Source organism: uncultured Nostoc sp., from assembly GCF_964247315.1.
In the GTDB taxonomy this organism is placed as follows: Bacteria; Cyanobacteriota; Cyanobacteriia; order Cyanobacteriales; family Nostocaceae; genus Nostoc.
The window spans coordinates 1-42,254 of sequence record NZ_CAXTTT010000066.1 but is presented as its reverse complement, the minus strand read 5'-3'; the positions used below and the strand labels follow the sequence as shown (position 1 = coordinate 42,254).

The following is a 42,254-nucleotide window of genomic DNA, read 5'->3' as shown; positions in this document are numbered from 1 at the left end:
TAATATACTCCATTATCCCATACTGTATTGCACTCAATCAGGAACCGCTATAGTCATTAGCAAGCGATCGCCTGTCTCGTGTCCTAAAGTATCATTGACTTGTTTAAAGCCATCTAGATCGATAAACAGCAACCCCAGCAACAAGTTGTTGTGTTGTGCCCAATGTAAGGACTCGTAGAGTTTTTCGGCAAAAAATTTGCGATTGTATAAACCGGTCAGGGGGTCGTGATACGCTAAATAACGTAAGTGGTCTTCTTTGAGTCTTAATTCATTATTAGAGCGGTATAGTTCAGCAGCAGTACGCTTAAGCTGTTCTTCCATCAACTTGCGCTGAGTAATATCTCGGATGACACCAACTAAAAAGAAATTGCCAGCTGAGTCTTTATGAAGCGATCGCTTAGTGGCAATCTGATGAGTCTGTCCATCAGCATTTGTAAATTCTTCCTCATGTTCCTGAGGATGCTGAGTCCGAAAAACAAGATCGTCCTGTTGTCGAAACACATCAGCTTCATGTATTGGGAAAAAGTCATAGTCTGACTTTTCAATTAATAACTTATTTGGATAACCGATAAATCGACAATACGCCTCATTTAAAACAATCCACTGGTGTTGTTCATTTTTCACGAAAATTGGATCGGGAATCGTGTTGATGACGTGATGCAAAAATTCTTTGGAACGTTTCAACTCTTGCTGCATGTGAGCAATATGACTAGTCATCCAAATAGCTGAAATGCCAAAGCAAACCAGTGAGGGAATAAGTGGTATCCACCAACCGTACAAGAAAGCAAGGTATGCACTCACGGTCAATACAAAGCAAGAAACTAGGATACAGAAGAGACTCCTAGTTGCGTGTCGTATCCGCCATATCGTCACAGCTCCCAGATAAGACCAAACAAAAACCCACAAGTATTCCACCAAGTCAGGCCAGACTTTCAGTAATGGTCTTCCATCAACAGCAGCAGAGATTAACTGACTAATAAAATAAGCCTGCAATTGAATACCAGGTACAGGCTCAGGCTTTGCTATACCCATTACACTGCTGGAGTAGGGAATAAATACAGAATCTTGGAGACTGGATGCAGTGGAGCCAATAAGTATAATCCGATCTTTAATTAAGTTTGCTTTGACTTTATCTGCCAGTACATCTCTCATTGATACCTGGCGAAAACTACAAAGTTGCTTAGATGAAGTTTGACATTTAGGTTTGGGAAAATTACTTAAAATTTGGTAGCCTCTATCATCAGCTCCCACATAAGCACCATCATTAGCCTCAAAACGAGTAAATACTACCTTACCCAATTGCAAATACTCAGGGTTGCTTTTTGCTTTCGTAGGAGTAATTCCCTTTGACTTTAAATACAATAAAGCTAACTTCAAGGCAAAACTTTCGTGTACTTCACTTTTAACGTGCCAATACAACAAACTGCGACGCACTTTACCATCAAGATCGTACAGCACGTTATTAAAGCCCACTTGATCCTGATTCAGTCCTAGTGGAGGCGGAACACTAAAGTTTTTGTTTTTTGATAGTAGTTCAATACCAATCAAGTTGGGCATTGAATTATAAGTATTACGCAATTCTTGATTCCCAGGTTTTACTGGTAAATCTCTGTAAATATCTAAGCCAATAGCACGGGGTTTGTAGACATTTAATTTTTGCAATAACTGGGCAATATTCGCATCTGAAATTGGCCATGAACCTACTTCGTTTATATAGGTCTCATCAATCACTACGATCGTAATCCGCTCTTCTGGTGGTTCATTTGGACGTAAGCGAAAAAATTGATCCAAAGCCGCCAACTCCAAAGATTGCAATAATCCAATGGAGTGCAAAACTAGGACGCAGACTGCAACGCTGGCCGCAGTAATCAATTCTCTGTGTCCTCGACTAAGCGATTGTTTCAATCTAAAGATTAACTTCACAAAACGCTTGCCTAGCTGCTGATTCATTCCCATCACCTAATAGGCAAAAATATTCTCTATTTCCTATAGCTATTAACTATCGGACTAACATAGCTCAAGTAGGAGCTAAATAGAGTTTCTAAAAATTTTTTCAACTCAGCAAGGTTCATCAAGACATCGTGGTATTTGTGATGTATTACCATATATTGAGACCAATTATCTGACCAAAGGACAACTGGGACTCTTGTGGCTATCAGCACAGATTAATAAATATTGTTGGAAGTGAGTTCAGTAAATTTACTTTCAAAGCCTTCTCTAGTAGAGCTTACTCAATTAAGCTCACATTTGCGATAGATTAGGTATTTTGCTAAGAATTACGTTAACTTATAACAGACACACCTCCGGTTCGAGCCTGACATGATTACATCCCAAGGTGGCTCTCAAGTGTTATAAAAAGAAATTAAAATATACATTGTTTTGAAGAAAATATACTTAGTAAATTTCTTTGAGCTTAAGTATTTGCAGATAAAAGCCGCAGGAAAATTGGTAATTGGGCATTGGATAAGACCTATTATCTATTACCAAAAACAAAAAAGCCAACTGGAAACAGATTTTACTTTATTCATCCAGTTGACTATGATGTGTGAACTACTGAAGGTCAGTGTAGGTACTTTACTTAAAATACTTGAAGTTGCGAGACCCTGTGTAACCAGAAACTTTCGCTAGTTCCTCTAAGTTTTGGACTCCGCTATAGCTTTTACCATTAACGATCCAAGTAGGGAAACCTTCAATTTTTGCGGCTTTACACAGTTCTGGTTGAGCTTTGAGTCCATCGGGAGCGCACTCTACCTTAACATCATTGTTGATTACTTCCTCAGCTTCTTTACCAAAAAGCAACTTTTGTTCATGACAGTGAGGACACCAGTAAGCAGTATATTCCTTCGCGCCTACCTTCGCCAGATGGCGTGCTAAGGCTATTTCTGCTTCACTAGAAGTAGTGGTAACTTCCCAACCGAACGCTGGGTTAGGGTTTTCCTTGGGAGTAAAGGTAATTTTTGTGGGTTGTCCAGGAGTTCCAGGTGTAACATCTGATTTATTTATGCCAGCATAAATGCCTAAAGTACCAATCAGCGTTACCATCCCTACAATTAGGGTGGTAAAGAAGATTTGTCCAATATCCTCCCAAGTCCGACCAATAATCGTTAGTATCAAAAGACTCACAGAGAACAAAGCTGAACCGATACAGTAAAGACAAATAGCTTTGATTTGAGATGTCAGCACATACATTAAGTAGCCGCTAAAGACAGACATAGCGATCGCACCTACCAGCAGCAACCACCACGTCCAATTTTCCAATTGTTTGCGGTTATTGTTTTCCCCTGAGTTGAATACCAAAGGAGCCAAAGCCAATATCACCATACTGGTGTATGCTAAAAACCCAAACAAAGCTAATGGCTGACCAAAAACCGTTGCCCAAGGACTGGAAAGCACATCATTACAACCCTTAGCACCAGCCTGTGCCACACAAGCGGCACTGCCTCCAGTTAACTTTTCTATGGTCAGATAACCTGTTATCAGGGCACCACATCCAGCGATCGCGGCAATCAATGGACGTGACCATTTATGAATCCAAGGAGTAGAACGGCGGCGAATCATAAATATTGGGGAATGGGGAATGGGGACTGGTGATTGGGGATTGGGTACTGGTGATTCAGAAAACTTTTCTCTAGTTCCCAGTCCCTAGTCCCTATTCCCAATCCCCAGTTAAGAATGTAACTTCACTTGTTCTGCTGATTTGCCTTCACTTTTGGAGTTCCAATTGCGACGGGCAACTTCCACAAATTGGCTGACGCGAATTGGGTCAATTGGTTGCTCTATACGTCCGTGACGTTTCAGGGAACTGGAAACTATTACACCATCTGCTGCTTGCATCAATGTATCAATATTTTCCCAATTAGCCCCACTGCCAATGAACACTGGCGTGCCATTTGCTGCGCCACAAGCTAATTCCAAATCTTCTAAATTAGGAGGACTACCTGTAGCCCAACCAGACAAAATAACTCCGTCTGCTAAACCCCTTTCAATGGTGTCTTTCACAGCGACTGTGAGATTTGGAGAACTCAAAGGACGGGCGTGTTTCACCAACACATCGGCCAGGATTTTAACATCACAACCTAACTCCCGTCGATAACGGAGTAGTTGATGGGCTTCTCCCTCAATTAATCCCTGGTCGGTTGCCATCACCCCTGTGAGGACGTTGACGCGGATAAATTGCGCCTGTACACAGCTAGCGATCGCTATTGCGCTTTTGGCATCGTTTCGCAAAACATTTAAGCCTATAGGCAAAGTCACCAAATTCTGTATCCGCTGCACCACAATGGTCATGGCACTCACAACCACTGGATCGACTTGGTTTTTAGTAAACGGTGCATCGAAAAAATTCTCGACAATCAGACCGTCAACCCCTCCACTTGCCAAGGCTGCGGCTTCTTGTTCGGCGCGGTCAATCACCGCTTTTAAACTACCTCCCCAACGGGGTGAAGTAGGCAGTGGTAGCAGGTGAACCACGCCAATAATTGGTGAACGAGTTTTAAATATCTGATATAAGTCCACGTCTTTAATCCGCCTCGCGGAGTCCAGAGTCCAGAATTTTTTGACTATTGAACGCCAGTTCAACACCACTCCCCTCAAAGGAGAGAACCTATTTACAGGGGTGGCTCTTCAACGGGAAAAACCCCGCACGTGACTGGCTTTTCTTGACCCTTGACTCTTGACTTTTCATTAACTAGTCAAATGTGTTTTATGATAGTCGGTTTCTTGCCTCTTTCCTCAGATGGAAATTAGCATCAAACCTCCCATAAGATATGTTAAGATAAAACCTGGCTACAAGAGGAGTTTGCCACTCATTAGACGCAAGGCAGCTTTCCCTGGTTTAGGCGTCTTGTCCGCGCACTGTCGTAGGACTTGCCAATTGCCAGGGTAGCATTACTGCTTTATAGGCGTAGTCGCTTTCGTCGATTTCCCTGAGGGTAGCGACTTCTCACAACAAGCCCTTTGGGCGGCTTCCCGATGGGTAGGTTAACAACGCACACGCTGTGGTAATGTAAAATACCAATAGGCGAATTGTTAAAAAACATAACAAGTGTCAAATGTACCCAAAGACACTTCAATTTACCCTGGGGAACAGATTGATAATAATATCATAACATGACCTCTATTTTTATTATTGATAGAGTCATAACTCTATGGACAGTTACTGACAGTGAGAATCTGCGGCTGTACTGTTATTAGAAGGATAACAATCGCGAAAAAGCGAAATGAGCGCACAAATGTTTGACTACAAGAAAAAAATGAAGATATTTTCAAAATATGGGTGACAAGCCAACAATTGCTATTTCTCACCTGGGCTGCGAGAAAAATCGAATTGATACAGAACACATGCTGGGAATGCTCGTAGAAGCAGGCTACGGTGTAGATACAAATGAAGAGTTAGCAGATTACGTTATTGTTAATACTTGTAGTTTTATTGAAGCGGCCCGGCAAGAATCTGTCAGAACTTTAGTAGAACTGGCAGAGGCAAATAAAAAGATCGTAATCACTGGCTGTATGGCGCAACATTTCCAAGAACAACTTTTGGAGGAGTTGCCTGAAGCAGTAGCCGTTGTGGGTACAGGCGATTATCACAAAATTGTAAATGTAATTGAGCGTGTAGAACAAGGCGAGCGGGTCAAACAGGTTAGTATAGAGCCAACCTATATTGCCGACGAAACTACACCGCGCTATCGCACGACAACGGAGGGTGTTGCTTACCTCCGGGTTGCGGAAGGATGTGATTATCGTTGTGCATTTTGTATCATTCCTCATCTTCGAGGAAACCAGCGATCGCGTACTATTGAATCTATCGTCGCCGAAGCGGAGCAGTTAGTTAGTCAAGGGGTAAAGGAAATTATTCTAATTTCCCAAATCACCACTAACTACGGTCTAGATATTTACGGTAAGCCAAAATTAGCCGAATTACTTCGCGCTTTGGGGAAAGTAGATATACCGTGGATCAGAATGCATTACGCTTATCCCACGGGACTGACCCCAGATGTGATCGCGGCGATCCAAGAAACGCCCAACGTTTTGCCTTACCTGGATTTGCCATTGCAGCATTCTCATCCAGATATTCTCCGCGCCATGAATCGTCCTTGGCAAGGGCGTGTAAATGATGGGATTATAGATCGCATCAAAACGGCGCTACCAACAGCCGTACTGCGGACAACATTTATTGTTGGTTTCCCAGGAGAAACTGAAGAGCATTTTGAGCATCTACTAGAGTTTGTTCAACGGCATGAATTTGACCATGTTGGTGTCTTCACCTTTTCCTCTGAGGAAGGAACCCCAGCTTACAAGTTGCCAAATCAGTTGCCCCAATTGGTGATGGACGAGCGCCAATACCAAATTATGGAAATCCAGCAACCGATTTCTCAAAAGAAAAATCAACAGGAAGTAGGCAAAATCGTTGATGTCCTGATTGAGCAAGAAAATCCTGAAAGTGGTGAATTAATCGGTCGTTCAGGTAGATTTTCCCCAGAGGTTGATGGTCTGGTATATGTCAAAGGCCAGGCAAAATTAGGAACCATCGTACCAATAGCGATTCACCACGCTGATACATACGACCTCTATGGTCAAGTAGTCAATAACTAAATTGTCCTTTGTCTTTTGTCCTTTGTCTTTTGTTAAATGACCCTTACAGATTCACCCTTATCCCAATATCAACGCTGCATTAATGGCAGTTTTCATGAGGGTTTACCTGAAATTCGGGGACTCACTCCTGGGCATAGCTTCTCCAAGATTTGAGGCTTTGCTATCGCCCTTGGCTGACTAACTAGCCAATAACTAATGACTAATGACTAATGACTAATGACTAATAACTAATGACTAAATGACTAATCCAAAAATCCTTACATAAAATTTAGGACGAATTAATGACTCTTTCATTTCAAGAATTAGGTATTTCCCAAGAACGTGTCGAACAACTAGAAAAAATTGGTTTTACCGAACCAACTAACATTCAAGTGCAAGCAATTCCCCAATTGCTTGACGGTCGTGATGTGGTAGGTCAATCTCAAACTGGAACAGGTAAAACGGCAGCATTTTCACTGCCAATTCTAGAGCGGCTTGATGTTAATCAAAAAGCTGTGCAAGCCATAGTTTTAACACCAACTCGTGAATTAGCGATGCAAGTTCACGATGCGATCGCTCAATTCATCGGTAATGAAGGATTGCGGGTGTTAGCAATCTACGGTGGTCAATCAATTGACCGTCAAATGTTACAACTCAAACGTGGCGTTCACATGGTTGTGGGTACTCCCGGACGGGTAATCGATTTGCTTGATCGCGGCTGTTTAAAGCTCGATCAAGTCAAGTGGTTTGTGTTGGATGAAGCTGATGAAATGTTGAGCATGGGCTTTATCGACGATGTGATAAAAATCCTCTCTCAAGCGCCCGTAGATCGGCAAACAGCTTTATTCTCGGCAACAATGCCACCATCGATTCGGATGTTGGTGAACAAGTTCTTGCGATCGCCGGCGACTGTCACCGTTGAGCAACCAAAAGCTGCTCCTAACAAAATTAATCAGGTAGCTTACCTGATCCCTCGCCACTGGACAAAAGCCAAAGCTTTACAGCCGATTCTGGAAATGGAAGATCCAGAAACAGCTTTAATCTTCGTCCGCACCAGACGCACAGCCGCAGAACTCACCAGTCAGTTACAAGGGGCTGGTCATAGCGTCGACGAATACCACGGTGATTTGTCACAACAAGCGCGAGAACGCTTATTGATCAGATTCCGTAATCGTCAAGTCCGTTGGGTGGTAGCAACTGATATTGCAGCACGAGGGTTAGATGTCGATCAACTCTCCCATGTAATCAACTACGACTTACCCGATAGCGTAGAAACTTACGTCCATCGTATTGGTCGTACTGGTCGTGCTGGTAAAGAAGGAACAGCAATTTCTTTAGTACAACCATTCGAGCGGCGCAAGCAGCAAACATTTGAACGTCATAACCGCCAAAGTTGGCAGTTGCTGTCAATTCCTACACGCGCCCAGATTGAAGCGCGACACATTCTGAAATTACAAGAACAGGTGCGAGAAGCTTTGACAGGTGAGCGTTTGGCTTCATTTTTGCCAATTGTCAGCGAACTGATTGAAGAATACGATGCTCAAGCGATCGCCGCAGCTGCACTGCAAATTGCTTACGATCAAACTCGTCCTGCTTGGTTGAGTTCAGACGTCGAAATTCCCCAAGAGGAATCCTCCGCTCCCAAACCAAGGCTTGGTAAGCGTCGTGAATCTTCCAGCGATCGCCCCCGTTCTGCGTGGAAATCAGATAACAGCAATGGTGAAGAAAGACATTCTTCTCCCAAGCCAAAACTGCGGACAAGTGGGCAAGATTCTTCTGCATCCCCTAGTAAAAAAATAGGTTCACCTACAGCCAGAGAATCAGCTTCTTAGTCAAGAGTTAGAAGTTAAACAATTTTGGATTTTAGACTTTTCTTTTAATCCAAAATCTAAATTAATTCGCAAAATTGAGAGTTAAGAGTTAAAAGTCAAGAGTTAAGATTTTGACTTTGGACTCTTGACTTTTTGGCTTTTTTAGACAGTTTAAAAAAACTACAGCCAAAGACGACTAACTTGTTCTAACTCTCCAATTTCATCCTCGCTCAATCTCCAGCCCAAAGCGCCAGCATTTTGCCGCACTTGTTCGGCTGTCTTCACCCCAGCAATCGGAATAACATTCCCCTGAGCAATTAACCAGTTAAGAGCAACTTGAGCAGGAGTGCGATCGTATTTTTCCCCGAAGCTACGTAGCAAAGATATGACTGGGGCAATTTTTTGCAGCCCTTCTTTGTTAAATCGCGGGTCTATTTTCCTCGCACCAGTGGGCGTTTCAGCACTATTAATACTATACTTGCCTGTAAGTAATCCCTGAGCTAAAGGACTATAAGCCAAAATAGTCACACCTAACTCACGCGCAGTTGCGATAATACCTTTGCTTTCAATTTGGCGACTGAGTAAAGAATAGCGTACTTGGTTCACAGCCAAAGGCACTCCACGGACCGCCAATATTTGATGTGCGTCTCGCATTTGCTCTGCTGAGTAATTACTCACACCGACTGCGGCAATCCTGCCCCGCTTCACTTCATCCGCTAGGGCATTCATCAAAGTTTCTTGGCTTAAAAAGAAGGCAAAAGGCCAATGTACTTGATACAGGGCGATTCGCTCAAGTTCTAGCCGTTTGAGGCTGGCTGTTAAAGCATCAGAGACGGATTGGGCTGTAAATCGCCACGGTAGGGGGCCAAATTTTGTGGCGATTTGTACAGGCTGTTGTGTCTGTTGCAGAAATTGTCCCAAAAATTTCTCGCTCTTTCCCATTCCGTAGACTTCGGCAGTATCAAAGAAGGTAATACCAGCTTCTAAGGCTGCGGTAAAGGCTTCTTGTAACTGTTCTGGGCCGTAGCGATCGCCATAATTCCAAAATAGTTTATCACCCCAAGCCCAAGTGCCTATGCACAAGGGTGTAACAGCTGGGCCATTTTGCCCCAATGTGATGTTTTCCACGGTTGCAAAATTTAATTTCTTTACATTTCTTTATATAGTGTATCGTTATAGACAAAATACGGTGCGATCGCCACCACTTGGCTGCAAATCTTGTTGTGCAAGGCGTAGCCCGTCGTAGACATCGCGGTTTGCATAAAGATTTACAAATTACATCTGATAATTTACTATTCTCAGAATTAAGGGAGGCTAATAACCTCCCTTTTATAATAGTTGGGTGTATTTACTTGTATTTAAGAATTAGATGATTTATCCTGCTTAGCTTTTTTGATTAATTCCATGTAGACATTAATCTCACTAATTTCTACATCATGCTCAACCCTGGTTACTTTCCATCTTTCCTTTTTTAGGTAAACTTCCTCTCCTACTCTGGGAGTAAATTGGAGATCATAGAACTTTTTTAGAAAATCTTTTTGATTTTCTTCCCATAATATTACTTTGACTGCTTCTTTACTCATTGCTTATGCCTTTTTGATTACTAGATAAAGCTAAGTGCTTTGATGACATATATACGGCAAGTTTATCTTACTAATTCAATGAAATAGCGTAGTGAAAACCACATTTTCACACTTATATTTTTCTGTAGCTTGATTGTGTCCAATAACAGGGCAAGCACAATACTATCACTCTAGTGATATGTATATAAATAGAGTTATATTCTATGTTATAATTAATTACGTTTTAACTTAGTTTTAGACCTTTCATATAAGTTTAGTAAATTATTAGAAATTTAGCTAGTAAGTAATAACTGTTAAAATATCCTCTAGTACAACTTCGATATCTATGGATAACCAAGAGAAAGGCAACAAGAAAGAGATGCTTTATCGCAATTCTTTGTATCCTCATGCTGAAAGTATCTTTTCTTTTCGTCCTAAATCAGTAGAGGAGATTAAAGACGACTGTTTTATTGTAATTGACACTAATTCGTTGTTGGTTCCCTATACGACAGGCAAAGCAAGTCTAGAACAAATAAATAAAATATATAAATTACTAGTTGATAGTAATCGCTTAGTTATTCCTGGACAAGCAGCACGCGAGTTTGCAGAACATAGGGTCACAAAATTAAAAGATTTATATCAGCAAATTTCAAGAAAAAAATCTTCACTTACTTTAGGTAATTACCCACTACTGGAAGGATTAAAGGCATATCAAAAAGCCATTGAAATCGAAGAAAAGTTAAATGAAAAAATTAGTGAATATAATAAATGTATAAGTAAGATATTAGACAATATTAGCCAATGGTATTGGAATGATCCTGTCAGTGTTATGTATAGTTCTCTTTTTGCCCAAGGAGTTGTCCATGATATTGAACTTGAAGAATCTCAGTTAAGACAAAGAATACAAAAGGATTGTGAGTATAAGCTTCCACCAGGATACAAAGATGCTAGAAAACCAGATGAGGGATGTGGTGATGTAATAATTTGGTACACAATTCTAGAGCTTGAACAAACCCATAAGAAGAGTGTGATTTTCGTTTCCTCAGATCAAAAAGCAGATTGGTGGAGTCAGAGCGAGGGTCGTCCGCTATATCCTCGTTTTGAACTTATTGAAGAATTTCGTCGTATCTCAGAAGGTCAATCTTTTCACATAGTCAAATTCTCATCTTTTCTAGACTTATATGGTGCGAGCCAAGAAGTTATTGAAGAAGTAATGGAAGAGGAAATTCAAGCTCGAATTGAACAATTGCATTCATTTCCTAAAGCTAATTTAATTGTACTAGCATCTGAAATTGAAAGACAGCTTCGATACTTAATTGCTAGTATGGGACTTTCAGAAAAGTCTCAAGGTAGATTCTTTGCTGATGTCAAGCTTTTGTAACCGTATGGTTTTACTGAAATACAAAAAGCTAATTACTTCTGGTCAATACGTAATAAAAGTGTTCATGGTCAGGAGGTAGATTCAGATGATATTTCATTAGCAGTAGAAAGTGGTTTATCTATTCTGGAAAGTCTTAAATCAATCCCTCATGAAGTTTATATAATTTATCATCCAGGGGTTTTAGTCTATTCTGATCCAGACTGTACAAGAGTTCAAGAATCTGTCAAAGGAGTAATTATTGAAACAAAAAGGCATCCAGGCGATGCTTTTGTTAGGTTTATGATTTTCCCAACTACTCTTACAAGTTTTACAAAAGGTAAAATAGTGTCTTGGGAGTGGAATATGAATAAAGTTTGGCAAGCAGCTTGGTATCGCGATCCTGATACGAATGAGATTAAATCTGCATGGAGTTCATCGGCTGAATTTGTTGGTCAAGATTTGGAGAATCTACGATGATAAGAATATTATCAATTTTAGTCGCTCAATAAAGATAAATTCTGGCAATAAGTTTAACAGCACAGTTATACATGAGACTATAGTTGGACTTCAGGCAAAAATGAGTGTGATTTTCTTTCCCTAAAACGTTCAGGTGTAGAAATTGAATATCGAACAGTTTATTGTTATTTAAAGAGAGAGATTAAATTCTAATAAACCATACGAAAAAATAGCTATGGCAAGCGGTGAAGTATTTGATACCAAAACAAAAACCTTATCTGTGCCAAGGGTCAACCTGCTGACCATGTTCCGGCTGGGTTTATTTCAGATGGGGTTGAGCATGATGTCCATTTTGACTCTGGGAGTACTCAACAGAGTCATGATTCAAGAAATAGCAATTCCGGCAACGCTGGTATCAGTAATTCTAGCACTGCCCTTATTTGTTGCTCCTTCCCGTGTCTGGTTCGGTCAGATTTCCGATGCCAAGCCGTTATGGGGAAACCATCGCACAGCTTATGTTTGGGTGGGCGCGGCAATATTTGCGATCGCAGCATTTTTAGCTGTACAAGTAATGTGGCAGATGAATCTTGCCGCTACTAGTGCAGGTGGTTGGGCATGGACAACACAAACAATCGGCTGGACAGCGCTTCTGGCTTTAGTTTTTGCTGTATACGGTCTAGGAATTTGTGCTAGCAGTACTGCTTTTGCTGCTTTGTTGGTCGATATATCTGAAGAAGATAACCGTTCTAAAGTAGTCGGTGTGGTTTGGTCGATGCTAATGGTGGGGATTATTGTTGGGGCGATTATCAGTGGCAGCTTGCTAAAACAGTTAACGCCAGAAGCAACCGTAGAAACCTTGCAGGGAGCGGTTAACAAGTTGTTTACTATCGTCCCAGCAATTGTATTTGGTTTAGCGATCATAGCCACATTCGGCGTAGAAAAAAAATACTCCCAATACTTAACCCGTTCCACACTGGTGAACCGGGAAGATAGCATTACTCTAGGCAATGCTTGGAAAATCTTGACAGCTAGCCCACAAACAGGCATCTTTTTCACCTTTTTATTGGTGATGACTATCAGTTTGTTTATGCAAGACCCGATTTTAGAACCTTATGCGGGTCAAGTGTTTAAAATGCCCCTAGCGGAAAGTACCAAATTAAATATTTTTTATGGAACTGGTCTACTAATTGCCTACGGCATTACGGGCTTTTACATTGTCCCGCGTTTGGGTAAGCGCAGAACTGCACGTTTTGGCTGTATGTTGGTAGCATTCTGTGCAATATTGCTAGGTATATCAGGATTCACAGCTAATGCAGCAGTTCTCAAATTAGGTTTGGTATTGTTCGGTTTAGCCACAGGTTTCTTAACTACAGCAGCAATTAGCTTGATGTTGGATCTGACCGCAGCAGAAGCCGCAGGTACGTTTATTGGGGCCTGGGGATTAGCGCAGTCCATCTCTAGAGGAATCGCGGTGGTGATCGGAGGTACAGTTTTGGATATTGGACGCAAGCTACTACCAAGCCTAGAACTAGCTTATGGACTAGTATTCGTTTTAGAAGCCGTGGGAATGGTGCTGTCAATTTGGTTTCTGAATCGGGTGAACATTACAGAATTTCAAACAAGTACAAAGCTTGCAATCGCTTCGGTTTTAGAAAGCGATTTAGATTAAACTGTATAGGGCATGGGGCATTGGGCATGGGGGATGGAACAAATAACCAATGAATGATTTTTGGACAACAATTCTTGATTTTGCCCAAAGTACCACTATCAGAGTGGGCAAGCAGCTCATGGAAGATTTTGGGCAAGTACAGGCTGACCAAAAAGCTGATGGTAGTTTGGTGACGCAAGCAGATAAATGGGCAGATCAAGAAATTCGGGATGCGATCGCTTCTAGTTTCCTTGGCTACGGCATTTTGAGCGAAGAGAGCGATAAGTTATTTCCCGGTACGGAGTGGTGCTGGGTAATTGACCCTCTAGATGGTACAACCAACTTTACACGCGGCATTTCCATCTGGACAATTTCTCTGGGTTTACTGTATCGAGGCACACCCATTTTTGGTTATGTTTACGCACCAACCTTGAATCAGGCTTTTCATGGTTTCTGGGCAGGTTCATCTGGTTTAGCAACACCAACAGGAGCATTTCTCAACAACCACCCCATCCACACTAGTATAGATAGTCCCAGCAACAATCACTTTTTTAACCTCTGTTCCCGCAGCACCGCAGTTATCCAAAACGGCTTTCCCTGCAAAATTCGGATGTTGGGTGTGGCTAGCTATAACTTTTTGACAGTTGCCACTGGAGCTACTCTCGGTGGTATTGAGGCGACACCAAAAGTTTGGGACTTAGCGGGGGCTTGGGTAATTGTCCAGGCTGCTGGTGGGGTCTGGTCATCGCTTAAATCAGAACCGTTTCCCTTGTCACCAGGAGAAGATTATAGCGATCGCTCTTTTCCCACCCTTGTAGTTAGTCGTCCCGAATTAGTTTCGGTATTTCAACCTTTTCTCGAAGGCATAAAAAAAATTTAATTTGCAGCTCATCCACACTGTAAATAGTGATTTTCTCAACCAGCCTAGTGAACAATACTATACCCGACATTAAACTTAACAAAACCCTAGTCAAACAAAGAATTGAGTATAAATAAAGCTGGTAAGAATCCTGATTTAAGCGCCAGACCAGTGTAGTTATTAATTTAAGTAGTGTTGTGGCTTTCATCACACTGGTTAATTTAGTATAAAAAATTTTATGTTGTCTAATCTAGATTTAATTCGAGAGTTTGTGCAAAACTCTATCCAGAAAAAAGATGTTTTGTTGTCAAATCCTATTTTGACAGCGCAAACAGTATATAAAACCAACCAACTGACAGCAAAATCTGAAGGCGTAATTGCCACTGCTCAAATATCTCACACCCTATCTGAATTCTTGATTTCTCCAAAATCAACCCAGTGGGAATTGATAAATCAAGCATTAGCAGAATATAGTTATATCCTCAAAGGAGAAGTAGATAGTCGGGGTTTCTATCAGTATCAATACTGCGAAGTTCCCAAAGGTTATCAAATGCACTGTACTAAATGTGTGATTCTATGGCGAGCTTGGTGGAAATATCGCAAGTATACTTCAAGACTAGGAATTCCGTTGGAACTTCTGATTAGAACACGAGATTCATGGTATCCAATTAGAGATTTAATTATCAGTGATGGACTTCTCTATATCAAAACCTTGGGAAGTGAGATTGCACTTGGCTCAGACGACTTAGTTACTTGGTTAAGCAAAGTTGATGTAACTAGAATTAAAGAAATACCTTCTACAGAGACATAGGTGTGATTGTAAGAGTACAGATGTACGCTGGTATATATATTTATAAATATTTATAAAAATTTTTTAAAGTGGTGTGACAACATAATTAGGCAAAGGACGTGAAGAAAAATGAAAGGACTTTGGCTCGAAAACAACCAGTTGCAATTACGTACAGATATTCCCGTTCCTGAACCACCACAGGGAGAAGCCTTGGTACGCGTCTTGCGTGCAGGTATCTGTAACACCGACCTGGAACTACTCAGAGGCTACTATCCTTACACTGGTATTTTGGGGCATGAATTTGTTGGCATTGTTGAACAAGGGCCAGAACACTTAGTTAACCAACGCGTAGTTGGAGAAATCAATGCTGTGTGTGGGCGTTGTCGGTTTTGTCGTAGTGGACAACCAACTCACTGCGAAAATCGTACAGTTCTGGGTATTGTCAACCGCAATGGAGCCTTTAGTGAATATCTCTGTTTGCCGGTGGAGAACCTGCATCCCGTACCTGATAATGTGCCAACAGAAGTAGCAACATTTACTGAACCTTTAGCAGCCGCTCTAGAAATTCAGCAGCAAGTGCCATTGCATCCAAATGATCGGGTGCTAGTGGTTGGAGATGGCAAACTAGGGCAGTTGGTAGCCCAGACACTAGCTCTAACTAGCTGTGAACTCTTAGCTGTGGGGCGTCATCGAGACAAACTGGCTAACTTAGAGGCACGGGGGATAAAAACAAGTCTAGCTGACGCTGTTACAGATGGATATTTCGATATCTCAGTAGAATGCACCGGGAACCCAGAAGGATTTGCGATCGCCCGCCGCGCTCTACGTCCTCGTGGTACTCTTGTACTGAAAAGTACTTATGCTGGCAACCTCAGCCTAGATGCTTCTTCTTTAGTAGTAGATGAAATCACCCTCATCGGCTCCCGTTGTGGCCCCTTTGCTCCAGCCCTCCAATTACTAGCCACAGGAAAAATTGACGTGCAACCTCTGATTCATGCCACCTACCCTCTTATTGAAGGGCTTGCAGCTTTTGAACACGCTCAGAGTCGGGGTGTTTTAAAGGTATTATTAGAGATTAGTTAATTGTTAATTGTCATTTGTCATTAGTTATTTTCCCTCTGCCTCTGTGCCACCTGCTCTCTCATCTGCCTCATTTTCTAACCAGTCTCTCGCCACTCCCCAGTCCCTAATACCTACCCCCTAACTAATACAGATAAGGATTTGTCTTCGGTTGATAGTCACAACAATCGATCGCTTCCTCTGTATTGGCAATAGATGGGCGTACAGTACATTTAAGACGGTAATTATCGGTAAAAAATTGGCAACCAGTACAGGGGATTTGATGCATTTGCTTGGCTGTAGTTACACTATCTCGTGCCGCTGTCCAGAGACTTAAAACAACGAGAATAGTTACAGTCCAAGCACCAATAAAACAAATTGGGATTAACAAAGGTTGAATCCCATGAATGATGAAAAATATCACTTTAAACACGTTATGTCCTGATACAAATTAGGAGTTAAAAGTATATTATCTCTTAACTGGAGGCGGAGCGTCTCCGGTTTTGCTCTTAATTCCTAACTTTTCCCTTATAAAAGTATAAGTTAAACGCCAGCATGACCCAATGCTAAACCTGTTACCAGCATTCCCAGAACCAGGAAAGGTTGGGCGCTGGCTTGGTACTTAACATCATTCTTCACAGGGTCGCGTAGGAAATACATATCCTGCAAGGTGATTTGCGGGATGATTAACAGTACTAGTATTGCTGCATACAGATTCTCGTGGATGCTGACGAGATAAGCTGCAATTAATCCTTGAAAGACATCAATTGTCACTACACAAATCCATGCTGCGGTGGTGATGCCAAACATTACGGGTAGTGAATTTAATCCTAACTGGCGATCGCCTTCTACACTCTTAAAATCATTGACAATGGCAATACCCAATCCAGCCAAGCTGTAGAACATTGTCAAAATCACAATTGTGGAATTGAGTTCCCCAAACAAAGCGTGTCCTGTAGACCAAGGTAGAGTAATGTAGCTTGCACCCAAAGCGTAGCTGCCTAGCCAGCCGTTTTGTTTGAGTTTCAGGGGAGGTGCAGAATAAATATAGGCAATGAAAGAACCGATAATCGCGATCGCTGTAATTGTCGGAAATTCATGACCAGACCACACATCAAGCACAAATGCCAAACCAATGCCAGCTATCAGTAATATCCAAATCTGAATAATTACTTGGGGTAGGGGAATTGCTCCAGAGGGAATGGGGCGATAAGGTTCATTGATGGCATCGATTTCGCGATCGTAGTAATCATTGAGGATTTGGGTGTAACCTGTCATCAATGGCCCAGCCAGTAACATACAGGCTGCTACCTTCAATACATTTTCCAGCGTCCAAGTATAGTTACCAGAAGAAGCCGCACCACAGACTACACCCCAAATTAGGGGAATCCAGGTGATGGGCTTCATGAGCTGCAAACGAATTTTCCAAATTGAAGTTTCCCCAAACGCTGCACCTTTCATCCCCAACATTTGCCTAGTTTTTGCACTGCGATCGGCAGATGTTGCTTGCTCATTGGCATTATTTACCACTAAGTCTAGTGCTTCAGATGGGTTAGGGTCTGGGGGTATGGGAGTTGATTCTGACATAGTTTTTACTAATTAATGGGGAATTGGGCATTGGGAATTGGGCATTGGGCATTGGGCATGGGTCATTGGGCATTGGTGATTAAGTTTATTCCCTATTTCCCGTCGCCAGTACCCAGTCCTCAGTCCCCACTCCCCATTCCCCACTCCCATAAATTAAAACGAAATTATCAAATAATTATTCTGAAACTTTGCTCCAGTAACGGGTCTGCCACTCAAAGCCGGGGGTAAGGGAATATTGCGCCGCTGATCTCCTGCTTCTATTGTGACTTCTGGCCCATATTGGGTAAGCTTGACCTGCTTTTTGTCAAATCCTGGCAAGAATAAACGTACTTGACGATTGTGGATGTCTATTTCAATAGGTTTGGGAGCCTGTAAAGCTTGTGCTTCAAAGTTGGGTAGAGCGTCTATCAGTGGTTGCCAATCACCCGTGGGCGAGTCGGGAACGACGCTCACAGGTAGGGGTATAAATTCTTCTAACAGATTGACATTTGTCTCGGTAGACACAAGCAGAACACCACCGACAGTTAAACCAATTTGTTGAGCGCTACCCCATAAATAACGAGCATTTGCTACCTGAATTGGATCTCCTGTAGTCACTAAGAAAGCAGCGAGACGCTTGGGATCGGCAAGAGCGGCTCTCCCTTTTTCTAAGAAATTATTGACTTGGTTAGTGGGCCCTGCAAAGTTATCTGCTGTCCAGTTGACATTGAAAAAACTGCTAATCAGCGGTTGAATCAAGGGTGATTCAGTAATCATCTTCCCCAAATCGGAGTTGACAAACAATTGCCGAAATCGCCGGACATACCAACTCAGAGATTCTGGCAAACCCAACGTTCGCAGCGTTAAAGAGTCGCCCGTGCCATCGTAGATGATCGCATCATATTTGCCACTGGCATCATATTCGCGGATAGCATTCAGTGCCAGGGCGTTGTCCATCCCCGGCAATACTACCAGTTCTTGACCAAAAACATCTTTGAAGATGGGCGTGCGGAGGTATTGCGCCTCAAGTTTCTTCACTTCGTCCCAGTTACGTTCTAGGAGTACAGATGCTTGAAACTGGACTGCTTGCAAATTGGGAGCGATTTCCTGAGGATCGGCAGCAATGGGAGTACCCAGCAGGATTTGCAACGTTGGTTCTGCTTGTCCTGCTAGAAGTACGCGCTTGCCTTGACTTGCCAATAATTTGGCGGCGGCGATCGCAATTTTGGTACGAGCGGTGCCGCCTTTGCCCAAAAATGTCAAAATTAGAGCCATTAGTTGATTCCTATTTTCACCGCCGAGCTTTTCAACTCCAACTTAACATTCAACAAAGACTCTCAACCTATGGTTGAAACTTCAGATATCAATAAAACCTCGGATCTGAGTTCTTTACTACTACACAGGTTTGATTTCATCTTCAAAAAACCAAGTGGAAGTATTGTCGTCAAACATTACCACTACACCGATCCCAGCACCATCGGTGACTTTGTAGCCTTGGATGATACCCACTTGTCCCAGCTTTTTCACAACTGGGGGAGAAACGCGATCGCGCAAACGAAAGACTTTAACCTTTTGTCCGATTTCCATGCCAGATTACAATTCAGATAAACCAAGTCTCAGTGTAGCGGAATCCGTCACTCAACGGTCACTGATTCCAGGAGAGTTCAGGAGTGCTGAGTAACCCATAGATAAATCTAGAGGATTTAAAGTAAGGACACAATTGAGTGCTGAGTAAAAAGCAGTAATTATCCCGGATTTTTCACCAAGGAGAAAAAAGAAGGGTCAAAAACTGTGAAAATGTAGATTAGCAAATAATTTTAGCAGTTTTGTACATGACCTCATTATTTAATGTATGCCCTGACGAGAACTTTTCAAACATCCTATAAGCTCGACTTTATCAAAAATTAAGAACTCAGTTTTTTTGATTTGGCACAAACCTGAACTTTTTGGTAAATACTTTTTCCACGTCACAGATTATCGATGAAGTTAAATCGGTGAAGGGGAGAAAATTTCAAACTTCTAACTCCTGACTTAACAGCTTAAAATTAAATCAACAACCAAACAGGTAAATACCCAATGTTTGTCACAGCACAATAACAAACATCTGAGACACAATTACAGGCATTAGAAGCGCAGTAACAGGTATCTGAGGCAGAATTACAGTTGAAACAAGAACGGCTGCGATCACAACGATTAACGGAACGTTTGCGATCGTTGGGAGTTAATCCAGATAGGTTGAGTTAAGCAACAAAGGTAGCAGTTATGTATCAAACAGATCCACCCCGTCCGCCACAAGAAACCATCGGACTAAGAGTGGCGGTGGAGGGTGAATTATAGGGATTTTATCGTCTAGATACGGGGGATAAATTACTAACGCCAACAGAGTTAGCTAAACAATTACAACAAGAATGCCAACGGGCTAATAAATTAGCAGAATATTTGCGAGCGTAGGGAGTTGATCCAGATAGCTTAAGTTAAGCAAAAACTCGTATACTTAACAAAGAAAGCAGCCTTGTAAACAGAAGTTATCTTTGTAGTAAAAATACACTTGACAATAGCCAACTTATAGTATGATGAGCAAGATAATTTGGATACGATTTTTTAGTGATGATAGATTCTAAAAGCACTAAAGGGATTTTCAACAAATAAATTATCCAATCTTGTGGGGTGAGCCGGAAAGCACGCCCCTGCACAATGCGGGCGAGACGCCCACCTCACAAGAAGTAGTTTTTATTTTTTATTTGAAAGTCCCTCAAAAGGAAACTTTCATAAATATAATAAGCTTCTAGTGAGAGCAAATTAGGTGAATAGGTAGTGAGTAGTGAGTGAGGAAGGAAAAATTGTTGCCGACAATGCGGATAGTTGTACGTAAGGTAGGAAGATTGAGACGCATCTTGCCCATAGATAAACAGTTGTGGACGAAGTTCGACTTACTGAGAACTCTAGTACGCCGGGATTTAGAGGCGCGTTACAAAGGTTCTGTTTTGGGCAACTTGTGGCCTTTGCTAAATCAGTTATCACAGTTACTGATTTATACTTATGTGTTTTCTACTGTGCTGAAGGTGAAGCTGACTACTTTTAAGGGTTTACCAGAAAATGATTTCACCTTTGGTTTGTGGCTATTTGCCGGGTTACTTCCTTGGATTGCTTTTAGTGGTGGTTTAATGCAGTCCGCCAGTTCGGTACTAGGACAACCAAATTTAGTCAAGAAGGTGGTGTTTCCTCTAGCTTTATTACCCTTAGTGCCAGTTTTGTCAACATTCATTGAGAGTTCCTTTGGTTTAATGGCGTTGATTTTTTTCGTGGCGGCAAATGCTCATACTTTACATACTACCTTGGCGCTATTACCCTTGGTCTGGCTAACGCAGTTATCGCTAACAGCAGGGTTGGGCTATTTAGCAGCAGGAATAACGGTATTTTCGCGAGACATACCGCAGACTTTAGGAGTGATTTTAAATATTTGGTTTTATGCGACACCGCTTGTCTATCCAGCATCAGCAATTCCAGAGCAATGGCGAAGTTTGATATTCTGGTTAAATCCAATAGCAGCGATCGCTGAAGTTTATCGTGACCTAGTGTTAGTCGGAGAGGTGAAGCACTGGGGAGAATGGGGAGTTGCTTCTGTCGTAGCAACTATTATATTTTGTTGTGGTTTTACGGTATACAAGCGTTTGCATTCAGCTTTTGCCGATGTGTTGTAGCCAAGCTTCATTATTCAACTGCTCTTAAAACAAGCAAATGCTAATGTGAAATATATAGTGAATAACGATATGATTCAATAAAAAGCTAAAATTTTAAGTAATTACTTAGTTGATTGGCAAAATTAGATACGTAAAAATTATTTATTAATTTAAGTATGCAGTGTTATGGGTGAGGAGATTGCAATTTCGCTGAAGAATATCTCAAAGTGCTACAAGCGGTATGCTCGTCCGGTAGATAGACTCAAAGAAATTTTACTACCTGGTAAGAGCCACGCTCAAGAATTTTGGGCATTACATAATATTAACTTAGAGATTCCTAAAGGAGAAACACTAGGAATTATTGGTCAGAATGGTTCTGGTAAAAGTACATTGCTACAAATCATTGCTGGAACCTTGACACCAACGACGGGCGAGGTGTGGGTTAACGGTAGAGTTTCAGCCTTACTTGAACTAGGTAGCGGATTTAATCCCGAATTTACGGGAAGGCAAAATGTATTTTTTAATGGGCAAATTTTAGGGTTAAGTCGAGACGAAATACAAGCTAAATTTGATGACATTGCTGCTTTCGCAGAGATTGGAGATTTTATAGAGCATCCCGTCAAAACTTATTCTAGTGGCATGGTATTAAGACTAGCATTTGCAGTCGTTGCTAACACGGAACCGAGTATCTTAATTGTAGATGAAGCTTTAGCTGTAGGGGATGCAAAATTCCAAGCTCGCTGCATGAAGAGGATTCGTCAGATGAAAGAACAAGGTGTAACTCTCTTATTCGTTTCTCATGATTCTGGAAGTGTCAAGATGTTGTGTAAGAGTGCAGTACTATTAAATTATGGGAAAATGATAGAAATAGGTAATCCCAAAGAAGTTGTCAATCATTACATTGCTTTACTAAGCTCAACGCCAACAGAAGCGCAGCTTGAAGAAAAAAATTCAGAAGAAATAGAAATTTTAAATAATGATGATGATAATTTCATCAAAAACAAAGAAAATAATTATGTACATAGGCATGGAAATAAATTAGCTCTTATTAAAAATGTTCAAATTAATGATTTAGAAGGTAAAAACATTGTAAAGCTAGAAACAGGCAAAACTTATCATATTAATGTCTTAATAGAAGCACAAACTGAACTATCAGACTTAATTGTAGGCATTTCAATTAGAAATTTGATGGGATTGGTAATTTATGGAACTAATAGTCAGTTACTCAATATTAAACTACCAAGCTTAGAAAACACACAACAACTAACAGTTATATTTCAGCTTCCATGTTACCTGAATAGGGGAGTGTATACAGTAACCATAGGAATACATTCTGAAGAAGGTTTGAGTTATGATTGGATTGATGAATTACTCGTTTTTGAAGTCAATAACAGTATTTTTTGTGAGGGCTTAGTAGACTTACAATCTGATATTAAATTAAATAAGCAAGAAGATAATGTTATAATGCCGAGACTTGGAAAAATATAATCAATAATGTTGATAGTTTAATATCTATTCAGTTCCTCGGTAGTTCTTCTATTATTTCAAGACTCATAAATTTTGTTGTAAAAAAAGTTCTAGGTTAACAATGGCTCACTTTGTTATAAATTATCATGCATTAAAGCTAAGTAAATCAATTCAAAAAAACTTTATTTCTTAGCAAAAAATTTTAGTTTATTTTCAATGGGTGAAAAATGATGGAAGCAAATAATCCCGAGATTAATGTTGATGAGTTAATGAATAAAATTCGTGAAGATGTAGTTAAACGTCAAGTGCACTCTCAACCAATAGATTCAAAGTCTAATCTAGATACGTCAAAACTGAAGTTAAGTATTAGTTATATTGAAAACTTTCTTAAACATGCAGAATCTCGTTCAAATGTACGTACAAAGTGGCCAGATAAGCTTAATTTCTTTCCTTTTAATTTAAGTGCTAAGTTACAAAAACTTATTCTAAAAATCATCAATTTTGCCTTTAAAGATCAACGGGAAGTCAATTTTAATATAATTAGTTCACTAAAAGAGTCTGTAGCACTTAATTACTACATAATAGAGCAAATTGCAACTTTAAAAACCCAACTAGATACTAGTATTCAAGGGTTGGATGAGCGCATAGTTGATGTGAATAATCGCTTCCAAAGGTTGGATGAGCGCATAGTTGCTACAGATACTAGTATCCAAGGGTTGAATGAGTGCATAGTTGATGTGAATAATCGCTTCCAAGGGTTAGATAAGCGCATAGTTGCTACAGATGTTAATATCCAAGGAATAGATGATAGCTTAAATGCTATTAATACTTTAATTAGTAGCTGGCTAACTGGTATTCAAGAAGGTTTGGATACTGTGAATATGCGAGTACAAGGAATAGATGAATATAAAACTGTTGTAGATACTCGTATTGAAAAACTAAATGAGCATTTAATTACAATAGATAGTCGTATAATTACAGCAAATACTCGTATTCAAGAAATAAATGAGCATTACATTAAAAATGATAGTTACCTCAAAAGTGATCTTATGCAGCAGAAGCGTCTAATAACAGTGTTTCTGGAAGAGGCGAAAAACCGTTTACCAGAACCTTTTAGTAAAGAGCAATTGCAGACATTTATTAATGAAGATATTCACTTTTTAGATACATTTTATGTTGCATTTGAAGAGCAGTTTCGAGGAAGTCGGAAAGAAATTTTAGATAGGTTAAAAGTTTATTTGCCATTAATTGAAGAGGCAAAAGTAGGCACAGATGAATTCCCAATTTTAGATGTAGGCTGTGGTCGTGGTGAATGGCTGGAGTTGCTACAAGAGTCAGGATATACAGCCAAAGGCATAGATATTAATAGAGTGATGCTAGAGCATTGTACGAATAGAGGGCTCGAGGTAATTGAGTCTGATGTAATTACATATTTACAAGCTCTACCAGATGCCAGTTTAAGTGTAGTTAGTGGATTCCATATTATCGAACATTTACCGTTTAAAATATTGATAAACTTGGTAGATGAAACAGTAAGAGTACTTAAATCTGGTGGGTTAGCTATTTTTGAGTCACCAAATCCAGAAAATTTAGTTGTTGGTGCTTGTAATTTCTACTCAGACCCCACTCATCTGAATCCATTATTTCCACCAACGATTAAATTTGTGTTAGAACAACGTGGATTTTCAGATGTGCAGTTAATGCGTCTTAGTGAGCATAGGCTCAAAGATCCACTTCAGTTAGTTGAATCAGATAACCCAATAGCATCCCAACTAAATCCTTTGATTGAAATTGTTAAATTTAACTTCTACGCATCTCCTGATTTTGCAGTAATTGCCAAAAAGTCTTGATGAGTAATATATCAATTACATTTGTAACTCCTTGGTATGATAATTTTGCTGGAGGAGCAGAAGTAGCAGTGAGAACTCTTGCAGAACAGTTAAGTAAGCGGGGTTTTGATGTCCAAGTTCTAACCACTTGTTGTTGTTCTCCTTTTGATAATTGGTGGCAGGATAAACTTCCTTCAGGTGTTGAAAAAGTTAATGATGTTATAGTACGTCGCTTTCCTGTAAAACGTCAGGGTGAAGAAATTTACCATGAAGTTAACCATAAAATTATTCAGAGACTAGAGATAGAGGAAAAATATCAACGCCAATTTGTTGAAAATAGTATTAATAGTGAGGAGTTAATTAATTATGCAAAAAACAATACGCAAGGACATTTAGTTATTGGGATTCCCTATACACAGGGGCTAATTTATTCTCTAATTCAATCATTAGAGGGTAGAGCTAGCATTATGCCTTGTTTTCATGATGAGCCTCAATTTAGATGGATTACTACAGTAGAGATGCTGAAATTGAGCCGCCATATTTTCTTTTTAACAGAGGAAGAAAAAAGTTTAGCAATAAAATATTATGGTAATTATTTTGGTCGGAAAATTATAGAAACTACTGTAATTGGAGTAGGAGTAGAATTACCAATTGATATTGATAGCTTACTTTTGGATTCATCTGTAGTAAATAGAATAACTTCCCGTTATAATCTCCCAAATAAATTCTTTATATATGTTGGGAGGAAAGATATTGGAAAAAACATACTTACATTAATACAGGTTTTTAAAAATTATCGTGCAAATGGTGGTGAAGCTAACCTTATCTTCTTGGGAGGAGGCGATAGTAATCTTGTACCTTTAGAAGAGGGGTTTTTAGATTTAGGATTCTTACCTGAAACAGATAAATATATAATCATCTCACAAGCATTAGGATTGATAAACTTGTCACAGAATGAAAGCTTTTCACTAGTTCTTATGGAAGCGTGGCTTTGCGAAATACCCGTTATTGTACATAAGGGATGTAAAGTAACTACTGCACATTGCCGAAACACAGGAGGAGGTATTTCCATTTCATCTAGTGAAGAGTTTGAAGCCGCATTAAAAATTTTAAGTATTCAAGACAAAGGTAAAATTATAGGTAGATATGGTAAGCGTTATGTAAAGCGTAATTATTCTTGGGATTACGTTATAGAATCTTTTTTAAGAGGTGCATATCAAAGATGAAGTTTTTAATTGATGGTCAAACACTGTCCACACCAGAGATTAATCGTGGAATCGGTATAGTCTTTAAACATATCTGTGAAGAATTGGTATTAAAAGCTTTAAATATAGATTGGTTGATAACTGTTCACAACCTTTCAGATTTAAAGCATTTTAGTACAGCAGTACAAAAAAGACTAACTCCTATTACTGTGAAAGAATCAATAACTGAAGGTGATTATACAAAGCAGACAAAGCACTATAGTCATCTTTTGGAAGCAATAATATCTGAATTTAATATTGATGCTTATTGGGCCCCTAACCCATTGATGATGAATGTTATTTTACCAACAGAATTAAATAATACAACGATTTTCGTGACAATCTATGATCTTATACCACTAATAATGTCTGATTATTACATTTCCAAGTGGCCAGATCACGTAAAAGCAGAGTATAAACGGAGGATTGAAAAACTCCCTACTTGGGCTAACCAATTAATATTTATTTCCGAAAGTGCAAAAAATGACTTTGAAAAAATAAATCCTTGCGTTGCTAATAAATCTACAGTAATACATTTAGCTGTAGACCATACAATATTTTGGCCATTCATTTCACCCAGGGATGAATCGAAAGAGCCGTATATTTTATTTATAGGTGGCTTCGATCCAAGGAAAAACATGAATGCAGCCCTTGAAGCCTTTGCCTATCTCAGGAAAGAAAACTATCAAAATTTTGGGAATTATAAGTTTTATGTTGTCTGTAATTACAGTAATGAGGATAAACAAAATTATGAAAAATTAGCAGATAGACTTGGCGTTACAGATAAAGTTATCTTGACAGGGTACGTAGAGGACGAGGATCTTGTTACTCTTTATCGAGGAGCCAGCCTGTTTTTCTTTCCTTCACGTTATGAAGGTTTTGGTCTACCTATACTAGAAGCATTAGCCTGTGGATTACCAATTGTAACTACTGAAGTTTCATCCATACCAGAAATCGTAGGAGATTTAGCGTACTATTGTTCACCTGATAATCCTAAAAATATGGCTTTTGTGTTAGGAAAAGCTCTTCAAGAGTCTAAATATAATGAAAATAGGAAACAAAAGTCTATTCGGCGTGCTAAAGAGTTTACTTGGCAAAAAACTGCTGCTAGTTACTTTCGTTTATTTATTAATACTATATTTGATAATACTAGATTAGAAAAATTACAGCAATACAAAGTTGCTTATGTATCACCTTGGCCACCTCAGCGCTCAGGGATTGCAAACTATAGTTTTGAAATTGTTCGTCATCTAAAGAAATACGTAGATATTACTGTATACGTTGAAAATGTAAAAGAGTATATTACAGATGATTTAGGATTATCATTCATTAATATTTCTGCTCTACCTCAAGAAAAGGAAAAATATGATTGTATCATTTATCATATTGGCAATAATACTAAGTTCCATAAAGAAATTTACCGTATGGCGTGGCAATATCCTAGTATTGCGGTACTGCATGAGTTTAATATTCACCCATTTTTAGCAGATTCATTTTTAGGAACTAATGATGAGCATTTATATGCTGACGCTCTAAGTAAAGGATATGGACAAATAGGAAAAGATAGTTATGAAGCACTGAAAATTAAGGAAATTTATCCCGATGTTTGGCAATTTCCAATGTCCCATGCTTTAGTAAAACAAAGTATTGCCACCATAACTCATAGTAATTGGGTAAAAGAACAACTACGAGAGGTTAACAATGTTTTCGTTGTTCCTATTGGTTGTGTTAACAATCAATTGTTAGATAATTTAGATGAGCAGATTGCACTGAAAAAGCATTTTGGTATTTCCGATGAAAAATTTTTGATATCTACCTTTGGTTTTGTTAACGTACTTAAGCGTATACCTGTAATTCTAGAATCAATTAAAATTCTGACAGATATGGGTTATCCTGTACAGTTATTTATAGGTGGTGAAATAATAGATTCATCACTTATGATAGAAGAAAAAATTCAATCATTAGGAATTACAAATAATGTAACACTTAGTGGTTATTTGAGCGATCACGATTTTGAAACCTGTATTTGTATGAGCGATATTGTACTCAATCTAAGATATCCAAGCTTAGGCGAATCTTCTGCGGCTTTAATGAAAGTATTGAGTCATGGGAAAGCTTGTATTATCAGTAACTATCAACAATTCGCTGAAATACCTAATCATGTGTGCTGGAAAGTAAATATAGGCGATTTAGAAATTCCACAATTAGTGGCTTATTTGGAAGAGTTGATGCGTAATCCAGCAGCAAGGAAGCAGTTAGGTAAGAATGCAGCTTTTTTTGCTGCTAATTATTCTTCATACGAAATAGCAGCAAAGCTATACACAAAAATTATTGCTAAAGTAGTCAATCAATCATAGCAGATGCTCTTTAATCATCCTAAATTAATTTTACTTTTTTCAAATATCATCTTTAAAGATAATAGTAAACTGGCAACAAACAACACATATTTTAATATATGGTAATGAAAAAAGCATTAATTACGGGTTTAACAGGACAGGATGGTTCCTACCTTGCAGAACTCTTACTTTCAAAAGGCTACCAAGTTTTCGGTCTAGTCCGTCGTTCCAGTACCAGCAATTTAGAACGTATCAACCATTTATTTAACCAAATTGAAATTGTATCTGGCGACCTTTTAGATCAGTCTTCTTTGATGGATGTGATCACTGAAGCTCAACCCGACGAAATTTATAATCTCGCCTCTCAAAGCTACGTTCCTCTGTCTTGGACACAACCTGCTCTCACTGCTGAATATACAGCTCTAGGTGTCTCTCGTCTCTTAGAATCCATTCGTCGTTGTAAACCCGATGCCAGATTTTATCAAGCTTCAAGTAGTGAAGTCTTCGGTCAACCTGATGAATCGCCCCAAACTGAACGCACTGCCTTTCGTCCCCGGAATCCTTATGGTGTTGCCAAAGCATACGCTCATTGGATGACTGTCAATTATCGGCAAAAATACAACCTTTACAACTGCTGTGGTATTACTTATACTCACGAATCGCCTCGACGTGGGACAGAATTTGTATTTCGCAAAATCACGCACGCAGCTGCTCAAATTAAATTAGGTTTGGCAAGTGAATTAAAATTAGGCAACCTAGATGCCCGTCGTGATTGGTGCTACGCCAAAGATGCTGTTTACGCTATGTGGTTGATGTTGCAGCAAGCACAATCTGATGACTATATCATCGCTAGTGGTGAAACTCACTCTGTCAGAGAACTCGTTGAGTGTGCTTTTAACTGCGTTGGTCTAAAATGGCAAGATTATGTTTCAGTTGACCCTGCTTTTTATCGCTCTGATGAACCAGTGCAGTTAGTTGGTTCCATTAATAAAATTAAGACGTATTTAGGTTGGCAGCCTCAGCACTCCTTTGAACAGTTGGTCGAGTTAATGGTTGATTATGATCTAAAAAAGTTGAGCAAGGGCAAAGCTTAAACATTCTAATGCTAAAAGTTGTAGTTGATGCCACCCCAGTAGATTCAAAACCCAGTGGGGTTGGCTTTTATGTTGCTAATTTAATATGCACTCTTGATGTATTACAAAAAGAGGAAAATTTTCAGTTAGGAGTAGTCTATCAACCAGGGTTAAAAAATTGGCTTCGGCGTGACTTCAGTTTCCCTGAATTCTTTAAGCATTATTCTCAACAGTATTTCCTGCCTGTACCTGTAAGAATTTCAGATTTATTATTAGCATTAGCCTTTAAACCTAGTTTATCTTATTTTGAAAAATATTTTGGTTTTCCAGATATATTACATGGTACAAACTACTCAGTTTATCCTTGTCAAAATAGTTTAAAGGTAATGAATATATATGATCTGACTTTTATTAAATATCCTAACTATATAGATTCAGTAGTAAAAACATATACAGAAAGAGTAAAGCAATGTTTACAGTGGACAGATTTAGTTTTAACAATTTCAGAAAGCTCTAAAAAAGATATTATTGAATATTTGGAAGTAGACCCCAAAAAAGTCTATGTCACACCTTTAGCTAGTCGCTACTATTCTAATTACTTGTCTGAGGAAATTGCCCAAAGCCTAGAAAAGCAAGCTAATTATGATTTTTCCAAACCATATCTACTTTTTGTCAGCACAATAGAGCCAAGAAAAAATATTAATACTATAATCATAGCTTTTAATTTTTTAAAAGAAAAGTATAAAATTGAACATCAATTAATATTGATTGGTAAAAAAGGATGGAATTACGAACCGATATTCGCAGCTATTGAAAATTCCCCTTGGTCAAACCAAATTCATCATCTTGATTACCTATCTAATGAATTAGTTGCATTATTTTACTCAAAAGCTGATGTTTTCGTTTATCCATCTCACTATGAAGGGTTTGGTTTACCTGTATTGGAAGCAATGACTCTAGGCGCTCCTGTGATCAGTTCCAATACTTCTTCAATTCCAGAAGTTACAGGAGATGCCGCTATACTAGTTGACCCTAGTAACCCTATTCAACTAGGGGAAGCCATACTTAAACTAATCAGTGATTCCCAGTTACGTCAAGAATTAATTAATAAAGGGAAAGCCAGAGCAAAATTATTTTCTTGGGAAAGAACGGCAAAAGAAACATTAAACGCTTACAGAACCATTATTTAATGAAAATAGTAGATAATACCTCTGCCAAACAATTAATTATTAACTTATCTATTCTCTTGTCTAAACCAACAGGTATAGGCAACTATGCTCAAAACCTTTTTCCTTATTTAAAATCTTTGCAACCCGTTTTATTAGTAGCGCAAAAATATCCCGATTTTAACTGCTATCCAATACCGTCAAACTTAACACCAGACTACGGTACGAAAGGTCATTTTAACCGCCTGATTTGGACACAATTTCAGCTACCCCAAATATATAAAAATCTCAAATCGAATCTCTTATTCTCCCCGCTACCGGAAGCACCCCTTTATACTGACTGTCGTTTTATCATCACATCTTTTGACATGATTCCGTTGCGGTTTGGCAAAGGCTTCTCACTACTCACAGCCTACCACCGCTACTACACTCCCCAAATTCTTAAGCAAGCACAACACATTATTTGCATCTCTCAGACTACGGCTAAAGATATCACCGATTTTTACCAAATTCCCACCAGTAAAATTACTCCGATTCCTTTAGCGCACGATCGCACTCACTTCCTTCCTCTCAACCTTCCCACCAGCAACTACTTTCTCTACATTGGACGCCAAGATCCTTACAAAAACATCCAGCGACTCATCAGTGCTTTTGCGGCGTTACCTAACTGCAAAGATTATGAACTATGGTTAGTAGGGCCAATTGATTCGCGTTACACCCCGACTTTAAAAGTGCAAGTTGCAGAATTGGGTGTAACTAATCAGGTGAAGTTCCTTGATTATGTTCCTTACAGCGAATTACCAAAAATCATCAATCAAGCGATCGCTCTGGTTTTTCCCAGTCTCTGGGAAGGTTTTGGTTTACCTGTCCTGGAAGCAATGGCTTGTGGTACTCCCGTAATTACCTCCAATCTCTCCTCTTTACCAGAAGTCGCAGGTGATGCGGCGATTCTAATCGATCCCTACAACACCGGAGAAATTACAGAGGCGATGCAGACGATCGCAACTAATTCGGAATTGCGATCGCACCTTTCTAGCCAAGGTATCACTCACTCTCAAAAATTCAGTTGGGAAAAAACAGGAAAAGCAACCGCCGAAGTGTTATCCCGTTACATATAAACTAACACCAGCATTTAAGTGCAATGATTTAGGATTTTGTCAAGTTTTCAGATTATCTTGACTAATGACTTGTAATTAATCCTAAATCCTTATGAAAGCACTAATTCTTTCTGGTGGTAAAGGTACACGCTTACGTCCCCTCACCTACAGCGGCGCAAAACAACTTGTACCAGTTGCTAACAAACCTGTTTTATGGTATGGCATTGAAGAAATGGTCGCGGCTGGTATTACTGATATTGGCATCATCATCAGTCCAGAAACCGGCGCAGAAGTCCAAGGGAAAACCGGAAATGGAGAAAACTTTGGAGCAAATATTATCTACATCGTACAAGACCAACCACTTGGACTTGCTCACGCCGTCCAAGTTGCTCGTCCCTTTTTAGGAGATTCTTCCTTTGTCATGTACTTGGGCGATAACCTGATTCAACTAGGTGAGTTACGTTACTTTCTGCAACAATTTAGCCAACAACAGCCAGATGCTTTGATTCTCTTACGTTCAGTTGCTAACCCTAGCGCCTTTGGTGTAGCTCAGGTGGATGAAACCGGACGGGTATTACAGTTAATTGAGAAACCCAAAGTTCCTCCTTCAAATCTGGCATTGGTAGGGGTTTATTTCTTTTCTCACCTCATTTATGATGCGATCGCTAATATCCAACCTTCCACCAGAGGCGAACTAGAAATCACTGATGCCATTCAATACCTGATTAATCAGCAAAAGCAGGTCGTAGCCCACAATCTCCAAGGCTGGTGGTTAGATACTGGTAAAAAAGATGATTTATTAGAAGCTAATAGATTGATTCTCGATACCTATCTAACAGCATCAGTTGTGGGCGAAATCGATGCCCAAAGTCAGATTATTGGACGAGTCCAAATCGGTGCAAAATCTAAAGTAATTAACTGCACAATTCGGGGGCCAGTAGTCATTGGTAGCAATTGTCATTTAGAAAACTGCTTTATTGGCCCTTATAGTAGTATTGCTAACAATGTCACACTCATTGATACTGATTTAGAACACAGCGTTATTTTAGAAGGTGCTAAAATTGCCGGAATCCATCAGCGTATTATTGATAGCGTAATTGGACAAAGGGCACAATTGAGTCTTGCACCCCGTCGCCCTAAAGCCTTGCGATTTATGATTGGCGATGATTGTCAAATTGAACTAACGTGATTTACTTATTACAAATAGGACAAGCCACGGTCAAAATTGGAACATAGTGCCTGTAAAATATGAATGTGAAATTCATCTAAGAATCAGAACACTGTGGCACATCCTATAAATAATATTAATGAGCATTGTACATACCAAAATTCCTGAAGTTCTACAATTTGAACCCCAAGTATTTGCAGACGATCGCGGTTTCTTTTTTGAAGCTTACAACCTCCAAAAATTTGCTCAAGAAATAGGAATTGTTACAAACTTCGTCCAAGATAACCACTCTTGCTCTAAGCAAAACGTCTTACGTGGATTGCACTACCAAATCCAACAACCTCAAGGTAAACTTATTCGTGTTGTTGTCGGTACTATCTTTGACGTAGCCGTAGACATTAGAAAAAGCTCGCTTACTTTTGGTAAGTGGGTAGGTTCTGAACTCAGTGCTGAAAACAAACGCTTACTGTGGATACCACCAGGCTTCGCTCATGGTTTTCTTACGCTTTCAGAAATAGCCGAAGTTCTCTACAAAACTACAGATTATTACGCGCCTCAAAGCGATCGCACAATTCTATGGAACGATCCAGATTTAGCGATAGATTGGCCCCTGAGTACGCCACCGATTTTATCAGTTAAAGACCAAGCTGGTAAACTTTTAAAAACTGCTGAAATATTTGATTAAATACTTTCAAATTGAAGTAAGTTCGATAATTAATCAGAATGAGTAAATCAATTCTGCTGATTGGTAGCAACGGTCAAGTCGGTAAAGAACTACAACAAATACTCCCATTTTATGGTGATATTATCTCAGTAGCACGCCCAACAGTAGACCTTGCCCAACCCGATACCCTCCGCAATGTTATCAGATCCAAGCAGCCGCAAATCATCATTAACACCGCCGCTTACACTGCTGTAGACAAAGCCGAAAGCGAACCCGAACTTGCTACCGCTATTAATGCGACTGCGCCCCTAATTCTTGCCCAAGAAAGCCAAAAATTAGCAGCTTTTCTAATTCATATTTCGAGCGATTACGTTTTTGATGGTAATGGGTGTACCCCTTACCAGGAAACCGATGCGACTAATCCTTTGAGTGTCTACGGTAAAACCAAACTCGCTGGAGAAGAAGCAATTCGGCAAACTTGCACCCATCACTTCATCCTCCGCACTGCTTGGGTTTATGGAACCTATGGCAAAAGTAACTTTGTCAAAACCATGCTGCGACTAGGTGCAGAACGCCAAGAACTCCGTGTCGTCGCCGATCAAATTGGTAGTCCGACTTGGGCGCAAGATATAGCTACAGTTATAGCGCAGATGATTCCCCAGTTAATCCCAGAAATTAGCGGTACTTATCACTACACTAATAGCGGCGTTGCTAGCTGGTATGACTTTGCCGTTGCTATTTTTGAAGAAGCACAACAACTAGGCTTCCCTTTGAAAGTTGAACGTATTATCCCCATTACAACCGCCGAATATCCCACACCAGCCCGTCGCCCTGCTTATTCCGTCCTTGCTTGTGGAAAAATTTCCGCAATTTTAGGGACTTATCCCCCCCATTGGCGACAAAGACTTGGGCAAATGCTTCAAGATTGGGTATTGGATACTGGGGATTGGGAATTGGAAATTGGGAAAACTCTTCCTTAATTCCCAGTCCCTAGTCTTTAGTCCCCAGTCCCTATCCTTTTTTCAAAACTCCCGTTTCATGTTGCATGGGCAAAACATCTAAAATATCAGTTTGGGAACAATATTTTAAATCTTCTTGACAGTCAAGGCGCAACAATCGTTGACCGTGACTAGCTTGGTGAAGTAATCCTAATAAGTTATCTTGCCATTGAGAGTAAAGAGCGATCGCACTAATTACTTCATCGTTACCAGCGAGTTCTTCTGGTGACAAGTTGCTTTGCTGCAAAATACTATGAGCGATCGCACCCGCACAAACTGTATCCTCTAAAGAAAAACTGCCTTCCCAACCTGAACCGACAATCCACACTGTCTCTGGTTGCTTATCTAAGAGAAATTGCACCACCGCCGCCCGGTTAATCAAGGCTGCTGCTAATAGATTTGGGGAGTCTTGTACCCGTTGTAAAGCACGAGTGCCATTTGTGGTACTAATAAACAAACGCCGCCCCTGTACTAATTCTGGTGTGCAGTCGAGGGGAGAGTTACCCAACTCAAAACCAGCTACTTTCGCGCCACCGCGTTCTCCAGCCCGCAGACGTTTTTCAGCAGGCCATTCTTCGCTAACTTCAATTAACCGATCTAAATCGCTGAATACTTGTACAGCTTCGCCTCCAGCTGCCAAAACTGTCGCAATTGTGCTAGTGGCTCGCAAGACATCGACTGCGATCGCACATTCTGGCGCTTTACCCGTTGGAGTCAATTCAGGAGTGTGGTATACGAATAGCTTCACGCGCTGGATACACCTAGTTTAAAAATACTGTCGCAAATAACATTTTACCTAGTTGGTGTCACTAACTATAGTTACAATTTTTCCAGGAAAATTTTTTACCATCAAAATACAAAATGTACCTCATTCAATACATATATGGGAGTGGGGAAGAAGCAAGGGAGCAAGCTTGCCGTGAGCGTAGCCGAACGGGAGCAGGGGAGAGTTATTGTACAAGTTCTTTCCCCTCTGCCCCTCTGCCCTCTGCCTCTTTTCAATCCTTAATCAATATTCAAAAAACCCATTTTTATGATTTTAGACTTTCAGACTTGCTGCACTATCTTGTAATCTAAAACAAGAACAGACCTTCTAAAAGGGGAAAAAGTTACAGCTTCAAGGTTACAGCCCAAAGGGACGGATATTCACTCATTCCCTACTTCCCAGTAGAGACAAGATTAATCGCGTCTCTCCCACTCCCCACTCCCCATTGAAATTGCTATGGCACCTTTACCCGACTACCGCCCGAAACAACTATCTTTAGGCCCGTTAGAAGCGGAAATTTTAAATATCATTTGGGAACTTGGTTCAGCCACAGTCAAGGATGTACACGATCGCATCCTTGCCGATCCCAACCGCGAATTAGCGTATACTTCTGTCACCACCGTCTTACGTCGCCTCACTGATAAAGGTTGGCTGGCTTGTGACAAGAAAGAGCGGGCATTCTATTGGCGGCCAATGCTGAGTAAACAGCAATCAGAAGTCATCAAAGCTCACGAGCAGTTACAGCGATTTTTGGCAGTGGGGAATCCCGATGTTGTTGCTGCTTTTGCTGATAGTCTGGATGAAGCAGCTAGCGAGCAAATAGCAGCGATCGCTAAACGCATTCAATCTGCACGCCAAGCCAGGGAGGAACAATGATGCATCTAATAATGATTTTGAATGCTTTGGCAGTTGCCTGGTGGTTAAGATCCTCCTGGAATCAACGCCAAGGTAATTGGAGTCTACGGTGGCAGCGATCGCTATTTTTGTTTCTCTTCCCGCCCTTGCTAATTTTCATGACTGCGATCGCTGTACTGTTCATGGGGCCTCAAGGACAAATGGGCGGAATGTATACAGGCTCAATTAGCTATTTACTTGCATTAATTTATTTGGCATTTTTTGCCATTTCATGCATTAAACTTGCCTTCCAGGGTTGGCAGTCTGTAGAATCTGCCCGTAACTGCCCCTTAGTGAATGTTGGCGATAGACGAGCCAGACTGCTGCAAACGGGGGCGCTGTTCGCAGGTCAAATTGGTTTTTGGCAACCAGAACTAGTTGTTAGCCAAGGATTAGTGCAAACTCTCTCACCAGATCATTTAGAAAGCGTCTTAGCCCATGAGCAAGGGCATCACTATTACAGGGATACGTTCTGGTTTTTCTGGCTGGGTTGGGTGCGTTCTTGCACAGCATGGTTGCCGAATACAGAGCCTTTATGGGAAGAATTGTTAGCTTTGCGCGAACTCCGTGCCGACGGTTATGCAGCATTGCAGGTAGACCCTTTGGTGTTAGCGGAATCACTTTTATTAGTAGTTAGTAGCAGTCCCGTTTTATCGGAAATTTGCTGTGCTGCATTAGGTTCCTCTGGTGCAGATCGTTTAGAACAAAGAGTAGAAGCTTTATTAGCACCACCAGAAGCAACGCCAGAAGCTCAATTGCAATCTTGGCATGGCTTTCTGTTGGCGTTCCTGCCTCTATTGAGTGTGATATTTCATAGTTAAATTGAATTTAAAAAGCTACTACAGCACAAAATCGTGATGTTTGTAACGAGAATTATGATGTTTGTAACAAAATCATGGCGTTTGTAACAAAAATCATCTTGTTTGTAACGAAAATCGTAGCGTTGCTAACCAAACTCGTAGCGTTGGTAATGAAAACTTAGTGTTTGTAACGAAAATTATCTTATTTGTAACGAAAATCGTAGTGTTGGTAACGAAAATCGTAGTGTTTGTAAAAAAAGTAGTGATGTTTGTAACCACAGCTTCTAAGGAAGTGAGTAGATGCTTAACACTACTAGTACAGCACGACGGAAGTAAACCACCCATCCCAAATTAATGAAATCCTTACGAATTACGAATTACAAATTAAGCCAATCCCTTAAATTTTTAGCGCCTCAATAACGCTAATTGGTGACGGGGTTGGAATAACTTGAGTAAGTTGGAAGCCAGCATGAAGCAGTAACACTTGATATTCTTCCTCTGTGCGTTCGCGTCCACCAGTCATAACTAGCATATTCAGGTCAAGCAACTTACCAAAAGAAGATGCATTCCCAGGAGGAATTACTGTCTCAAACAGCAGGAGTGTACCATGCTGTGACATTGCCTGATGACAGTTTTTGAGAATAGCGATCGCTTTTTCGTCATCCCAGTCATGAATGATGTGCTTAAGAAGGTAAGCATCACCACCTGGTGTTACTGACTCAAAGAAATTCCCCGACACTACCGTACAGCGGTCTGCAAAACCTTGTGCTTGCAGGCCAGATTTTGCTTCTTCTATCACCGTTGGTATATCAAAGATAATACCTTTTACAGTCGGATAAGCTTTAAGGATGCTAGTCACCAAACTGCCCTCACCTCCTCCCACATCAACAACAGTGTTGAATGCTGAAAAGTCATAACTGCAAATAATTGCTTCCAAAATGGAAGCTGTTAGACTTGTCATTGACCAATTAAACAACTTGCCAGCTTCGGAGTTTTTAACGTAATGATCCCAAATACTCATTCCAGCGATGTCGTCAAACGCAATCTCGCCAGTTTTGATGCTATGTAGCAGATTACCCCAGCCTAAGTAGTGCACTTGTCCCAGTTCGGAAATGGCAAAAAAACGCAAAGAACCAGGAACATCCGTTTGTAAAGTAGCAGCCAAGGGTGTTAAGCCAAATCGATGATGTTCATCTTCAGCAAATATACCCACACTAGCAAGCGCACGCAGTAATCTGTACAAAGATGGGATGTGAGTATCAGTGATTGCAGCTAGTTCCTCTAATGTCTTTGGCTGTTCTTCAAGGTAGTCAGCAATACCAAGTTTAGCAGCAGCGTAGATTGCTTGTGACACCCAAAAGCCAGAAATCATCTGGAGCATAACATTGGATGCAGGGACTTCAGTACTTGTGCTTGGTTCGAGTGAATTCATATTCTGCAAATTCTTTTCAAAGTTCTGGATTTGTGGGTGTACACAACCACAACTCAATCATATCTGACCACGGGGGCGATAAGTCTCTGGCTTGATGCAGCGCGTATCGCAGACGAAAACACAATACATCTCAATCGATGAGGAAATTATTGATGTCATAATTAATACTTATAGACGGCTCGCTCTTCATCCGAGATGCGATCGCGTATAATTCATCTTTACGACCGACAAACAGCCTGGGATCTTCAATCATCCCCGCAGCCACAAAAGGATTGTCAGGCAGCGCTCCAGAAGTCATGTAAAGCGTTATCCTAGTTTCAGCAATTTAAGTGCAATCACCTAAAAGAATAGCACTAGCCCGATAATGTCTTTGCGATCTGCTTCTTGGGTATGTGCATTTGTCATATAATCACAAGCCACAATGATTTCTAACACGAGATTTAAAACCAAATCATCTCAATTTGCTATGCAAAAATCTAAATTTCGTGTGTGGGCTGCTTTGAGTAAAGACTACAGTTACAACAATGAGACTCAAAATCTTAGAACAAACTCCAACATTATTGAAACTACAACTTAAGCCAACAGCCATCCTCTACTGGTTATTTGGCAGACTATTTGTAGCAGGAGGCGTTTTGTTGATAACGATACTGGCAAAGACAACTACTTTTACTTGTAATCGGGTTGAACCCACTCAAGAAAGTTGCCAATTAATCACCAAAAGTATTTTAAAATCTCAAGTTAAAAATTGGAATCTCAAAGAGGTGCTAGGTGCAAAACTAGACACTAGTACGACTGCTGGCAATAGTTATCCCTTGGTAGTTCTGACAAAAGATGGTTCAGCTCACATAGATTTAGTAAATGCAGACAGCACTCACAAGGAATCTAACGCTAGACAAATCAACGCCTTTCTTAAAAACTCACAAGAACCAAAATTAACTATTCATGAAGATACTCGTTTTTGGACTTATCCTCTAGGTTTATTGTTGATTGCCAGTGGTGCTGTTTGCATTATTTATCTGCTGATGAATAACATAATTATTTGCATTTTCGATAAAACTCTTGACAAAGCAACTATCGAACGTAAAGGTTGGCTTGGGCAAGAAGTTATTGAAGCTAAACTTTCAGAAATATCAGAGCTGAATATGGATGCAGTTGCAATTGACACAGTAACAGGTACAAGTTCAAGCAGTTATAATATTGTCTTAAACTTGGTATCTGACAAAAATATTTATTTGGCTGCTGGGCCAATGTTTACTGCTAAGAGTGCAGAACAAACCATTGAAGCGATCGCCAGCTTCCTGAAATCAGATTAACCTCAAAACAACGCTTTTAGCACCTTTGGCAAATACTCATACTGCTCTAAAGTATTGTAAATCTATACCCAAATCCTTATCAAAAGCCGAGTCAAGCGACTACAAACCTCTGATCGATAATTTAGAATCCAAAATTTAAAATCTAAAATTGCTAAACTCCCCAGGCTGGATTCGAACCAGCGACCAATCGATTAACAGTCGATCGCTCTACCACTGAGCTACTGAGGATCACTCACGATTTATAATATTAGGGCTAAAAATAGGATTTGGCAAGTACTTTCGCCAATATTTTTTTTAGATGCTTAATTATAGATAATTTTTGCAGCCAAAATCTATTTAGGAACTTAAGCAGAGATTGTTAAATACTAAATACCTACAATCCCATTCGTAATTCAGCCAAACGCTGTCGCGCCTTAGCATCAATGGCATTAGCTAAAAACCTACTCTTAGATTGTTTGCGCGTATGATACTTTTGTCGCATCCGGCAGACAGTAGCTTCCACTTCCCCACAGAGTTGTTGTGCTGACAACCATTCAGCCCCATAGCCCTGTATCATCAACTGCTGTGCCCGATCTGAAGTAGCAACAATCACACGAGAAATCAAAGATTGAGCTATTTGCTGGCGAAAAGAAGCGCAGGATTTTTCAATATAAGTATCTGCGGTTTGCCCAAAATCAGTGTAATAAACAGATAAAAGCTCAGTAATAATTTCTTTATTACTAGAGGTGTTTTGATATTGGGCATCAAAAACTATCTGAGTTGTGTAACCTTGAAACGCACTATAACTTGTCATCGCTTCCACAAGTTCACCCCGTGCTGCCTCTAATCCAACGCTATCACGCGTTTTTTTAAGGCAAGGCCAAGCGCCTATGATATTGTAGCCGTCCACCAATAAAACGGCTTGGAGTAAGGAACGGGGCATGGTTTTTAATCACAATTTTCTAGAGTTAACAAAATTCATTCATAAGTTTTATAATAGTTGATGCATTGTGTGTAACATAGTGTTACACAAAATAAAAAATACGGTAGTCTTACAAAACTCAAACCTCAGATAGACGTACCAACTTAAAACGCGCCTTTGTTTAAAAGGCGCGTTACAGTTTTTTTTTATTAGTATTCAGGAGTGCTAAATACAATGAATTTTATTTATTTATTCAGCACTCAGCACTCAGCACTCAGCACTCAATTAAGAGGCTTCGCTGTGTACCTCCATCAGACGTTGCTTGAGACGTTGGGCTTCACCGCTATCTACCAGAGAGCCTTTTTCTAGCAAGAAAGCGCCGTCACAGTAATTTAACTCATCTAATCGATGTGTCACCCACAGGGCTGTAATACCTCGACTTTTGACAAGGCGACGGACACCAGCAACTAAATCCAACTGGCTATCTGGATCTAGTAAGGCGGTGGGTTCATCTAATAATAAGACTTCACAGCGACGGGCGATCGCACCTGCGATCGCGACTCGTTGTTTTTGTCCCCCAGAGAGTGCATAGATAGGGCGTCGTTGCAGGCTAAGCAAATTCACTGCCCCTAACGCCTCCTCAACCCTGGCTCTAGTAGCAGCAGGTGGCAACTTTTCTTCCACCAATCCAAAAGCCACATCAGCACCAACCGTTGGCATCACCAGTTGATGATCTGGATTTTGGAAGACAAAACCAACGGGGTGTAAAATCCGAATTTCGCCAGATGCAGGAGCTAATAACCCCGCCAGCAATCTCAGTAAAGTAGATTTTCCACTGCCATTTGTACCCAAAAGCATCCAAAACTCACCCTTAGGTACTTCTAAAGAGCAAGATTTGATAACTTTCTCTCCATTAGGCCAACTGAAATTTAAATCCCTGACCTCAATGCCCACTTGAGCCATTTGTCAACCTTGGTTACTCAGCAGCTACAGCGAAAAAGCCAGGTGGTCTGCCACCGCCAGGGGTTGTACCATCTTTCTGAACAATCTGCACCCCAGAAATTTCACTAGCGCGGACAGCAATTTTTTTCTCTGTCTTGCCCTCGCACTTGAGTTCTACAATGTCAGGGTTCCCAGAACGGATTGCTGCCAAAATTAGCTGATAGACAGCCTCAGCATCCTCTGCTGACTTACGTTGTACTGAGATCGGGAAAGCAGTGTTTCTGATGCTTAAATCGATGGTAAACATTTAGCAATAATCAAATTTAACTGTGGACTCATTTTAGCGTCAGCTGAGTGATTCTAGGGAAATGAGGATTGGGCATTGGGCATTGAGCAAAACAGTTCCGAGTTTCGAGTTCCGAATAGCTGAGTAAAGAAATGAGATTCCCCACTCAGCACTCAGCACTCCTGAAGGGCATTGGGCATTGATTATTCTCCTCTGCTCCTCTGCCCCTCTGCTCCTCATTCTCTATTCCCTACTCCCATTTATCACCTCATCTAAATCAAAAATTAATTTTTATGAGAAAACCCCTAGAAAAATTAGCAATTTACACCTAATATGATTAAAGGTGTGTAAAAAATTGTAAACTAGATTAACAACCTGGTTAACTTTCTGCTTATAGAAGGTTTTCTTTGGCCGTCTATAATCATAGATACAACCTGTACTTATAAACATTTGGAGATTTGTTCTAATGACCATCGCAGTTGGACGCGCGCCCAGTAGAGGGTGGTTTGACGTTCTA

At 40.2% G+C, this 42,254-nt stretch carries 36 protein-coding genes and 1 tRNA gene; 21 read left to right on the top strand and 16 right to left on the bottom strand.

Features of this window, described 5'->3' with window-relative positions:
• Nucleotides 1-33 precede the first annotated feature (33 nt).
• The 3 genes from ACFE93_RS19835 to btpA form a co-directional block, all read right to left on the bottom strand.
• Nucleotides 34-1,950, bottom strand: a complete 1,917-nt coding sequence (locus tag ACFE93_RS19835; RefSeq protein ID WP_375475424.1) for a CHASE2 domain-containing protein — start codon at nucleotides 1,948-1,950, stop codon at nucleotides 34-36.
• A gap of 624 nt (nucleotides 1,951-2,574) precedes the next feature.
• On the bottom strand, nucleotides 2,575-3,558 hold the full coding sequence (locus tag ACFE93_RS19830) for a vitamin K epoxide reductase family protein (RefSeq protein ID WP_375475422.1): 984 nt from the start codon (nucleotides 3,556-3,558) through the stop codon (nucleotides 2,575-2,577).
• A gap of 108 nt (nucleotides 3,559-3,666) precedes the next feature.
• A complete protein-coding gene (btpA, locus tag ACFE93_RS19825) occupies nucleotides 3,667-4,515 on the bottom strand; it encodes a photosystem I biogenesis protein BtpA (RefSeq protein WP_375475430.1) in 849 nt (282 codons plus the stop codon).
• Nucleotides 4,516-5,271: 756 nt separating this feature from the next.
• Between btpA and rimO the strand changes: the two genes are divergently transcribed.
• Nucleotides 5,272-6,591: a 30S ribosomal protein S12 methylthiotransferase RimO gene (rimO, locus tag ACFE93_RS19820; RefSeq protein ID WP_375475420.1), complete on the top strand. Its 1,320-nt coding sequence runs from the start codon at nucleotides 5,272-5,274 to the stop codon at nucleotides 6,589-6,591.
• A 281-nt stretch (nucleotides 6,592-6,872) separates the two neighbouring features.
• Nucleotides 6,873-8,402: a DEAD/DEAH box helicase gene (locus ACFE93_RS19815; RefSeq protein WP_375475418.1), complete on the top strand. Its 1,530-nt coding sequence runs from the start codon at nucleotides 6,873-6,875 to the stop codon at nucleotides 8,400-8,402.
• Nucleotides 8,403-8,561: 159 nt separating this feature from the next.
• Here ACFE93_RS19815 and ACFE93_RS19810 read toward each other — a convergent pair whose 3' ends face one another.
• Together ACFE93_RS19810 and ACFE93_RS19805 are read right to left on the bottom strand one after the other, a co-directional pair.
• Nucleotides 8,562-9,509 (bottom strand): aldo/keto reductase, encoded by a 948-nt coding sequence (locus tag ACFE93_RS19810; RefSeq protein WP_375475416.1) that lies wholly within the window; start codon nucleotides 9,507-9,509, stop codon nucleotides 8,562-8,564.
• Between the two features lie 230 nt (nucleotides 9,510-9,739).
• Nucleotides 9,740-9,964, bottom strand: coding sequence for a hypothetical protein (locus ACFE93_RS19805; RefSeq protein WP_334923538.1), 225 nt, complete (start codon nucleotides 9,962-9,964; stop codon nucleotides 9,740-9,742).
• 325 nt (nucleotides 9,965-10,289) lie between these two features.
• Here ACFE93_RS19805 and ACFE93_RS19800 point away from each other — a divergent pair, with 325 nt between their 5' ends.
• The 5 genes from ACFE93_RS19800 to ACFE93_RS19780 all read left to right on the top strand — a co-directional run bounded on the left by ACFE93_RS19800 (nucleotide 10,290) and on the right by ACFE93_RS19780 (nucleotide 16,139).
• The gene (locus tag ACFE93_RS19800) at nucleotides 10,290-11,324 is read left to right on the top strand and encodes a PIN domain-containing protein (protein WP_375475413.1); all 1,035 of its coding nucleotides are present in this window, start codon (nucleotides 10,290-10,292) and stop codon (nucleotides 11,322-11,324) included.
• A gap of 670 nt (nucleotides 11,325-11,994) precedes the next feature.
• Nucleotides 11,995-13,428: a BCD family MFS transporter gene (locus tag ACFE93_RS19795; RefSeq protein ID WP_375475411.1), complete on the top strand. Its 1,434-nt coding sequence runs from the start codon at nucleotides 11,995-11,997 to the stop codon at nucleotides 13,426-13,428.
• Between the two features lie 49 nt (nucleotides 13,429-13,477).
• Nucleotides 13,478-14,287, top strand: a complete 810-nt coding sequence (locus ACFE93_RS19790; RefSeq protein ID WP_375475409.1) for an inositol monophosphatase family protein — start codon at nucleotides 13,478-13,480, stop codon at nucleotides 14,285-14,287.
• 217 nt (nucleotides 14,288-14,504) lie between these two features.
• Nucleotides 14,505-15,077, top strand: a complete 573-nt coding sequence (locus tag ACFE93_RS19785; protein WP_375475407.1) for a hypothetical protein — start codon at nucleotides 14,505-14,507, stop codon at nucleotides 15,075-15,077.
• A gap of 108 nt (nucleotides 15,078-15,185) precedes the next feature.
• The gene (locus tag ACFE93_RS19780; protein ID WP_375475405.1) at nucleotides 15,186-16,139 is read left to right on the top strand and encodes an alcohol dehydrogenase catalytic domain-containing protein; all 954 of its coding nucleotides are present in this window, start codon (nucleotides 15,186-15,188) and stop codon (nucleotides 16,137-16,139) included.
• A 121-nt stretch (nucleotides 16,140-16,260) separates the two neighbouring features.
• Here the strand turns inward: ACFE93_RS19780 and ACFE93_RS19775 are convergent, their stop codons facing one another.
• The 4 genes from ACFE93_RS19775 to ACFE93_RS19760 all read right to left on the bottom strand — a co-directional run bounded on the left by ACFE93_RS19775 (nucleotide 16,261) and on the right by ACFE93_RS19760 (nucleotide 19,268).
• A complete protein-coding gene (locus ACFE93_RS19775; protein WP_375475403.1) occupies nucleotides 16,261-16,548 on the bottom strand; it encodes a hypothetical protein in 288 nt (95 codons plus the stop codon).
• Nucleotides 16,549-16,658: 110 nt separating this feature from the next.
• Entirely contained in the window at nucleotides 16,659-17,702 is a 1,044-nt protein-coding gene (gene chlG, locus ACFE93_RS19770) for a chlorophyll synthase ChlG (protein WP_375475401.1), read from the bottom strand.
• A gap of 153 nt (nucleotides 17,703-17,855) precedes the next feature.
• Entirely contained in the window at nucleotides 17,856-18,956 is a 1,101-nt protein-coding gene (locus ACFE93_RS19765; protein WP_375475399.1) for an ArsA family ATPase, read from the bottom strand.
• A 120-nt stretch (nucleotides 18,957-19,076) separates the two neighbouring features.
• Nucleotides 19,077-19,268: a DUF2862 domain-containing protein gene (locus tag ACFE93_RS19760; RefSeq protein ID WP_334849813.1), complete on the bottom strand. Its 192-nt coding sequence runs from the start codon at nucleotides 19,266-19,268 to the stop codon at nucleotides 19,077-19,079.
• Nucleotides 19,269-20,533: 1,265 nt separating this feature from the next.
• On the opposite strand from ACFE93_RS19760, the gene ACFE93_RS19755 reads away from it, so the two are divergent.
• The 11 genes from ACFE93_RS19755 (at nucleotide 20,534) to rfbD (ending at nucleotide 34,385) form a co-directional block, all read left to right on the top strand.
• Nucleotides 20,534-21,382: an ABC transporter permease gene (locus ACFE93_RS19755; protein ID WP_375475428.1), complete on the top strand. Its 849-nt coding sequence runs from the start codon at nucleotides 20,534-20,536 to the stop codon at nucleotides 21,380-21,382.
• Between the two features lie 165 nt (nucleotides 21,383-21,547).
• Complete coding sequence (locus tag ACFE93_RS19750) at nucleotides 21,548-22,849, top strand: ABC transporter ATP-binding protein (protein WP_375475397.1); 1,302 nt, start codon at nucleotides 21,548-21,550, stop codon at nucleotides 22,847-22,849.
• 206 nt (nucleotides 22,850-23,055) lie between these two features.
• Nucleotides 23,056-24,678, top strand: coding sequence for a methyltransferase domain-containing protein (locus ACFE93_RS19745; RefSeq protein WP_375475395.1), 1,623 nt, complete (start codon nucleotides 23,056-23,058; stop codon nucleotides 24,676-24,678).
• Nucleotides 24,678-25,883: a glycosyltransferase family 4 protein gene (locus ACFE93_RS19740; protein ID WP_375475393.1), complete on the top strand. Its 1,206-nt coding sequence runs from the start codon at nucleotides 24,678-24,680 to the stop codon at nucleotides 25,881-25,883. The genes ACFE93_RS19745 and ACFE93_RS19740 overlap by 1 nt, the downstream gene beginning before the upstream one ends.
• Entirely contained in the window at nucleotides 25,880-28,258 is a 2,379-nt protein-coding gene (locus ACFE93_RS19735) for a glycosyltransferase (protein WP_375475391.1), read from the top strand. The genes ACFE93_RS19740 and ACFE93_RS19735 overlap by 4 nt, the downstream gene beginning before the upstream one ends.
• A gap of 104 nt (nucleotides 28,259-28,362) precedes the next feature.
• Nucleotides 28,363-29,331, top strand: coding sequence for a GDP-mannose 4,6-dehydratase (locus tag ACFE93_RS19730; RefSeq protein WP_375475389.1), 969 nt, complete (start codon nucleotides 28,363-28,365; stop codon nucleotides 29,329-29,331).
• Nucleotides 29,332-29,339: 8 nt separating this feature from the next.
• Nucleotides 29,340-30,500 carry a glycosyltransferase family 4 protein gene (locus ACFE93_RS19725; protein WP_375475387.1) on the top strand — a complete coding sequence of 387 codons (1,161 nt, stop codon included), beginning with the start codon at nucleotides 29,340-29,342 and terminating at the stop codon, nucleotides 30,498-30,500.
• On the top strand, nucleotides 30,500-31,594 hold the full coding sequence (locus tag ACFE93_RS19720) for a glycosyltransferase family 4 protein (RefSeq protein ID WP_375475385.1): 1,095 nt from the start codon (nucleotides 30,500-30,502) through the stop codon (nucleotides 31,592-31,594). Before ACFE93_RS19725 ends, ACFE93_RS19720 begins: the two co-directional genes overlap by 1 nt.
• 91 nt (nucleotides 31,595-31,685) lie before the next feature.
• Nucleotides 31,686-32,762 (top strand): glucose-1-phosphate thymidylyltransferase, encoded by a 1,077-nt coding sequence (locus ACFE93_RS19715; RefSeq protein ID WP_375475383.1) that lies wholly within the window; start codon nucleotides 31,686-31,688, stop codon nucleotides 32,760-32,762.
• A gap of 118 nt (nucleotides 32,763-32,880) precedes the next feature.
• Nucleotides 32,881-33,426: a dTDP-4-dehydrorhamnose 3,5-epimerase gene (gene rfbC / locus ACFE93_RS19710; RefSeq protein WP_375475381.1), complete on the top strand. Its 546-nt coding sequence runs from the start codon at nucleotides 32,881-32,883 to the stop codon at nucleotides 33,424-33,426.
• Nucleotides 33,427-33,464: 38 nt separating this feature from the next.
• A complete protein-coding gene (gene rfbD, locus ACFE93_RS19705) occupies nucleotides 33,465-34,385 on the top strand; it encodes a dTDP-4-dehydrorhamnose reductase (protein WP_375475379.1) in 921 nt (306 codons plus the stop codon).
• 31 nt (nucleotides 34,386-34,416) lie between these two features.
• Here rfbD and ACFE93_RS19700 read toward each other — a convergent pair whose 3' ends face one another.
• Nucleotides 34,417-35,151 (bottom strand): 2-phosphosulfolactate phosphatase family protein, encoded by a 735-nt coding sequence (locus ACFE93_RS19700; protein WP_375475377.1) that lies wholly within the window; start codon nucleotides 35,149-35,151, stop codon nucleotides 34,417-34,419.
• 474 nt (nucleotides 35,152-35,625) lie between these two features.
• Between ACFE93_RS19700 and ACFE93_RS19695 the strand changes: the two genes are divergently transcribed.
• Nucleotides 35,626-36,045: a BlaI/MecI/CopY family transcriptional regulator gene (locus ACFE93_RS19695; protein ID WP_292721488.1), complete on the top strand. Its 420-nt coding sequence runs from the start codon at nucleotides 35,626-35,628 to the stop codon at nucleotides 36,043-36,045.
• Nucleotides 36,045-36,884, top strand: coding sequence for a M56 family metallopeptidase (locus ACFE93_RS19690; protein ID WP_375475426.1), 840 nt, complete (start codon nucleotides 36,045-36,047; stop codon nucleotides 36,882-36,884). Before ACFE93_RS19695 ends, ACFE93_RS19690 begins: the two co-directional genes overlap by 1 nt.
• A gap of 376 nt (nucleotides 36,885-37,260) precedes the next feature.
• Here the strand turns inward: ACFE93_RS19690 and ACFE93_RS19685 are convergent, their stop codons facing one another.
• Together ACFE93_RS19685 and ACFE93_RS19680 are read right to left on the bottom strand one after the other, a co-directional pair.
• Complete coding sequence (locus tag ACFE93_RS19685) at nucleotides 37,261-38,295, bottom strand: methyltransferase (protein WP_292857769.1); 1,035 nt, start codon at nucleotides 38,293-38,295, stop codon at nucleotides 37,261-37,263.
• A gap of 130 nt (nucleotides 38,296-38,425) precedes the next feature.
• Complete coding sequence (locus tag ACFE93_RS19680) at nucleotides 38,426-38,593, bottom strand: hypothetical protein (RefSeq protein ID WP_375475375.1); 168 nt, start codon at nucleotides 38,591-38,593, stop codon at nucleotides 38,426-38,428.
• A gap of 226 nt (nucleotides 38,594-38,819) precedes the next feature.
• On the opposite strand from ACFE93_RS19680, the gene ACFE93_RS19675 reads away from it, so the two are divergent.
• A complete protein-coding gene (locus tag ACFE93_RS19675) occupies nucleotides 38,820-39,608 on the top strand; it encodes a hypothetical protein (RefSeq protein WP_375475373.1) in 789 nt (262 codons plus the stop codon).
• Between the two features lie 156 nt (nucleotides 39,609-39,764).
• Here ACFE93_RS19675 and ACFE93_RS19670 read toward each other — a convergent pair.
• From ACFE93_RS19670 to ACFE93_RS19655, 4 genes are all read right to left on the bottom strand, one after another.
• Nucleotides 39,765-39,836, bottom strand: a tRNA-Asn gene (locus tag ACFE93_RS19670).
• Nucleotides 39,837-39,981: 145 nt separating this feature from the next.
• Entirely contained in the window at nucleotides 39,982-40,530 is a 549-nt protein-coding gene (locus ACFE93_RS19665; protein ID WP_335188744.1) for an NYN domain-containing protein, read from the bottom strand.
• A 264-nt stretch (nucleotides 40,531-40,794) separates the two neighbouring features.
• Nucleotides 40,795-41,472, bottom strand: coding sequence for an ABC transporter ATP-binding protein (locus ACFE93_RS19660; protein ID WP_375475370.1), 678 nt, complete (start codon nucleotides 41,470-41,472; stop codon nucleotides 40,795-40,797).
• A gap of 13 nt (nucleotides 41,473-41,485) precedes the next feature.
• Nucleotides 41,486-41,758, bottom strand: a complete 273-nt coding sequence (locus ACFE93_RS19655; RefSeq protein WP_012410874.1) for a hypothetical protein — start codon at nucleotides 41,756-41,758, stop codon at nucleotides 41,486-41,488.
• Between the last annotated feature and the right edge of the window lie 496 nt (nucleotides 41,759-42,254).

Excerpts from the sequence above, each read along its gene's own strand:
- ACFE93_RS19800 (WP_375475413.1), top strand. The coding sequence starts at position 10,290 with ATGGATAACCAAGAGAAAGGCAACAAGAAAGAGATGCTTTATCGCAAT.
- ACFE93_RS19665 (WP_335188744.1), bottom strand. The coding sequence starts at position 40,530 with ATGCCCCGTTCCTTACTCCAAGCCGTTTTATTGGTGGACGGCTACAAT.
- ACFE93_RS19780 (WP_375475405.1), top strand. The coding sequence starts at position 15,186 with ATGAAAGGACTTTGGCTCGAAAACAACCAGTTGCAATTACGTACAGAT.
- ACFE93_RS19765 (WP_375475399.1), bottom strand. The coding sequence starts at position 18,956 with ATGGCTCTAATTTTGACATTTTTGGGCAAAGGCGGCACCGCTCGTACC.
- ACFE93_RS19790 (WP_375475409.1), top strand. The coding sequence starts at position 13,478 with ATGAATGATTTTTGGACAACAATTCTTGATTTTGCCCAAAGTACCACT.
- ACFE93_RS19720 (WP_375475385.1), top strand. The coding sequence starts at position 30,500 with ATGAAAATAGTAGATAATACCTCTGCCAAACAATTAATTATTAACTTA.
- ACFE93_RS19835 (WP_375475424.1), bottom strand. The coding sequence starts at position 1,950 with ATGAATCAGCAGCTAGGCAAGCGTTTTGTGAAGTTAATCTTTAGATTG.
- ACFE93_RS19755 (WP_375475428.1), top strand. The coding sequence starts at position 20,534 with ATGCGGATAGTTGTACGTAAGGTAGGAAGATTGAGACGCATCTTGCCC.
- ACFE93_RS19680 (WP_375475375.1), bottom strand. The coding sequence starts at position 38,593 with ATGACTTCTGGAGCGCTGCCTGACAATCCTTTTGTGGCTGCGGGGATG.
- ACFE93_RS19815 (WP_375475418.1), top strand. The coding sequence starts at position 6,873 with ATGACTCTTTCATTTCAAGAATTAGGTATTTCCCAAGAACGTGTCGAA.
- ACFE93_RS19675 (WP_375475373.1), top strand. The coding sequence starts at position 38,820 with ATGAGACTCAAAATCTTAGAACAAACTCCAACATTATTGAAACTACAA.
- ACFE93_RS19830 (WP_375475422.1), bottom strand. The coding sequence starts at position 3,558 with ATGATTCGCCGCCGTTCTACTCCTTGGATTCATAAATGGTCACGTCCA.
- ACFE93_RS19660 (WP_375475370.1), bottom strand. The coding sequence starts at position 41,472 with ATGGCTCAAGTGGGCATTGAGGTCAGGGATTTAAATTTCAGTTGGCCT.
- ACFE93_RS19735 (WP_375475391.1), top strand. The coding sequence starts at position 25,880 with ATGAAGTTTTTAATTGATGGTCAAACACTGTCCACACCAGAGATTAAT.
- ACFE93_RS19690 (WP_375475426.1), top strand. The coding sequence starts at position 36,045 with ATGCATCTAATAATGATTTTGAATGCTTTGGCAGTTGCCTGGTGGTTA.
- ACFE93_RS19730 (WP_375475389.1), top strand. The coding sequence starts at position 28,363 with ATGAAAAAAGCATTAATTACGGGTTTAACAGGACAGGATGGTTCCTAC.
- rfbC (WP_375475381.1), top strand. The coding sequence starts at position 32,881 with ATGAGCATTGTACATACCAAAATTCCTGAAGTTCTACAATTTGAACCC.
- ACFE93_RS19725 (WP_375475387.1), top strand. The coding sequence starts at position 29,340 with ATGCTAAAAGTTGTAGTTGATGCCACCCCAGTAGATTCAAAACCCAGT.
- ACFE93_RS19760 (WP_334849813.1), bottom strand. The coding sequence starts at position 19,268 with ATGGAAATCGGACAAAAGGTTAAAGTCTTTCGTTTGCGCGATCGCGTT.
- rfbD (WP_375475379.1), top strand. The coding sequence starts at position 33,465 with ATGAGTAAATCAATTCTGCTGATTGGTAGCAACGGTCAAGTCGGTAAA.
- rimO (WP_375475420.1), top strand. The coding sequence starts at position 5,272 with ATGGGTGACAAGCCAACAATTGCTATTTCTCACCTGGGCTGCGAGAAA.
- ACFE93_RS19805 (WP_334923538.1), bottom strand. The coding sequence starts at position 9,964 with ATGAGTAAAGAAGCAGTCAAAGTAATATTATGGGAAGAAAATCAAAAA.
- ACFE93_RS19740 (WP_375475393.1), top strand. The coding sequence starts at position 24,678 with ATGAGTAATATATCAATTACATTTGTAACTCCTTGGTATGATAATTTT.
- ACFE93_RS19750 (WP_375475397.1), top strand. The coding sequence starts at position 21,548 with ATGGGTGAGGAGATTGCAATTTCGCTGAAGAATATCTCAAAGTGCTAC.
- ACFE93_RS19695 (WP_292721488.1), top strand. The coding sequence starts at position 35,626 with ATGGCACCTTTACCCGACTACCGCCCGAAACAACTATCTTTAGGCCCG.
- ACFE93_RS19685 (WP_292857769.1), bottom strand. The coding sequence starts at position 38,295 with ATGAATTCACTCGAACCAAGCACAAGTACTGAAGTCCCTGCATCCAAT.
- ACFE93_RS19785 (WP_375475407.1), top strand. The coding sequence starts at position 14,505 with ATGTTGTCTAATCTAGATTTAATTCGAGAGTTTGTGCAAAACTCTATC.
- ACFE93_RS19795 (WP_375475411.1), top strand. The coding sequence starts at position 11,995 with ATGGCAAGCGGTGAAGTATTTGATACCAAAACAAAAACCTTATCTGTG.
- ACFE93_RS19655 (WP_012410874.1), bottom strand. The coding sequence starts at position 41,758 with ATGTTTACCATCGATTTAAGCATCAGAAACACTGCTTTCCCGATCTCA.
- ACFE93_RS19745 (WP_375475395.1), top strand. The coding sequence starts at position 23,056 with ATGATGGAAGCAAATAATCCCGAGATTAATGTTGATGAGTTAATGAAT.
- chlG (WP_375475401.1), bottom strand. The coding sequence starts at position 17,702 with ATGTCAGAATCAACTCCCATACCCCCAGACCCTAACCCATCTGAAGCA.
- ACFE93_RS19715 (WP_375475383.1), top strand. The coding sequence starts at position 31,686 with ATGAAAGCACTAATTCTTTCTGGTGGTAAAGGTACACGCTTACGTCCC.